The 57,671-nt window shown below is 62.2% G+C and carries 46 protein-coding genes, 1 tRNA gene and 1 pseudogene (2 of these 48 running past the window's edge); 40 read left to right on the forward strand and 8 right to left on the reverse strand.

Annotated elements, in window-relative coordinates; genetic code table 11:
* The 7 genes from pheS to BLR94_RS06360 form a co-directional block, all read left to right on the forward strand.
* A protein-coding gene (gene pheS / locus BLR94_RS06330; RefSeq protein ID WP_042552870.1) for a phenylalanine--tRNA ligase subunit alpha crosses the window boundary here: on the forward strand, positions 1–99 show its 3' portion. Its footprint begins 918 nt before the window's first position; only the last 99 of its 1,017 coding nucleotides appear in the window; the start codon falls outside the window, past its left edge; its stop codon occupies positions 97–99.
* 46 nt (positions 100–145) lie between these two features.
* A complete protein-coding gene (gene pheT / locus BLR94_RS06335) occupies positions 146–2,521 on the forward strand; it encodes a phenylalanine--tRNA ligase subunit beta (RefSeq protein WP_084303925.1) in 2,376 nt (791 codons plus the stop codon).
* A 3-nt stretch (positions 2,522–2,524) separates the two neighbouring features.
* Positions 2,525–2,827: an integration host factor subunit alpha gene (ihfA, locus tag BLR94_RS06340; RefSeq protein WP_013791841.1), complete on the forward strand. Its 303-nt coding sequence runs from the start codon at positions 2,525–2,527 to the stop codon at positions 2,825–2,827.
* Complete coding sequence (locus BLR94_RS06345) at positions 2,808–3,164, forward strand: MerR family transcriptional regulator (protein ID WP_084303926.1); 357 nt, start codon at positions 2,808–2,810, stop codon at positions 3,162–3,164. The genes ihfA and BLR94_RS06345 overlap by 20 nt, the downstream gene beginning before the upstream one ends.
* An 88-nt stretch (positions 3,165–3,252) precedes the next feature.
* Positions 3,253–3,329: transfer RNA gene (locus BLR94_RS06350), tRNA-Pro, on the forward strand.
* Between the two features lie 238 nt (positions 3,330–3,567).
* Positions 3,568–3,840, forward strand: coding sequence for a hypothetical protein (locus BLR94_RS06355; RefSeq protein ID WP_084303927.1), 273 nt, complete (start codon positions 3,568–3,570; stop codon positions 3,838–3,840).
* Positions 3,827–4,570: an ATPase gene (locus BLR94_RS06360; protein WP_084303928.1), complete on the forward strand. Its 744-nt coding sequence runs from the start codon at positions 3,827–3,829 to the stop codon at positions 4,568–4,570. Before BLR94_RS06355 ends, BLR94_RS06360 begins: the two co-directional genes overlap by 14 nt.
* Positions 4,571–4,639: 69 nt before the next feature.
* Here BLR94_RS06360 and BLR94_RS28380 read toward each other — a convergent pair.
* From BLR94_RS28380 to BLR94_RS06375, 3 genes and pseudogenes are all read right to left on the reverse strand, one after another.
* A pseudogene (locus tag BLR94_RS28380) lies at positions 4,640–4,909 on the reverse strand (DUF3363 domain-containing protein); the annotation flags it as partial.
* A gap of 119 nt (positions 4,910–5,028) precedes the next feature.
* Positions 5,029–6,180, reverse strand: coding sequence for an AAA family ATPase (locus tag BLR94_RS06370; protein WP_084303929.1), 1,152 nt, complete (start codon positions 6,178–6,180; stop codon positions 5,029–5,031).
* A gap of 14 nt (positions 6,181–6,194) precedes the next feature.
* The gene (locus tag BLR94_RS06375) at positions 6,195–7,055 is read right to left on the reverse strand and encodes an RNA ligase family protein (RefSeq protein WP_084303930.1); all 861 of its coding nucleotides are present in this window, start codon (positions 7,053–7,055) and stop codon (positions 6,195–6,197) included.
* A 1,010-nt stretch (positions 7,056–8,065) separates the two neighbouring features.
* Between BLR94_RS06375 and BLR94_RS06385 the strand changes: the two genes are divergently transcribed.
* From BLR94_RS06385 to BLR94_RS06400, 4 genes are all read left to right on the forward strand, one after another.
* On the forward strand, positions 8,066–9,058 hold the full coding sequence (locus BLR94_RS06385) for a restriction endonuclease (RefSeq protein ID WP_084303931.1): 993 nt from the start codon (positions 8,066–8,068) through the stop codon (positions 9,056–9,058).
* Positions 9,059–9,141: 83 nt separating this feature from the next.
* Positions 9,142–11,508, forward strand: coding sequence for an EcoAI/FtnUII family type I restriction enzme subunit R (hsdR, locus tag BLR94_RS06390; RefSeq protein ID WP_084303932.1), 2,367 nt, complete (start codon positions 9,142–9,144; stop codon positions 11,506–11,508).
* A gap of 88 nt (positions 11,509–11,596) precedes the next feature.
* The gene (locus tag BLR94_RS06395) at positions 11,597–13,066 is read left to right on the forward strand and encodes a type I restriction-modification system subunit M (protein WP_084303933.1); all 1,470 of its coding nucleotides are present in this window, start codon (positions 11,597–11,599) and stop codon (positions 13,064–13,066) included.
* Entirely contained in the window at positions 13,063–15,420 is a 2,358-nt protein-coding gene (locus tag BLR94_RS06400; protein ID WP_084303934.1) for a restriction endonuclease subunit S, read from the forward strand. The genes BLR94_RS06395 and BLR94_RS06400 overlap by 4 nt, the downstream gene beginning before the upstream one ends.
* A 91-nt stretch (positions 15,421–15,511) precedes the next feature.
* Here the strand turns inward: BLR94_RS06400 and BLR94_RS06405 are convergent, their stop codons facing one another.
* From BLR94_RS06405 to treR, 3 genes are all read right to left on the reverse strand, one after another.
* Entirely contained in the window at positions 15,512–15,769 is a 258-nt protein-coding gene (locus tag BLR94_RS06405; protein ID WP_084304179.1) for a LasR-specific antiactivator QslA, read from the reverse strand.
* Positions 15,762–16,037 (reverse strand): hypothetical protein, encoded by a 276-nt coding sequence (locus BLR94_RS06410; protein ID WP_084303935.1) that lies wholly within the window; start codon positions 16,035–16,037, stop codon positions 15,762–15,764. The genes BLR94_RS06405 and BLR94_RS06410 overlap by 8 nt, the downstream gene beginning before the upstream one ends.
* A gap of 556 nt (positions 16,038–16,593) precedes the next feature.
* Positions 16,594–17,298: a trehalose operon repressor gene (gene treR, locus BLR94_RS06415; protein WP_084303936.1), complete on the reverse strand. Its 705-nt coding sequence runs from the start codon at positions 17,296–17,298 to the stop codon at positions 16,594–16,596.
* A 238-nt stretch (positions 17,299–17,536) separates the two neighbouring features.
* On the opposite strand from treR, the gene treP reads away from it, so the two are divergent.
* From treP to BLR94_RS06470, 11 genes are all read left to right on the forward strand, one after another.
* Positions 17,537–18,979, forward strand: coding sequence for a PTS system trehalose-specific EIIBC component (gene treP / locus BLR94_RS06420; protein WP_084303937.1), 1,443 nt, complete (start codon positions 17,537–17,539; stop codon positions 18,977–18,979).
* Positions 18,980–19,051: 72 nt separating this feature from the next.
* Positions 19,052–20,707, forward strand: coding sequence for an alpha,alpha-phosphotrehalase (gene treC, locus BLR94_RS06425; protein ID WP_084303938.1), 1,656 nt, complete (start codon positions 19,052–19,054; stop codon positions 20,705–20,707).
* A 77-nt stretch (positions 20,708–20,784) separates the two neighbouring features.
* Positions 20,785–21,996 carry a carbohydrate porin gene (locus BLR94_RS06430; RefSeq protein WP_478212338.1) on the forward strand — a complete coding sequence of 404 codons (1,212 nt, stop codon included), beginning with the start codon at positions 20,785–20,787 and terminating at the stop codon, positions 21,994–21,996.
* Between the two features lie 56 nt (positions 21,997–22,052).
* Positions 22,053–24,590: a phosphoenolpyruvate--protein phosphotransferase gene (gene ptsP / locus BLR94_RS06435; RefSeq protein ID WP_084304180.1), complete on the forward strand. Its 2,538-nt coding sequence runs from the start codon at positions 22,053–22,055 to the stop codon at positions 24,588–24,590.
* 2 nt (positions 24,591–24,592) lie between these two features.
* Complete coding sequence (locus BLR94_RS06440; protein WP_084303940.1) at positions 24,593–24,901, forward strand: PTS transporter subunit EIIB; 309 nt, start codon at positions 24,593–24,595, stop codon at positions 24,899–24,901.
* Between the two features lie 238 nt (positions 24,902–25,139).
* Entirely contained in the window at positions 25,140–27,794 is a 2,655-nt protein-coding gene (locus BLR94_RS06445; protein WP_084303941.1) for a glycosyltransferase, read from the forward strand.
* Positions 27,794–29,233 (forward strand): radical SAM protein, encoded by a 1,440-nt coding sequence (locus tag BLR94_RS06450; RefSeq protein ID WP_084303942.1) that lies wholly within the window; start codon positions 27,794–27,796, stop codon positions 29,231–29,233. The genes BLR94_RS06445 and BLR94_RS06450 overlap by 1 nt, the downstream gene beginning before the upstream one ends.
* Before the next feature lie 13 nt (positions 29,234–29,246).
* On the forward strand, positions 29,247–30,053 hold the full coding sequence (locus BLR94_RS06455) for a hypothetical protein (RefSeq protein ID WP_084303943.1): 807 nt from the start codon (positions 29,247–29,249) through the stop codon (positions 30,051–30,053).
* Positions 30,054–30,149: 96 nt separating this feature from the next.
* A complete protein-coding gene (locus tag BLR94_RS06460) occupies positions 30,150–31,319 on the forward strand; it encodes an MFS transporter (RefSeq protein ID WP_084303944.1) in 1,170 nt (389 codons plus the stop codon).
* A gap of 100 nt (positions 31,320–31,419) precedes the next feature.
* The gene (locus BLR94_RS06465; RefSeq protein WP_084303945.1) at positions 31,420–32,217 is read left to right on the forward strand and encodes a hypothetical protein; all 798 of its coding nucleotides are present in this window, start codon (positions 31,420–31,422) and stop codon (positions 32,215–32,217) included.
* Between the two features lie 188 nt (positions 32,218–32,405).
* Positions 32,406–32,864, forward strand: a complete 459-nt coding sequence (locus tag BLR94_RS06470) for a thiol-disulfide oxidoreductase DCC family protein (protein WP_084303946.1) — start codon at positions 32,406–32,408, stop codon at positions 32,862–32,864.
* Between the two features lie 87 nt (positions 32,865–32,951).
* Here BLR94_RS06470 and BLR94_RS06475 read toward each other — a convergent pair whose 3' ends face one another.
* Both BLR94_RS06475 and BLR94_RS06480 read right to left on the reverse strand, forming a co-directional pair.
* Positions 32,952–33,134 carry a hypothetical protein gene (locus tag BLR94_RS06475; RefSeq protein ID WP_139207421.1) on the reverse strand — a complete coding sequence of 61 codons (183 nt, stop codon included), beginning with the start codon at positions 33,132–33,134 and terminating at the stop codon, positions 32,952–32,954.
* 645 nt (positions 33,135–33,779) lie between these two features.
* On the reverse strand, positions 33,780–34,043 hold the full coding sequence (locus BLR94_RS06480) for a hypothetical protein (protein ID WP_084303948.1): 264 nt from the start codon (positions 34,041–34,043) through the stop codon (positions 33,780–33,782).
* Between the two features lie 162 nt (positions 34,044–34,205).
* Here BLR94_RS06480 and BLR94_RS06485 point away from each other — a divergent pair, with 162 nt between their 5' ends.
* From BLR94_RS06485 to recB, 18 genes are all read left to right on the forward strand, one after another.
* Positions 34,206–34,451 carry a PCI domain-containing protein gene (locus BLR94_RS06485; protein ID WP_084303949.1) on the forward strand — a complete coding sequence of 82 codons (246 nt, stop codon included), beginning with the start codon at positions 34,206–34,208 and terminating at the stop codon, positions 34,449–34,451.
* 283 nt (positions 34,452–34,734) lie between these two features.
* A complete protein-coding gene (locus BLR94_RS06490; protein ID WP_084303950.1) occupies positions 34,735–36,657 on the forward strand; it encodes a HAMP domain-containing methyl-accepting chemotaxis protein in 1,923 nt (640 codons plus the stop codon).
* A 269-nt stretch (positions 36,658–36,926) separates the two neighbouring features.
* Entirely contained in the window at positions 36,927–38,426 is a 1,500-nt protein-coding gene (locus BLR94_RS06495) for a catalase (RefSeq protein WP_084303951.1), read from the forward strand.
* A 107-nt stretch (positions 38,427–38,533) separates the two neighbouring features.
* On the forward strand, positions 38,534–39,094 hold the full coding sequence (locus BLR94_RS06500) for an ankyrin repeat domain-containing protein (RefSeq protein WP_084303952.1): 561 nt from the start codon (positions 38,534–38,536) through the stop codon (positions 39,092–39,094).
* A 354-nt stretch (positions 39,095–39,448) separates the two neighbouring features.
* Entirely contained in the window at positions 39,449–40,228 is a 780-nt protein-coding gene (locus BLR94_RS06505) for a hypothetical protein (RefSeq protein WP_084304181.1), read from the forward strand.
* A gap of 804 nt (positions 40,229–41,032) precedes the next feature.
* Positions 41,033–42,064 (forward strand): methyl-accepting chemotaxis protein, encoded by a 1,032-nt coding sequence (locus BLR94_RS06510; protein ID WP_244158104.1) that lies wholly within the window; start codon positions 41,033–41,035, stop codon positions 42,062–42,064.
* A gap of 23 nt (positions 42,065–42,087) precedes the next feature.
* On the forward strand, positions 42,088–42,453 hold the full coding sequence (locus BLR94_RS06515) for a response regulator (RefSeq protein WP_084303954.1): 366 nt from the start codon (positions 42,088–42,090) through the stop codon (positions 42,451–42,453).
* Positions 42,453–42,761: an STAS domain-containing protein gene (locus BLR94_RS06520; RefSeq protein WP_084303955.1), complete on the forward strand. Its 309-nt coding sequence runs from the start codon at positions 42,453–42,455 to the stop codon at positions 42,759–42,761. Before BLR94_RS06515 ends, BLR94_RS06520 begins: the two co-directional genes overlap by 1 nt.
* Positions 42,762–42,773: 12 nt before the next feature.
* Positions 42,774–44,984 carry a chemotaxis protein CheA gene (locus BLR94_RS06525; RefSeq protein WP_084303956.1) on the forward strand — a complete coding sequence of 737 codons (2,211 nt, stop codon included), beginning with the start codon at positions 42,774–42,776 and terminating at the stop codon, positions 44,982–44,984.
* A gap of 11 nt (positions 44,985–44,995) precedes the next feature.
* Positions 44,996–46,639, forward strand: coding sequence for a methyl-accepting chemotaxis protein (locus BLR94_RS06530; protein ID WP_084303957.1), 1,644 nt, complete (start codon positions 44,996–44,998; stop codon positions 46,637–46,639).
* A gap of 12 nt (positions 46,640–46,651) precedes the next feature.
* Positions 46,652–47,149 (forward strand): chemotaxis protein CheW, encoded by a 498-nt coding sequence (locus BLR94_RS06535; protein WP_084303958.1) that lies wholly within the window; start codon positions 46,652–46,654, stop codon positions 47,147–47,149.
* Complete coding sequence (locus tag BLR94_RS06540) at positions 47,149–47,961, forward strand: CheR family methyltransferase (protein WP_084303959.1); 813 nt, start codon at positions 47,149–47,151, stop codon at positions 47,959–47,961. The genes BLR94_RS06535 and BLR94_RS06540 overlap by 1 nt, the downstream gene beginning before the upstream one ends.
* A gap of 13 nt (positions 47,962–47,974) precedes the next feature.
* Complete coding sequence (locus BLR94_RS06545; protein ID WP_084303960.1) at positions 47,975–49,045, forward strand: protein-glutamate methylesterase/protein-glutamine glutaminase; 1,071 nt, start codon at positions 47,975–47,977, stop codon at positions 49,043–49,045.
* A 376-nt stretch (positions 49,046–49,421) separates the two neighbouring features.
* Complete coding sequence (locus BLR94_RS06550) at positions 49,422–50,069, forward strand: response regulator (protein WP_084303961.1); 648 nt, start codon at positions 49,422–49,424, stop codon at positions 50,067–50,069.
* 27 nt (positions 50,070–50,096) lie between these two features.
* Positions 50,097–50,330, forward strand: a complete 234-nt coding sequence (locus tag BLR94_RS06555; RefSeq protein ID WP_084303962.1) for a hypothetical protein — start codon at positions 50,097–50,099, stop codon at positions 50,328–50,330.
* A gap of 286 nt (positions 50,331–50,616) precedes the next feature.
* Positions 50,617–51,090, forward strand: a complete 474-nt coding sequence (locus BLR94_RS06560; protein ID WP_084303963.1) for a winged helix-turn-helix transcriptional regulator — start codon at positions 50,617–50,619, stop codon at positions 51,088–51,090.
* Between the two features lie 97 nt (positions 51,091–51,187).
* Positions 51,188–54,637, forward strand: coding sequence for an exodeoxyribonuclease V subunit gamma (gene recC / locus BLR94_RS06565; RefSeq protein ID WP_084303964.1), 3,450 nt, complete (start codon positions 51,188–51,190; stop codon positions 54,635–54,637).
* Positions 54,634–57,671, forward strand: the 5' portion of a protein-coding gene (gene recB / locus BLR94_RS06570) for an exodeoxyribonuclease V subunit beta (RefSeq protein ID WP_084303965.1). Its footprint extends 613 nt past the window's final position; 3,038 of the gene's 3,651 nt are visible here — the first part of the coding sequence; its start codon is at positions 54,634–54,636; its stop codon lies off the right edge, out of view. Before recC ends, recB begins: the two co-directional genes overlap by 4 nt.

Here is a 57,671-nt window from a genome sequence, read left to right on the forward strand (position 1 = left end):
GGCATGGGCGTCGAGCGCCTGGCCATGCTGCGCTACGGGGTGAACGATTTACGGCTGTTCTTTGATAACGATCTGCGGTTCCTGGCGCAATTTCGCTAGCACCTCTCGCAGTTTGTAATCGAATCGGATCAGGAGAACAGACAGTATGAAATTCAGTGAACAGTGGCTGCGTGGCTGGGTAAGCCCGCAGGTTTCCCGTGACGAACTGGTCGCGCGCCTCTCCATGGCCGGCCTCGAAGTCGACAGCGTCAGCCCGGTGGCTGGCGCCTTCAGTGGCGTGATCGTGGGCGAGGTGCTGAGCACCGAGCAGCACCCGGACGCCGACAAGCTGCGCGTGTGCCAGGTCAGCAACGGCAGCGAAACCTTCCAGGTCGTGTGCGGCGCGCCCAACGTGCGCCCCGGCCTGAAGATTCCCTTCGCCATGATCGGCGCCGAGCTGCCCGGCGACTTCAAGATCAAGAAGGCCAAGCTGCGCGGCGTCGAGTCCAACGGCATGCTCTGCTCGGCGTCCGAGCTGCAGATCAGCGACGACAACGACGGCCTGCTCGAACTGCCGGCCGATGCACCGGTTGGCCAGGACATCCGCGAGTACTTCGAACTCAACGACGTCAGCATCGAAGTCGATCTCACCCCCAACCGCGGTGACTGTCTGTCGCTGGCCGGTCTGGCCCGTGAAGTCGGCGCCCTGTACGACGTGCCGGTAACCCGCCCGCGGGTTGCTGCCGTCGCCCCGGCCCACGACGACGTGCGCCCGGTCGAGGTGCTCGCCACCCAGGCCTGCCCGCGTTACCTGGGCCGTGTGGTGCGCAACGTCGACCTCTCCAGACCGACCCCGCGCTGGATGGTCGAGCGCCTGCGTCGTGCTGACGTACGCAGCATCGACGCCGCCGTCGACATCACCAACTACGTTATGCTCGAGCTCGGCCAGCCAATGCACGCCTTCGACCTCGACGTGATCCAGGGTGGCATTCGTGTGCGCATGGCCGAAGAGGGCGAGAAGCTGGTACTGCTCGACGGCCAGGACGTCACCCTGCGTGCCGACACCCTGGTCATCGCCGACCACCAGCGCGCCCTGGCCATCGCCGGCGTGATGGGCGGCGAGCACAGCGGCGTCAGAGACAGCACCCGTGATCTGTTCCTCGAAAGCGCCTTCTTCGACACCATCGCCTTAGCTGGCAAGGCCCGTTCCTATGGCCTGCATACCGACTCTTCGCACCGCTTCGAGCGTGGCGTGGACTGGCAGCTGGCCCGCGAAGCCATGGAGCGCGCCACCTCGTTGCTGCTGGAGATCGTCGGCGGCGAAGCCGGCCCGATCATCGAAGCGGTCGCCGAGGCGCAACTGCCGACCATCGCACCGATCAGCCTGCGTGCCGAGCGCGTCGAGCAGATGCTCGGCATCAAGCTCGACGACGAACTGATCGTCAAGCTGCTCGGTGCACTGGGCCTGGGTATCGAAGGAGGGGCAGGGCAGTGGCAGGTCAAGGTGCCGAGCCACCGCTTCGACATCAGCCTGGAAGTCGACCTGATCGAAGAACTGGCCCGCCTGTACGGCTACAACCGTCTGCCGGTCCGTTACCCGCAAGCGCGCCTGGCGCCGCAGACCAAGGCCGAAGCCGTGGCTGACCTGCCGGTGCTGCGTCGCCTGCTGGTGGCCCGTGGGTACCAGGAAGCGATCACCTACAGCTTCATCGATCCCAAGCTGTACGAACTGTTCAGCCCGGGCGTCAAGCCGCTGACCCTGGCCAACCCGATCTCCGCCGACATGGCCGCCATGCGCGCCTCGCTGTGGCCGGGCCTGGTCAAGGCCGTAGAGCACAACCTCAACCGCCAGCAGTCGCGCGTGCGCCTGTTCGAAAGCGGCCTGCGTTTCGTTGGTCAGCTGGACGAACTCAAGCAGGAGCCGATGCTCGCTGGTGTTATCACTGGCAGTCGCCTGCCGGAGAGTTGGGCCCATGGCCGTGACAGCGTCGACTTCTTCGATGCCAAGGCTGACGTCGAAGCCCTGCTGGCTGCGGCTGGCGACATCGGCAGCTTCGCTTTCGTGCCGGGCGAGCACAGTGCCCTGCATCCGGGCCAGACCGCACGTATCGAGCGGGAAGGGCGTTTGGTCGGCTACGTGGGTGCCATCCACCCGGAACTGGCCAAGACCCTCGGCCTCGATCAGCCACTGTTCCTGTTCGAGCTGCTACTGAGTGAAATCGTCCAGGGTCGCATGCCGGCGTTCAAGGAGCTGTCGCGCTTCCCGGAGGTGCGCCGTGATATCGCGCTGTTGGTCGACCGCGACGTGCCGGCTCAGCATTTGCTGGCCGATATCCGCGAGCAGGCAGGCGAATGGCTTACCGACCTCAGGTTGTTTGATGTTTATCAGGGTAAAGGTATTGATCCGCTTAGAAAAAGCCTTGCCGTCGGCTTGACCTGGCAGCATCCAGCGCGCACTCTAAACGACGATGAGGTGAGTACCGCAACCCAGAACATCCTCACCTCCCTGGAACAAAGGTTCAACGCCACGTTAAGGAACTAGCGTATGGGGGCACTGACGAAAGCTGAAATGGCCGAACGTCTGTACGATGAACTGGGCCTGAACAAGCGAGAGGCCAAGGAGCTGGTAGAACTCTTCTTCGAAGAAATCCGCCAGGCCCTGGAACTCAATGAGCAGGTAAAACTCTCAGGCTTCGGTAACTTCGATCTGCGCGATAAGCGTCAGCGCCCCGGTCGTAATCCAAAAACAGGGGAGGAAATCCCGATCACGGCTCGCCGTGTCGTGACCTTCCGCCCCGGCCAGAAGCTCAAAGCCAGGGTCGAAGCATATGCTGGAACCAAGTCATAACGACGAACTGCCTGTCATACCCGGCAAACGGTATTTCACGATCGGCGAGGTCAGTGAACTCTGTGCGGTGAAACCGCACGTGCTTCGTTACTGGGAGCAGGAGTTTCCGCAGCTAAACCCGGTCAAGCGTCGCGGCAACCGTCGGTATTACCAGCGCCAGGACGTGCTGATGATCCGCCAGATCCGCGCCTTGCTGTACGACCAGGGCTTCACCATCGGCGGCGCACGCCTGCGCCTGACCGGCGACGAAGCCAAAGACGACACCACCCAGTACAAACAGCTCATCAAGCAGATGATCGCCGAGCTGGAGGATGTACTCCACGTCCTGCGCAAATGAATTCGAAGAAAAACCTTCCATAATTCAGATGCTTAGTTTATAGTCTCTCCCGCTTTCGGCTAACGCCAAAGGCACCAGCAACACCCGTCGGGGCGTAGCGCAGCCCGGTAGCGCACTTGCATGGGGTGCAAGGGGTCGAGTGTTCGAATCACTCCGTCCCGACCAAAATACCCTAGAAAATCCAGTCACTTAGCGGTGACTGGATTTTTTTATGCCTGAAGGTTTTTGAAAGCTTCCGATTTTTTGCCCCGCCGGTGATTGTGGCCCTACAGATGCTGTTCCGGTCGTGCCGCCGAGCTAACGGTCATGCGGCCCGGTCTCAGTAGGGTATGATTCCGAAGGAAGGGTTTGCAGGCTAATATGAGACCGTTCAGGTGACCCTGGAAACGGGCGAGGAGGAGTTATGGTGAAGGCAGTCAAGAAAGCCTTGTCTGAGAAAGCTACCCAGGAGCTTGAGGCCCAGATTCCGGAAAAGGCGTCACTGGCAACCAAGCACGCTTATGAAAAAGCCAAAGCTTCTGGCCTAACCGTCCTGCTGTCGAGGGGCGGATTCATAATTGCCGAGCGTGCAGATGGCACTGAGCAGATAGTTCGTGCTTCCAAACCTCGCCGAAAGGTGAAAGCTGGCGTTGCTCTCAAGCTCGGCTCTGGAGTCCTGGTGAATGCCGGGGCCTAGACTCCGTGTCTTCGCGGGTCCCAATGGCTCTGGCAAGAGCACCATCAAACGTATCCTCGATCCTGAGCTGATCTACATTTACGTCAATGCCGATGATCTGGAGCGCGAAGCCAAGGATGGCGGCGCTATCGATCTGGCTCCTTTTGCGATAAATCCCACTCAGCAAGTGTTCCGCGACTTCTTCGTTTCTCATCCTTTGATCGCTAGAGAGCAGTTGGCATCTCAAGCCGAGCATTTCACCATTGCCGGTCAGGCGTTAGTAACCAATGGTATCGAGGTGCAGTCCTATCATGCCTCGGTCATCGCCGACTTCATCAGACACCAGTTGCTTGATCGTGGTGCGAGTTTCACCTTCGAGACAGTCATGTCAGACCGTTCCAAGGTTGAGTTCATCAAAAAGGCCAAGGGCCTCGGGTATCGCACCTACCTGTACTTCGTGGCGACTGAAGATCCAGAGATCAACATCAACAGGGTCGCTATCCGTGTAAGAGAGGGCGGCCATGATGTTACGCCAGATAAAGTGCGTTCCCGCTATGGCAGATGCCTGGAGCTGCTACCCGAAGCTATTCAGGTGACCAGTAGGGCTTATCTCTTCGACAACTCAGGGGCGGAAGCCGTGCTTGAGGTAGAAATTACTGCCGCTTCGACCGTCGAGTTCAAACTCGACGAAGTGCCGGAGTGGTGCAGTGCTGCGGTTGACGCGCTCGAGCAATTAGCTGGAAAAAAATAGACCATTTGTGGGAAAGATGAGCTGTAGGTTGCTGCAGCAAGAGCCGGCGCTGGTCCCGGCGCCTCTTGCTCAACTAATCGACGGCCCGCGCTGGCGACCCAGGTTGTCATAACGCGCTGTTGCCCTGAATCACTGCCGGTGCGCTCTGCCCAAGCGTCTGCTCAATCACGGCTTCCACGGCACCAGGCTGAAGCCGGTGCCGTCGTCGAGTAGGGCATAATGGCCGCTGGCCAGTTGCATACTGCGCCGGTAAGTCCCACTGACGCGCTGGCCCTCAACTGCTGGACGCTACTGCATACCCGTCTGCGCCGAGATCGCTCGCGCCGTAGCGGTAAGCTGTGAATCGCCCATAGGCTCGAACGACCTCGTTTCAACGCCAGCAATGAGGCGGGTTCAGCCGCATCAGGCTCGTCGAGTTGTGGCCGATTCGAGCGCCTGCGCCTGAGTGCAGCGCCCAGCTACAGCGCAGCCGCTTCGCTGTGGTAGTGAACCTGATGTGCCTCGCTTGGCAGCGGCACCTCCCACTTGAACAGCATGCGGCGGATATCCTCGTTACGCAGGCTGGTGTCGCGCCGGGTGTTACGCCGGTAGACCTCTTTCTCGGGCATCTCCAGATACTGAATCTGCACCTTGGCATGGTAGGCGTACAGCAGGTCGAGGGTCTTCTTGCGCATCTGCGCCGACAGGTGCGTGGAGTTCCAGACAAAGGGCTTTTTCTCGCGCAGCAGCGATTTGGCCCGGTCGATGGCGAAGTGCGCGGCGGCGCCTTCGTTCTCGCCATGGCGCAGGCCCAGGGCCTCGCGGGCGTCGTCGAAGGAAATTACCGGCAGATCCGGGTGGTGTTTGGCCACCCAGGTGTTCTTGCCACTGGCCGGAATGCCGGACAGCATGATGACTCGCGAGCCCTCCGGCTCGTGCAGCGGATAGTCGGGATGCACCCGGGCACCCCGGAAGTACTGGATCCGGGTGTAGTCATCGACGAACGCCCGTGGCTCGTACAGGCAGCCTTCCTCGGCGGCCAGCTCGCGAAACAGCTCGATTTCGTCCAGCACGGCCTGCTTGCCCACGTAGGTGCGCCCCTGCATGTCCGCTTCCGCGACCGCGCAGAGCATCCATACCGGCAGCTCCCACGACAGCTTGTGGAGGATGAACTCCGGGCTCTGCCCGCTGCGGTTGCCCGACAGCGCGAAGAACGGCAACTGGTGCACCGAGATGATCCGGCAGACCTGCTCGCGCAGCTCGAAGGGCATGCCGGCCCGCCACAGCAGCAGACGTGCATCTACGGCGCCACGTCGCGAGTGCCCGGGCTGGCCGATGCGCCCGGTTTCGCTATCGATCACCGTGGTGTCCGGTTTCGAGATGTCGTGCAGCAGCGCGGCCAGGAACAGCACCAGGCGCTGTTCCTCGGTCGCATGCTGATAACGCGGTTGCGCGAGCAAAGCCTCGACCACCATGCGGGTGTGAACCCATACGTCGCCCTCGGCGTGGTAGTAAGAATCCTGGGGCGCGCTGGCCAGGCGCAGCAGGGCCGGAATCGCCTCCAGGCACGCCTGCGCGTCGAAGCGCTGGCCCGGTTCTGGAACCAGGCCTTGCAGTTGTTGAATGTCCATTTTGTTGTTCTCCTTCAATAACCAGGCCGCCGACCATCCCAGTCCATCGACAGGCGAGGGGCGTAGAGGTCTACCCCGTCGGCCAGCAGGTTGGGAATGAACGGCTGGTTCGCATGATGCTGGTCCGCATCGAGGATCGCCTGGACAAAGTCCTGGCGAACCCACTTGAGGCGTCCGTTGGTTTGTTTCTCGTCTTCGAGCTTCAGGTACAGGCCTTCCATCACCGTCGACTTGTCGCACTGCCGCCAGGCCCGTTCCAGGTCCAGGCCTTCGCGCTGCACCGTGGCTTCGAAGGCGCTGCGCCATGCCGGTGACTTGGCCTGGGAATCGCCGAGCAGCTCGAGCAGATCCTTGAGCCGCGCCGGTGCCAGCCCTTCATGAAGCACCGGCACCGACAGCACCGGGCCGTCGCGCAGCAACTGGCGCCGAGCCGCGGTCGACAGGAACAGGCCATGGGCCCGATCCCAGATGTCGAACTCGCAGAAGAAGTGCGGCAGGCGGTCGTAGAACACCGAATGCTTCTTGTGCATCCATTCGCCGAACAGCACGTAGCGGTCTTCAAGGCGGCTCAGCAACCAGTCCTCGTGGGCCACGGCCCACTGCTTGAACAGGTTGAACTGGCGCTCCCGACCGCCACCGGTCAGGTAGTGGCCACGCGATTGCAGCAGCAGTTCACCGGCCGCGGAGAAGCTGATGCCGGCATTGGCACCGTCCAGTTTCTCCTCGACGACCAGCCACTGCCCGCTCAGCGAGGCATAACGAACCTGATCGCTATCGGTATCGCCCGGCTGCAGGCGAGAGCTCTCCAGGTGGGGCGTGCGTGGGTATTTGTGTAGCTCGAGGTTTTGCGCATAGGCGCGGAAATCCATGTTCATGGGTTTCCTCCATTGCAATTGGGAAAACCGACGACAAGGGTTCAGGCGGGCAAAATGTGGGAAGCGGCCACGCAAGTGCGCAGGCAGCCATCAGGCACGATGGACCGTCGTCGGTATCAGGCTTGTTGGCTGGAGCAGGGCACTTCGTTCACCACTTGAGAGAGGGGGTGTAAATAGGGGGAGTATTCAACATGCAAAAAAATGAGATGTCAACACTGCACTGGCTGTTGAACGCATAGACTTGGGAGTCGCTAACCCCTTTCGAGTTTTTTGGCTCAGTCTTTTAGTGGCCGCTTGGCAGGGATTCTGCCGTCTTGTTACGTGACTAACCTGTGGGCGCAAAATGTAAGCAGCGCTCAAGGGCTGCCTGGAAATCAAGCTCGCGATCCTCGCCCCGCCAAGCAGCGGATATCCTCCCGCCTAGGCTACGAAGTTTCCGCAACAATTCTAAGAAGGACTCGATCTCCGCTTGCCCCCACTCGGGGCCCATTCGGTAGTCCAAGACCAGGCCGTCGGTAGATACGAAAACGCCTAGGTCGGGGATGACCTGGTTGGTGCCGCGTATGCCGCCAAGAACGACATGAAATGGGTCGGCCAGTCCTCCCGTCACCAAGAGAGCCTCAGCAGAGCCTGAAAATGGCTTTTCGACCTGGGTTGCCCGGATCCATACATATCCGCCGCTGGCTGTAGCGTTTCTAGCTCCCAGTACGTACAGGAGCTCAAAGGCCATGGCTACCAAAGAAGCTGCTTGAAAGGCTATCTCTACTTCTGGAAGAGAGCCGTCATCGTTCGAGAAATACTGCCTCAGTTTCAAAGCCGACCCCCCTTTACGAAAATAAGCATTGCCCTCTCCGGGATCCGAGCCAAGTAAGTAGCGGCTCGGTTTTTCCCTTCAAAATAAAGCCTTGTTATATGATTCGCCCATATGCCGCTGATTAGATGAGCCCAGCATTGCTTGAATGGACTATTGACTAGGTTATCGCGGCGATTAGGCGAAAGGAGATATCAGATTGGCTCGAATGTGGATGGTTCGTGGTGAGGGTGGGGCGCGTTATGACTCGTTCCGGGAGCTTGGAATAGCTGCCATCGGATGGCGTCAGTTGGCCGCTCATGCGAAGCCGGGCTTGAGCCGCAAGCAACTGATAGCGCTTTATCAGTCCATAGAGCCAACGGCAAAGCAGGGCACCTTGATTTCCGGAGCCTCCCAGGTGTGGCGCTTCATCAACGAGATGCAGGTAGGGGATTGGGTCGTTACCTATTCGCCGGCGAATCGACTTTATTTGATTGGTACAGTCACGGGGCCGGTCAAGCATCAACCCGAGCGAGCGGACGAGGGCCTATCACTAGCACGTGAAGTGCAATGGCAACCGCAGGAGCTGGCACGCGACAATTTCAGCAGCACCACTAAAAACAGCCTTGGCTCGACGCTTACTGTGTTCGAGGTGCCCTCTAGTGCTGCTACCGAAGTGCTGTCCGTGTTGAAGGGCAAGCCGGCACCGGTAGCAGAAGAGGATGCCGAAGAGGTGCTGGCTGATCCTTTGGCTGATATCGAAGAGCGTGCTAGGGAGCAGATCAAAGATCTGATCGTCAGCCTGGGCTGCAAGGAGATGCAGGAGCTTGTCGCCGGCATTTTGCGCGCCATGGGTTACAAGACCCAGGTTTCTCCAGATGGCTCGGACCGGGGTAAAGACATCGTGGCTTCCCCTGATGGTTTCGGCTTCGAACACCCACGTATCGTCGTAGAGGTTAAACACCGTAAGGGGCAGATGGGCAGCCAGGACATTCGGGGCTTTCTAGGCGGTCGACACAAAGATGATCGCGGGCTTTATGTAAGCACCGGCGGATTCACCAAGGATGCCCATTACGAGGCTGACCGTGCTTCCATTCCTCTGGCTATGTGGACGTTAGAGCATGTCGTGCGAGCCTTGATCGAGCACTACGACAATACAGATGCCGAGACGAAGCGACTGGTGCCCTTGAAGCGGCTTTATTGGCCTGCTTGATCGTGCCGGTGCTGTATTCAACGTGAAGTTATGCCCGGTAGAGGCTGTTGTTAGCATCATCCGAATTGGATTTAGGCTGGATCATGGATAAGAAATCACTTTCCGAGCGGGATATCTGCAGCAAATACATTGCACCCGCCATCCAGCAGGCTGGCTGGGATATGTACAAGCAAGTGCGTGAGGAAGTCAGCTTTACAAAAGGTCGCATCATTGTCCGCGGCAAACTGCACAGTCGTGGCGAAGCGCGTCGCGCCGATTTCATCCTCTACCACCAGCCCAATCTGCCGCTTGCCGTGATCGAAGCGAAAGACAACAAGCACTCCATCGGCTCCGGCATGCAGCAAGCGTTGGGCTATGCCGAGGCGCTGGACGTACCGTTCGTATTCTCCAGCAATGGTGATGGTTTTCTGTTTCACGACCGTAGCGGAACCAGCAGTCAGGTCGAAACCCAGCTCAGCCTCGATCAGTTTCCTAGCCCTGACGAGTTATGGCAGCGCTACTGTCAATGGAAGGGGTTGGACGGCCAAGCCCGGCACAAGATCGAAGCGCCGTACTACGACGACGGCACCGGCCGTATGCCGCGCTACTACCAAATGAACGCGATAAACCGAACGGTTGAGGCGGTTGCACGTGGGCAGAATCGTGTACTCCTGGTAATGGCTACCGGTACGGGCAAGACCTACACAGCCTTCCAAATCATTTGGCGGCTGTGGAAGTCCAAACAAAAGAAACGCATCCTCTTTCTCGCTGACCGTAACATTCTCGTCGACCAGACCAAAAACAACGACTTCAAGCCATTCGGCAAGGCGATGACCAAGATCGCCAAACGTCAGATCGATACGTCCTACGAGATTTACCTGTCGCTCTATCAGGCCGTCACAGGTAATGACGAAGAGATGAACATCTATAAGCAGTTCTCTCGCGATTTCTTTGATCTGATCGTGATCGACGAATGCCACCGTGGCAGCGCTGCGGAGGATTCCGCCTGGCGCGAGATTCTCGACTACTTCTCCAACGCCACCCATGTCGGCCTCACCGCTACCCCCAAGGAAACCAAAGAGGTATCCAGCATCACCTATTTCGGTGAGCCGGTTTACAGCTACACCTTGAAGCAAGGCATCGAAGACGGCTTCCTCGCACCGTACAAAGTGGTGCGCATCGACTTCGATAAAGACCTGCAAGGCTGGCGACCGCCCAAGGGCATGCTGGACAAGAATGGCGAGTTGATCGAAGACCGCATCTATAACCTCAAGGACATGGATCGCAACCTGGTCATCGAGGCGCGTACCCAGTTGGTGGCGCAAAAGGTTACCGATTTCCTCAAAGCTACCGATCCCTACCAGAAAACCATCGTTTTCTGCGACGACGTCGACCACGCCGAGCGCATGCGCCAGGCGCTGACCAACCTCAATCCGTTGCGTGTTGCTGAAAGCCGCAAGTACGTGATGCGCATTACCGGGGATGACAACGAGGGCAAGGCCGAGCTGGACAACTTCATCAATCCGGAGGAGCGCTACCCGGTGATTGCCACCACCAGCAAGCTGATGACTACTGGGGTCGATGCGCAGACTTGCAAGCTGATCGTGCTCGACCAGCACATCAAGTCGATGACCGAGTTCAAGCAGATCATCGGTCGCGGCACTCGCATCAACGAAGAGTTTGGCAAGTACTGGTTCACCATCATGGATTTCAAAAAAGCCACCGAACTGTTTGCCGACCCAGACTTCGATGGTGAGCCGGTAGTGATCTACAGTCCAGAGGGCGACGCCTCGCCAGTCCCCCCAGACAGCCCGCTCGAAGATGAAGATGGCATCGTTGACGGTGGTGAGTGGTTACCCGAGGAGGGTTCGGATGATGAAGCCACCTCCGATAAGAAGCGCGTCAAGTACGTAATCGACAACCTGCCTGTGTATGTAATTGCCGAGCGCGTACAGTACTACGGTCCGGATGGCCGGCTGATCACCGAGTCGCTGCACGACTACACCCGAGCCTGTGTGAAGAAGCAGTTTGCCTCGCTAGACGACTTCCTTAGGCACTGGAGCGATTCCGAGCAGAAGAGGGTGATCATCGAGGAAATGGCAGCCCAAGGTGTGATGTGGGAGGCACTGGCCGAAGAAGTGGAAAAGAAAATGGGCCAGACGTTCGACCCGTTCGACCTGATCTGCCATGTCGCCTTCGACCAGCCGGCGCTGTCACGTCGTGAGCGTGCCGAGCAGGTGAAAAAGCGCAATTACTTTGCCAGGTATTCCGGCTCAGCCCGCCAGGTGCTGGAAGCGTTGCTGGATAAATATGCCGACACCGGCATCGAGCATATCGAGGACATGAAGATCCTCCAGCTCGATCCTTTCAGCCAGATCGGCGCCCCTATCGAACTGGTCAAGGCGTTTGGCGGCAAGGCTGGCTACAGCAAGGCCATTCACGAGCTCGAGAACGAGCTTTACGCCAGTTAAGTACCACCTAGCGACGGTATGCCAGGGCAGGAATCCAACCTGTCCTGTAGAATTTTGCCCCCGTTGCTGCACGCGTTGAGAGAACTCCATGTCCATTAGTTCCACCATCAAGTCCATCCAAGACATCATGCGCAAGGACGTCGGCGTCGACGGCGATGCGCAACGCATCGGCCAGTTGGTCTGGTTGCTGTTCCTGAAGATCTTCGATGACCGTGAGTTGGAATGGGAGCTGATGGACGACAGCTACCGCTCGCCCATTCCCGACAGCTGCCGCTGGCGTACCTGGGCTGCCGACCCGGAGGGCATGACCGGCGACGCGCTGAAAGACTTTATCGACAACAACCTGTTCCCACAGCTGCAGAACCTGCACGAGTACAGCAACACGTCGTCAGCCTACGTAGTGCGCAGCGTTTTTGAAGACGCTTACAACTACATGAAGTCTGGCCAGTTACTACGCCAGGTGATCAACAAGATTCAGGAAGGGGTGGATTTCAACAAGGCCCAGGAACGTCATGAGTTCGGCAACCTGTACGAGCAACTGCTGCGCGACCTGCAGAGCGCCGGCAACGCCGGGGAGTTCTACACCCCGCGCCCAGTCACCGAGTTTATGGTGCGCATGGTTGATCCTAAGCTGGATGAAAAAGTCATGGACCCTGCCTGCGGTACGGGCGGCTTTCTCACCTGTGCCATTGAGCACAAGCGCAGTCGCTATGTAAAAACAGCTGATGACGAGCGCACCCTGCAAGCCAGTATTTTCGGTGTCGAGAAAAAGCCGCTGCCGCACCTGCTCGCTACTACTAATATGATTCTGCACGGCATCGAAGTCCCTAGCCAGATCCGCCACGACAACACCCTGAGCAAGCCGCTGATCAGCTGGGGCCCGAGTGAGCGCGTGCACTGCATCGTCGCCAACCCGCCATTCGGCGGCATGGAAGAGGACGGCATCGAAACCAACTTCCCTGCCGCCTTCCGCACCCGCGAAACCGCTGACCTGTTTTTGGTGCTGATCATGCAGCTACTCAAGGACGGTGGCCGCGCCGCCGTGGTCCTCCCCGATGGCTTTCTCTTTGGCGAAGGCATCAAGAGCCGCATCAAGGAAAAGCTGCTGACCGAGTGCAATCTGCACACCATCGTTCGCCTGCCCAACGGCGTGTTCAACCCCTACACCGGCATCAAGACCAACCTGCTGTTCTTCACCAAGGGCTCGCCGACCAAACAGGTGTGGTTCTACGAACACCAGTACCCGGCAGGTGTGAAGAACTACTCCAAGACCCGCCCCATGCGTATCGAAGAGTTCGCTGTGGAAGAAGCCTGGTGGGGCAGCGAGGCCGATGGCTTTGCCGCACGGAAAGAGAACGAGTTTGCGTGGAAGGTCGGTATCGGAGAGTTGCAAGCACGCAACTGGAACCTCGACTGCAAGAATCCGCATGTCGGCGAACAGATCAGCCACGACCTTGACGAACTCCTTCGCAACTACGCCAGCCTGCAAGACGAAATCAGCGATCTGCGCGACCAGCTCAAGGCGGTGTTGGCCGAAGCCCTGGAGCGTCAGGTATGACCGCGTTGCTGACCGACAATCTGCCGCTGCTGACCAATGCGCCGAATGGCATCAAAAAGCTCCGCGAGCTGATTCTGGAACTGGCGGTGCGCGGTAAGTTGGTGCCACAGGACGCTAGTGACGGACAAGCGAGCGATTGGCTAGAGCGTATCAAACTAGAAAGAAATCGGCTTTTTGGAGCCGGACTGCTCAAAAAATCAAAACGAACCCCGGATACCACGCTGGATAAGTCAGTTAGCGCAGTTCCACGATCATGGCGCTGGGTAACACTCTCAGAAATCACGCTGGGTATGGACTCCGGGTGGAGTCCAGCGTGCGAGCCAAATCCGTCACAAAGCAATGAAGTTTGGGGAATACTGAAAACTACTGCTGTTCAGGTAATGCAATTTCTCCAAGAGGAAAACAAAGAGCTTCCTGCTCACCTTGAGCCTAGGCCTGATGCCGAGGTGAAAGCTGGAGATATTCTTTTTACTCGCGCTGGGCCGACCAACCGGGTAGGTATTTCTTGCTTGGTAGAAAGCACCAGACCACGCCTCATGATTTCGGACAAAATCATCCGCTTTCATCCAATTGAAGCGGGAACATATGGCCGCTATATAGCCCTCTGCCTAAATTCCGGCAGCACAGCTAGATACTTGGAGATAGCCAAATCCGGTATGGCTGCTAGTCAGGTAAATATCTCGCAGGACAAACTGAAACTAGCCCCTGTACCTTTGGCTCCGCTGCCAGAACAACGTCGCATTGTCGCCAAAGTCGATGAACTGATGGCCCTGTGCGACCGCCTGGAGGCCCAACAGGCCGATGCCGAACGCGCCCACGCCCAACTGGTACAAGCGCTGCTCGACAGCCTGACCCAAGCCAGCGACGCCACCGACTTTGCCGCCAACTGGCAACGCCTGGCCGGACACTTCCACACCCTGTTCGACACCGAACCCAGCATAAACGCCCTCAAGCAAACCCTGCTGCAACTTGCGGTGATGGGCAAACTGGTGCCGCAAGATCCCAGCGATGAGCCGGCTAGTGAGCTGCTTCGTAGAGTTTGGGAGATCAACGATAAGGTAGAGCGGATATTCTCGTCTGAGGCTGGAGGCGATGATGCAGAAGGATGGTTTGGTATTTCGGCTCCTGACGGATGGTGTGTTTGTAGAGTAAGCAATATTGCCGAAGTCAAGCTTGGGAGTACGCCATCAAGAGCAGAGTCAAGCTACTGGGGTGGTGATATACCTTGGGTTAGCTCAGGAGAGGTCGCGGGCACCATAATAAAAAGTACGCGAGAAAAAATTACTCAAGCTGGCTACAAGAACTCAAGCACAGCGATGATTCCTCCAGGCTGTGTACTGATAGCAATGATTGGTCAAGGAAAAACTCGAGGCCAGTCTGCTCTTCTAGAGATCGAGGCGTGCACCAATCAGAATGTTGCAGCATTAATTTTCAATACTGACCTTGTTGCTTCTCCATATGTCTGGCTGTGGGCGCAGGCTATGTACTCGCTTCACCGTGCAGGCGGGCATGGCGGCGCACAGCCAGCACTCAATGCGAAGAAAGTTAAAGCATTTGCATTCCCTCTCCCCCCAACAGCCGAACAACACCGCATTGTCGCCAAAGTCGATCAGCTAATGACCCTCTGCGACCAACTGAAAACCCGCCTGACCCAGGCCCGCCAACTCAACGAACAACTGGCCAGCACCCTGGTCGAACGCGCCCTTGTCGATAATGGTCAACTGGCACCCGTTACCACGGATCAAAAAGCCGCTCGCACCCTACTCGCCGCCGAAATCACTCACCAACTTCACGGTCAACGCACTTTCGGCCAGCGCAAGCTGCAGAAGGTGATTTACCTGGCCGAGCACGCGGCCAGGCTCACCTCCGTGCAGGGTAACTACTTACTCGACGCGGCCGGCCCCCATGATCGCCAATTGATGAGCCAGGTCGAAAACGAGCTGCGCAACCGACAGTGGTACGAGTGTGTCGACCGGGAAAAATTTGGCCATGCCTACCGTGCGCTTTCCAATGCAGGGCAGCATCGGCAGGCGTATGAGAGCGTCTTGCCAGCTGCCGAGCGGGCCACCATTAAGAGGGTCGTCGACTTGATGCGGGACTGGGATACGGATCGCTGCGAAATGACCGTGACCCTTTACGCCGCTTGGAACGACTTCATCATTGAAGGCCGCCCGGTCACCGATGACGCCATCGTGGATGAAGTCCTGCACCGCTGGAACGATGCCAAGCTGCGTTTCAGCAAAAGCCAATGGCTGACAGTGCTTACCGAGATGAAGAAGCACAGCCTTCTGACGCCCAGCGGCTTTGGTAAGCGCACTACGGGCGGAACTCTTACCCTGCCGGGGTTCGAGTAACTCGCAGGAGCAGGGGATAGGCTAGTGTTAAGGAACGCCGAAGCGCAGCGTTGATGCTGTCTTCGGCGTCCGCTGCCTTGTTGGAAGCTGCTCAGCTCGTCCCCACCAGCCTCTGCTGAATCCGACTGATAAACGCCACCTCGAACGCCTTCCTGTCGGTCTCATCCTGCAGGGCGTCCCGCTCGAAAATCATTGCAGCCCATAACCAATGGCTGCGCTTGCCGTTTACCCAGCGTTCTGCCGCGCGGATGCCGTCATGGAAGGCCGGGCGGCAGTCCTTTGACCAAGAGATTGTCAGGCCGGGGTAGCCGTCGTTGGTGGGCAGGGAGGTGGTGGCACCTTTAGTCATGGCGGTCACCCCCATGGGCTTCGCAGCTTGCTCGGCGGTAGAGTACCGTTAGTTCGTTGAGCAGTTCCTGAGCGGCTACGCAGGCCATTCGCACGCGAAGCGAGTCGGGGCGGTTTCGTTCCTTGTGCAGGAGGTCTTCGAGCAGTTCGCTCAACAGGACGGCGCGCAGGTCGGCATCGGCCAGTGCGTTTCGGGTCTGGAAGTTGGCACCGGTAATCGGGCTTGGGCGTCTGGGAAAGTTGAGTACACGGCCGAGTGGGTTAGCCATGGGGCACCTCCCGGGTGGAGGTCTGTGGGCCGTTGGGGCGAGCAGGGTGGTGCCCTGGCGTAAAAGCTGGGTGGCACATTTTCCTTATGCTCCTCGAACTAGTTAAGGAGCCGCCACCGCCGTTGTCACGCGGTTATGGTGACGGACCGTACGAGGGTGACAAACCGGCGTCCGAGGGAACCGGCCAGGCCGAAACCTGCCCCGTACGGCCCGCCATAGAAATGCAGTAGCACGGTATGAAACCGGCTAGGCAATTTGGACGCACCGCGTCCTCGAACATTCAGGTTGTCACACCCGGCCGCGGGATTGACCACGACCCGCGCACTCTAGCCCGCAGGTTTTCAGATGGCAACCTTGCTGGTTGGCTCAGCTGTTACAGCTTCTTTGTCGGGCATCGACTTCAGATATTGACGAGCTGAGGGGGTAGCAGCACGTCGTTAAGCGCCAAGGTCGGGCGGCAGTTCTTTGATCAGGAGATTGTCAGGCCGGGGGTGGTCGTTTGGGGGAGCAGGGTGGTATTTGGCCATGCTGATTATCTCCCTGGATCACTGCAGCCCTACCTCCGCGCCACATCCGAAAAGTAAAACTTGTCGAGCGTATGCCGTGACTGGGTGTACTCGAACTGTCGGCCATCCTGCAGAAAGGTCTGGTTGCTGACGACGATCACGTGGCTCTGGTCGTCCAGATCCAAATGCTTGAGGTCGTCCGCGCTGCGGGGCACGGCTTCGATGGTGCGTTGCGAGTAGCTGATCTGCAGTTGCAAGGTCTTTTCGATGAACTCGTAAATCGAGTGCTCGGCGATGCTGCGATCCAGGCCGGGAATCAGGTCGGCGACGAAGTGGTTGATATCCAGGATCACCCGCCGGCCATCGATACGCCTGACCCGTTTGATGCGGGTGATCAGCGTGCCTTCTTCGCCCTGGATGTGCTCGCAGAGGCTGCCTTCCAGCGGTAGCTGGCTGAGTTCGACCACCTCCGTGCGCACATTGCCGCCCAGCCTGGGGTAGGTCTCCTGAAAGCTGACGATGCCGCCGAGCTGGAATTCGATGGGCGCGCGCGACAGCACGAAGGTGCCCTTGCCGTGGATCTTCTGCGCGAAGCCGCGTTCCTGCAACTGCTCGATGGCCTTGCGCACGGTGCCCCGGCTGGTCTGATAGCGCTCCATCAGCTCGGTTTCCGAGGGCAGGCGGGCGCCGCGTTCCAGGCGTTCGCTGGTGATGCTGGCAAGCAGATCGCTGTAGATCTGGCTGTATTTGCTCATGTGCAGGGCTCGATGCCAGGTTGTCGTCAAGCGAGGAACCTTAGGGAGCGCGTGGCGCTTTGTCTATGGCTTGAGGAGAGGCGGTTGGTGGAAATTCCCGGTCAGCTGGCGCTTTGGCAAACAGGGCTAAACTGGTCTATACGAGTTGTTGATTTAACTCGTATGTACGAGTAAGGTCTTGTCAGGTTGCTCCCTATGCCGCTCTCCAAAAATAAAATCCTCAAAGGATAAAAAGCGCATGAGTCACGATTATTCAGCCATTGCCCGCGACGTGCTGCAGAGCCTCGGCGGCGTCGACAATGTCGAGCAGGCCGCCCATTGCGTGACGCGCCTGCGCCTGTCCCTCAAAGACCCCAAAAAGGTCGATGTGGGGACCTTGAACCAGATTGATCTGGTCAAGGGCTCGTTCTTCACCGGCGGCCTGTACCAGGTGGTAATCGGGCCCGGCGATGTGGAGAAGGTGTATGCCGCGCTGCGCCAGCAGACCGGCCTGGCGGCCATGACCATCGCCGATCTCAAGCAGCAGAGCGCCGCCAAGATCAACGGCATGCAGCGCCTGGTGCGCATCCTCTCCGACGTGTTCATGCCCATCCTGCCGGCGCTGATCATTGCCGGCCTGCTGATGGGGGTGAACAACCTGATTGGCGCCAAGGGCATGTTCATCGAGGGGGTCACCCTGCTCGAGGCGTACCCGGCGCTGGACGGCGTGTGGAGCCTGATTAACCTGATGGCCAATACCTCGTTCGTGTTCCTGCCGGCACTGGTCGGCTGGTCGGCGGCGAAGCGCTTCGGGGGCAGTGAAATCCTCGGCATCGTGCTGGGCCTGATGCTGGTTCACCCGGACCTGCTCAATGCCTGGAACTACGGCAAGGTGGTCGCCGGCCTGGGCGATCAGGGCATGCCGTACTTCGATATCTTCGGCTGGTTCAAGATCGAGAAGGTCGGTTATCAGGGGCAGATCCTGCCGATCCTGCTGGCCGCCTATGTGATGAGCGTGATCGAAAAATGGCTGCGTGCCCGGGTGCCCAATGCCATCCAGCTGCTGGTGGTGCCGATCACCACCATCGTCATTACCGGCGTCCTGGCGCTGGCCCTGATCGGCCCGATCACCCGCCACCTGGGCATCCTGATCACCGAGGGCGTGGTGATGCTGTTCGATTTCGCGCCGTTGATCGGCGGGGCGATCTTCGGCGTGCTGTTCGCGCCGCTGGTGATCACCGGCATGCACCACATGTTCCTGGGCGTGGACCTGCAACTGATCTCCACCCATGGCGGCACCTTCATCTGGCCGATGATCGTGATGTCCAACCTGGCCCAGGGCAGCGCCGCGCTCGGGGTGTTCTACATGACCCGCAACGTGCGGGACAAGAGCATGGCCTCCACCTCGGCCATCTCCGCGTATTTCGGCATCACCGAGCCGGCGATGTTCGGCATCAACCTGCGCTACAAGTACCCGTTCTACGCCGCCCTGGTCGGCTCGGCCATGGGCTGCATCTTCCTGTCGCTGAACAAGGTGCAGTCTTCGGCGATCGGGGTCGGCGGCCTGCCCGGTTTCATTTCCATCATGCCGCAGTACATCCCGGTGTTCATCGTGGGGATGGTCATCGCCATCGCGGTGCCGTTCCTGCTCACCTGCGCCCTCAGCGTGAAGATCGTCCGCCCGGGCTACCGGGTCGCCTGAACCATCGCATTGGCGAGCGGCACTGTTGTGATGTGCCGCTCGTGGTCTTAAAACAGATGAAGGAATAGCGCCATGCAAGACTGGCAGCATTCGGTGATCTACCAGATCTACCCGAAGAGCTTCTACAGCCAAGCCGGCAACCCCACGGGCGACCTGCTCGGCGTGGTCGCCAAGCTCGATTACCTGCAATGGCTGGGTGTCGACTACCTGTGGCTCACGCCTTTTTTGCGCTCGCCACAACGCGACAACGGTTACGACATCAGCGACTACTACGCCATCGACCCCAGCTACGGCAGCATGGCCGACTGCGAGCTGCTGATCGCCGAGGCGGGCAAGCGCGGGATCAAGTTGATGCTCGATATCGTGGTCAACCACACCTCCATCGAGCACGTCTGGTTTCAGCAGGCGCGCAGCAGCCTCGACAGCCCGTACCGCGACTTCTACATCTGGCGCGACCAGCCGAACAACTGGGAATCGAAATTCGGTGGCTCGGCCTGGGAGTACGAGGCGCAGACCGGCCAGTACTACCTGCACCTGTTCGACCACACCCAGGCCGACCTCAACTGGGACAACCCCAAGGTGCGCGAGGAAGTCTTCAGGATGATGCGCTTCTGGCGCGACAAGGGCGTGGGCGGTTTCCGCCTGGACGTGATCAACCTGATTTCCAAGCCGGCCGATTTTCCCGAGGACGCCAGCGACGGGCGCCGCTTCTACACCGACGGCCCGCACGTGCATGAGTACCTGCAGGAAATGCACCGCGAGGTGTTCCAAGGCCAGGAACTGATCAACGTCGGCGAGATGTCTTCCACTTCGCTCGAACACTGCATCCGCTATTCGCGCCCCGACTCGCAAGAGCTGTCGATGACCTTCAATTTCCACCACCTGAAGGTGGACTACCCCAATCAGCAGAAATGGGTGCATGCCGATTTCGACTTCCTGGCGCTCAAGCGCATCCTCTCCGACTGGCAAACCGGCATGCAGGCTGGTGGCGGCTGGAATGCCTTGTTCTGGTGTAACCATGATCAGCCGCGGGTGGTGTCACGCTTTGGCGATGACGGCGAATACCGGGTGCACTCTGCAAAGATGCTCGCCACCGCGCTGCACTTTTTGCAGGGCACGCCGTTCATCTATCAGGGTGAGGAGCTGGGCATGACCAACCCGGGCTTCGACAGCATCGAGCAATACCGCGATGTCGAGACCCTGAATATCTATCGCCTCAAACGCAACGCTGGCGAGAGCGCTGCAGCGATCATGGCCACCATCATGCAGAAGTCCCGTGACAACGGGCGCACGCCGATGCAGTGGAGCAGCGAGGCCAACGCCGGCTTCAGCATGGCCGAACCCTGGATAGGCGTGGCGCGCAATGCCGCGCAGATAAACGTCGCCAACCAGTTCGACGACCCCACATCGGTATTGCACTACTACCGTCGGCTGGTCGCTTTGCGCCGCCAGGAGCCGCTGATCCAGCAGGGTGTCTATCGCCAACTGCTGCCGGAGCATGAGCAGGTGTGGATCTACCTGCGGGAAAGTGAACACGCCCACGAACGCCTGCTGGTGGTGAACAACTTCTACGGCACCGCGTGCGAAGTCGAGCTGCCTGAGCGGGTGATCGATACCGCCAGCCGCCAGCGGGTGGTGATCAGCAATTATCCGGACTGCCAAGCGCGGGGGCGCCAGCTGTACCTCAGGCCTTACGAATCGTTCGTCCTGCACCTCGAGGACAGCTGATCGCTGCCACGCATGCCTTCGCTGTTCTAAGCCTCAACCCAATAAGAAAGACAATGGAGTGGCGCTTGAAAACAAGAATGAATGGCGGCCTTGCCGCCTCCTGTGTCTGCCTGGTGATGCCGTTTGCCGCGCAGGCACTGGAGTTCGCCGGCTACCTGCGCAGTGGTGTCGGCAGCACCGGCAACGGCCACTCGCAGTCATGCTTCAGCCTGCCCGGTGCGCAGTCCAAGTATCGGCTGGGCAACGAATGCGAGCAGTACGCGGAGCTGGAGTTGCGCCAGGACCTGTTGACGCTCGACGACGGCTCGGTGTTCAGCGTCGACGGCATGCTGTCGCTGTTCAACGAATACGACCGTGACCTGACCTTTCAGGGCGACAACGGTGCCGTACGTCTGCCGCAGCTCTATGCCCACTGGTCAAACCTGCCCAGCCTCAATGGCGGCTCGCTGTGGGCCGGCCGGCGTTACTACAAACGTAACGACATTCACATTTCCGATTTCTACTACTGGAACCAGAGCGCCACCGGCGGCGGTATCGAGGACGTGAAGATCGGCGACCTGGAGTACAGCTACGCCTTTTCCCGCAAGGACAATCTTTACCAGAAGGACTACATCACCCGGCACGACTTCAACGTCGCAGGCTTTCGCACCAACCCCGGAGGCGAGCTCGAGTTGGGCTTGAGCTATATCGACAAACCCAGCCGACGCGACACCCATGCCGGATGGGCGGTTACCGCCCAGCACGTGCAGCAGCTGTTTCTGGGCGGCAAGAACACACTGGCGCTGCAATACGGCGAGGGCCCCGGCACCGGCCTGGGCTATACCGGCAACGTCGGCCTGGACGACAACAACAAGAGCTACCGAGTGGTGGAGTTCTTCGACTGGCAGGTAACGTCGCGTTTCGGTGGCCAGTTCCAGGCGCTCTACCAGAAGGACATTCGCCCGGATGGCAACGACCAGCAGTGGATTTCCCTGGGCGTGCGCCCGGCCTATGCGATCACCGAACAATTCAAACTGGTGGCCGAGCTGGGTCACGATCAGGTGCAGGCGCCAGGCGGTACGCGCAAGTTGAGCAAGTTCACCTTCGCGCCCACCTGGTCGCCAAAAGGTCCGGGCTTCTGGGAGCGACCGGAGGTGCGCCTGTACTACACCTATGCAAGCTGGAACGCAGCGGCCCAGCGCGCGGCCAATGACCTGGCCCAGGGGTCGGCGTTGTCCGACAGCGGCGAGTTCGGCTCGTCGCTGCACGGTTCCAATGCCGGGCTGCAAATTGAGTACTGGTGGAAATAAGCGATGTTGCCGCAGTGACCTTGCAACATTCCAAGAACAAAACCGCAGGTGAAGCCATGAGCGTACCTCAACCCTTGCAATTGCTGGCACCGCTGTCCGGGGTGCTGGTGCCCCTTGATCATGTGCCTGACCCGGTGTTCGCCAATCGGGTGATCGGTGACGGCCTGTGCATCGACCCGACGTCGCAGACCCTGTGCGCGCCCCTGGCGGGCGTGGTCAGCGATCTGCAAGCCAGTGGCCACGCCATCACCCTTACCCATGAGGGCGGCGCGCAAATATTGCTGCACATCGGCCTGGATACCGTGAACCTGGCCGGCAAGGGCTTCACCGCCCTGGTGGAAAAAGGCCAGCGCGTCGAGGCTGGCCAGGCGTTGATCGAGTTCGATGCCGACCACATCGCCGTGCACGCGCGCAGCCTGATGACGCTGATGCTGGTGGTCAGCGCCGAGCCGTTCAGTACGCTTGCCGCCGCGAGCGCCAGGGTGGTCAGTGGCCAGCCGTTGTTGGCGCTTGGCCGCGGCGAGCAAGCGGCCACTGCGCCGCTGAATGAAGGCGAGGCGCTGTTCTCGCAACCGATCAGCCTGCCCAATGCCAATGGCCTGCATGCCCGGCCTGCAGCGGTGTTCGCCCAGGCCGCCAAGGGCTTCCAGGCCGATATCCGCTTGCACCGGCAGCAGGACAGCGCCAACGGCAAATCGCTGGTGGCGATCATGGCCATGCAACCGGCCCTTGGCGACATGCTGACGATCAGCGCCACCGGTGAGGATGCCGCAGCGGCCATCGAGACGCTCAGCCAGTTGCTGGCCGATGGCTGCGGTGAGCCGGTGGCACCGGTCGCGGTCAGCGCGCCGGCCATCGAGCCGGCGGCGAAGACCTCGGCGATGTCGCTGCATGGGGTCTGTGCTTCAGCAGGCTCCGCCCTTGGCCAGGTGGTCCAGGTGGTCGAGCGCAAGCTGGACATTGCCGAGTCCGCCAGCGACCCACGCGCCGAGCTGCGAACGCTGGATCGCGCGCTGGCAGAGGCGCTGGCTGCCTTGCAGAAGCTGCGCGATGAGGCGGCAAGCGAGGCACAGGAGGAGATCTTCAAGGCCCATCAGGAGCTGCTGGAAGACCCGAGCCTGCTGGAGCAGGCCCGCCTGCTGATCAGCCAGGGCAAGAGCGCCGCCTTCGCCTGGAACTCGGTGACCGAAGCGACTGCCGAGCTGTTCAAGGCCAGCGGCAACCGGTTTCTGGCCGAGCGTGCACTGGATCTCGCCGATGTCGGGCAGCGGGTACTCAAGTTGATTCTGGATGTGCACGACAGCGCCTGGGTGCTGCCTGAGCAGGCCATCCTGGTTGCCGAGCAACTGACTCCGTCGCAGACCGCGGCACTGGATACCCGCAAGGTGGTGGGCTTTGCCACGGTAGGCGGCGGGGCCACCAGTCACGTCGCGATCCTGGCCCGGGCGCTGGGGCTGCCGGCGGTCTGCGGGCTGCCCCACGAGGTACTGGCCCTGGCCGACGGCACCCGGGTACTGCTCGATGCGGACAAGGGCGAGCTGCATCTGGATCCCGATCCTGTTTCCATCGAGCAGTTGCAGGCCGAGCGCGAGCAACGAACCCTGCGTCATCAGCGCGACCTCGAGCAGGCCTCGCTGGCCGCCACCACCCGCGATGGCCATCGCTTCGAGGTAACGGCCAATATCGCCTCGCTGGCGGAAGCCGAGCAGGCGCTGGAGCTGGGCGGGGAGGGCGTAGGGCTGCTGCGTTCCGAGTTTCTCTACCTGGAGCGCGGCAGTGCGCCCAGCCAGGCCGAACAGGCGGCCACCTATAGCGCCATCGCTCGGGCCCTGGGGCCGGAGCGCAATCTGGTGGTGCGCACCCTCGACGTTGGCGGGGACAAGCCGCTGGCCTACGTGCCGATGCAGGCCGAGGCCAATCCGTTTTTAGGCATGCGCGGCATTCGTCTGTGCCTGGAGCGCCCGCAACTGCTACACGAGCAGTTGCGCGCCATCCTGGCGAGCAGCGGCCTGGCGCGGCTGCACATCATGCTGCCGATGGTCAGCCAACTGTCGGAATTGCACCTGGCCCGGCAGATCCTCGAAGAGGAGGCGTCGAGCATCGGCCTCACGACGCTGCCCAAGCTCGGCATCATGATCGAGGTGCCGTCCGCGGCATTGATGGCCGACGTGTTCGCGCCAGAAGTCGACTTCTTCTCGATCGGTACCAACGACCTGACCCAGTACACCCTGGCGATGGACCGCGACCACCCACGGCTGGCCAGCCAGGCTGACAGTTTTCATCCGTCGGTGCTGCGCCTGATCGCAACCACCGTGAAAGCCGCCCACGCCCATGGCAAGTGGGTCGGCGTCTGCGGTGCCATGGCCTCCGAGACGCTTGCCGTGCCGCTGTTGCTGGGCCTTGGGGTGGATGAACTGTCGGCCAGCGTGCCGCTGATTCCGGCCATCAAGGCGGCGATTCGCGACGTCGAACTGCGCGACTGCGAAGCCATCGCGCGCCAGGCGCTGACGCTGCAAAGCGCCGCGCAGGTTCGTGAAGCCCTGCTGTCATGGCGGCCATCGCCGTTACCCCTGTCACCTGTGCTGGAGAGCTGAGCATGTTCAATAAATTGCAAAGTGCCTTCTGGAAGGCCTTGACGCCGGATCTGGTGCCGGACGAGCCCAAGGTGACCACGGCGCCTGACACACTGCTACCGGCCAGCGTCGTCGAGGCCCTGGGTGGCGAGAAAAACCTCGCCTCGCAGCAGCGCGTCGCCATAACGCGCATCCGCGTGCAACTGCGCGACGCTGCTCAGCTCGACCAGGCGGCACTGGAGGCGTCTGGCATGCCCGCGGTCATGGTTCTGGATAAAGGCGTGGTACATGTGCTGACGCCGGTGGAAGTGCCGTTGGCTGAAACCGGCTGATGCGCGGCGTGCCGATCGAATGAGTGATGCCTCCGGCGGTTGGCCAAACCGGGGGTAACACTCCATAGCGTCTCCCGATGAGCTGCACTTATTTAGGTGCCTCGCAGAACACGTGCCACAAGTTGTTCAACACTTTCGTTAATTCCGACGATGCATTCGGTGGGTAACTGTTCTCTGAATTTGGTTCTTTAGTTCGTGGTGATAAATAAAAACCTTGAAAGACTGAAGGAGTAGCACAATGCAGCCGGGGGCTATTTTCATATCATTCGATGCCGTGGCGGTATCGGGTATTACGGTCGAGGCCCTGAAAGTGGCCAGGCAACTCGAGCGCAATGGCATCGCCTGTTATCTCGACGTGGGTTACGACATAAAGGTCGACAAAGGCAACTTCAACAAGCCATACGATGAAGAGAAGGAGATCTACCAGGGGGTGTTCACCCTTGTTCGTGTCGAGGGCATCGACGCCATTCCCCACTACACAGTTCCTTTCATCACACATTTGCATGAAGCGCTGATCGGGCAACGAGTGTCCGTTTCGCCTGAACAGGAAGCGCAACTTCTTGCCGCTGTGCATGAGTCGTCGCAAGCGTTGGCCCGGCGAATCCTCGAGTTGTGGGAATCGCTGAATATCCGATATGTGATCGTCGAAAACGGAACGCTGCCGGAAAACATCATCTACACCCGGGCGCTGTACCAGGCCATCGAAGCCTACGGCAAGGAACATGGCCTGGGAAGCTTCGTGATCTGGCGCGATCACGACCTGATGTGGAACAGTGAAAAAACGCTCATGAAGTATGGCCCCGAGCCTTACCCCCATGCCGTCAAGCCTGTGCGCTCGCCCTATATCCGGTACGTGACTCTCAATAACCACCTGAAAAACCAGCTCGAGCAATGGTGCGATCACCAGGTGCAGGTCGAGGTGCGCAAGAACACCTATGACTTTGAGCGGCAAGGCACGTACCGCAACATCAGGGAAGGCCTGGACATACGCGATAGCGATGTATTGATCGCCCGCACCACGCGCATCATTGCGCAAAAACGCCAGGATCGCGATATCTGGCTGATCTACCGGTTGAACCAGCTTTTCGCCCAGAACGGCAGTGGGCGCAAGGTGTACCTGGTGGTCGCCGGAGACCCCCAGGAGCACCCAGCTTACTTTGCCGCGTTGAATAAACAGGTCAGGGAACTGAACATCGAGCCGTTCGTGAAGTTCGTCGGCTCGTTATCCCACGACTGCATGCCGGCGAAGAAAAACGCGATCACCATCGAGGATCTTTATGACTCCTGCGATCTGGTTTCCTTTCTGACGTCCTGGGGTTATGACAGTTACGGCAACCCCATAGGCGAGTCCATCAGCAGCCAGCGTTGTTACATCACCACCCGCTACGAGTATTACCAGGAAGTGTATGGCCGGCACGGCTTCGAGGCGCCGATCATGAACATTTCACAAGCCAATGATGGGCTGCCGGATGAGGCATTCGTCGATGAAGTTTATCGACTGTTGAACGACAGGTTACTGATGAAAGACATCGCGCGGCGAAACTTCGTTATCGGCCAGCGCGTACTCGCCAATAACGTCGCCGGCATGCTGGACTTGAATGAACCCGGAGGAACTATGCGTGACACCATTTCTGTATCGGTCGTGCTGCCGGTTTATAACGAGCGTGACCGCATCGACACTGTGCTGGAGTCCCTGGTCCAGCAGCAGACCCGGGACGGCCTGATTACCCATGACAGCTACGAGTTGATCATCGTCGACAACAACTCCAGCGATGACTCGGTGCAGAAAATCAACGCCTTCAGGGCGCGCAATCCGTCTCTGGATATCCATGTGATCGAGGAGCGCGTTCAGGGTGTTTCGTCGGCGCGCAAACGGGGCATGGACTACGCCAGCGTGCGTTCGCGGCAGCGCGACCTGCGTCTGGGCACCAGCAGCAGGCACTACATCGCCTCCGCCGACGCCGACTGCACGGTGGACCCTTACTGGTTGCACGCGCTGATCAGAAAGATGGTCGATGAAAGCGCCGACCTCGGCACCTGCAACTATTACTACAACCAAGCTGCCTTTGGTACACGGCCGAACCTGTACGCCGAAATCGACAAGACGCTGCGTTGCCGCGAGATGTCGTTCTCGCTGTTCGGCGGCTTTCCCGACGGCAAGGGGTTTGCCGTCGAACGCACGCTCTATGACAAGGTAGGGGGCATCGAAATCTTCTACCAGTTGCAGAACGGTCGTTTCGTGGAGCACCTCTCCGATGACTGGGACTTCGGCATCCGGATCATCGCCTGGGGCGGCAAACCCGTGTATGCCCATGATTCGCGCATCGAAATCAACAGCCGCCGCGTGGACAGCATTCTGGAGGAGGTCATCAACGGCAAGGCCTATGGTCAGGACGGCATCATCATCATGAAGGATGTGCGCCCGAACGTGGAGCGGCAGCTGCCCACCCTGGCCGACACCAGCGCCGAGCAGTCGCGGCAGGCCTGGGACTACTCGATCAAGGATTACGTGCCCAAGAACATCGTGCTGCCGGCATTGCTCAACCCCCATATCCTGCTGGAAAACAGGGCCGTGCGGGAGTTCTTCGGCGGGCCGGTGGCCGACGGTCTCTACCAGCGTATCCACGAAATCAAATACGAATCACGGGTCATCGATTTCAAACCCATCCATGCCTACAAGACGCCGGCCTATCGCCTCTATTTCGAGTTTCGCGAAGAGCTCTTCAGCGCGCTGCGCCGTGCGGTGGGCGAGGACATCGGCCACCCTCCGGCGTTGCCCGACTGTTTTGCGGCCGTGAGGCCCGAGGACTTCCAGCGCTTCGTCTACTACTTCTGCGAGGACCGTGAATCCGGCGAAGCCCACAACTACTTTGCAAATGGCGGGGTATTCTGATGAACGTCGAAGCGCTGAACTCACTGAACGACATCGACCCCAACTATCCGCTGCCCAGGGTCCATGAGTTTCTCTGCCGCCCGCAAAACAGCGCCATGCTGGACTACGTATTCAACGATCCCTTTGGCTGCCACGTGTTCCCCGGCGATATCGCGGACTACCCGCTGGAGGGCTTCTTCGCGGACATGGACCGTGAAATCGGCCAGGCCCGGCAGATGCACCTGTGGGCCTACATCCCGACCTGTCGTTACCGCTGCCATTTTTGCCAGTACCCCACGGTCATCCTCAATCCCAAGGCCGCGTCGTCACAACAGGTGTTCGTCGACCTGGTGGACTACAACATCAAGGAAGCCAGGATGTGGCTGCAGAAGGTTCCGAGCCTGGCCAACGCGGAGGTGGGCGAATTCAATATCTTCGGCGGCACCCCCTCGCTGCTGCCGGAGCCGGAACTGCGCCGCCTGATGGATTTCTACCTGAGCCATTTCAATTTCTCGGCCGCCACCATGCGTTTCGAAGGCGAGCCGGGCACCCTGACGCGCGACTATCTGCTGTTGTTGAAGGAGCTCGGCTTCACCAAGATCAGCTTTGGCGCGCAGTCCTTCGACGACCGCATCATCTCCGCCTGCGGGCGCATGCACTCGGCCGAAGAATGCGTGCAGACCATCCACCATGCACGGGAAATCGGCCTGGACTGGGTCAGTGTCGACCTCATCTACGGCATGCTGGGGCAGGGCGTGGACGATGTTAAGTACGATCTGGAGAAGGTCCTCGAGCTCGAACTTTCCCATGTGGTCATCACCAAGCTGCACATGGAAGAGTTCATGAAAACCCGCACCGGGGTTTCCGGTGAACGGCAAAGCCACTGGCAAAGAAAAGGCCTGATCGGCACCGACAGCATGACCTTTCCAGGCCTGGGCAAGCAGTACCAGATGCGCGAGCTGGTCGAGCGCTACCTCGCCTCGGGCTATCGCGAACACCCGACCATGTACTTCCACCAGAACCACCAGCAGCCGGAGAAGTGGAAGGGACTCATCACCGATCTGCCAACCCAGTACCCGGAAGTGGCGATCGGCCTCGGGGGCAGCTCGAAGTGCACCCGTTCCGAGGCAATCAACATCACCGGCTACAAGAAATACAAGGAAGCGCTCGACGAAGACCGCCTGCCCATCGAAGGGAGCCGCGGCGTGTCGCCCCTGCAGCGTGAAGTCAACGCCTTCAAGATGGCGCTTTCCACGCTCATCCCCGTGGACGACCAGGTGTTCAGGCAGCGTTTCGAAGGCAGGAGCCTTTACGACAACCTGATCATCAGCCGCACGCTGGACACACTGGTGGAAAAGGCGCTGGTCACCGTGCTGGGCGACATGGTCAGCCTGACGCCCAACGGCGTGACCCTGGTCGAAGCCATCATCAATACGCAATTCGTCGAGCCGCATGCCTGAGGAGGGCCCGCCAATGAAACAGCCAGACGCGTCAGCCGTGCCGGTCTTCAGTCTCTACTACATCGCCATCGATACCGAGGCCGGGGTGACGCCCGAGCAGTTCGAACGCTTCGTGCGCGAGCGGGGCGTGCACATACCCTGTTATCCGGGCTGGAACTGGACCTTGCTGCGCGGCCTGCGCGGCGAGCGGGCCGGGCAATATCTCATGCTGTTCGAAATCGCCAGTGCAGCGCAGCGCGACCTGTACGTGGCCGCCGATGGCAACAAGACCCCGCTGGCACGCCAGTTCTGGCGCGAGCGCCCGCAGGCCCTGGATATACTCGGCCAATGGAAGCGCTATGGCACCTTCAGTGAACTGCCGACCCTCTACACCGACTACCGCCTGCTGGCAGAGAACGCCAGGAGTGACGTGCCCCGGGGCCCACGTTACCTGGAGCGCGCCGGGCAGGAGCCGGTCGCGCGGGTCATCGGCATTCACAACCTGGCGCTGCGCGCAGACGTCGAGGCGCACACCTTCGAGACCTTCATCGCCGAGAACCACCAGCGTATCGAGGACTACCCCGGCTGGAAATTCCGTTTGCTCAAGGGCGAGCGAGGCAATCGGCTGGACCAGTACGTGGTGATGATGGAAATAGCCAGTCTGCAGGCACTCGACGTGTTCTACCCGGAGCCGGATATCGCCACCGACCAGGCGGCGCTGTTTGCCCAGGCCCATCGTGACACCAAGCAGATGTATGAAGAGTGGAAGCAACTCGCTTCGTTTTCCGGCTCGCCACAGATCTATACCGATTACCTGTCGCTGGCGCAGAGCCTGGGCTGAGGGCAGGGATTTTCTTGCGCTTGCAAACCGGGGTGGGCTGCGCTGCATTGCAGCGTAGCCACCGCCGTTCATAACAAAGAACTAGAGTTTCCGGCCATGAATACAGCCTGCCCGAGTGTCGCCGCCAATCGCCTCCGGCAGCGTGCGACCCGCCATATTTTCTTTGTCGCCGGGCTCGGCATGGCGTCCTGGGCGCCGCTGATCCCTTTCGTCAAGTCCCATCTCGGCATCGACGACGGCACACTGGGCCTGTTGTTGTTCTGTATCGCGGCGGGCTCCATGCTGGCCATGCCGCTGGCAGGCCGCGCGATTGCGAGGTTCGGTTGCAAAACCCTGATCCTGATCTGCGCGGCGATTTTCTGTCTGGTGCTGCCCTTCATGATGCTCGCCGGCTCCGTCTGGGAAATGGCGGCTGCATTACTGGTTTTCGGCGCGGTCAATGGCCTGCTGGATGTTTCGATGAATGCCCAGGCGGTCGTCGTCGAGCGTGAAAGCGGGCAGGCCCGAATGTCCGGCTTCCATGGCTTTTACAGCATCGGCTGCGTGGCCGGCGCCGGCGGGGTCACCCTGCTGCTGTGGGCCGGGCTCACGCCGCTGCAAGCCATCGGCCTGATCGTGCTGCTGATCGCGTTTTTCACCCTGTCCGCCCGCGACTTCCTGCTGGCCAGGCGGGTCAGGGATAGCGGTGAGTCCGGCGGTACCTTACAGGCGCTGGCCCACCCCGGGGTCCTGTTCATCGCCGTGCTGTGCTTCTTCGTGTTCCTGATCGAGGGGGCCATGCTGGATTGGTCGGCGGTGTTCCTGCACGCCGAGCGCGGGCTGGAGAAGAGCCATGCCGGGGCCGGTTATACGCTGTATGCGATCGCCGTCGCCGTGTGCCGGTTGTACGGTGACCGCCTGGTCAACGCCTATGGTCGCCAGCGCATGCTGATGCTGGGCGGCGCCTGCGCCTCGCTGGGGCTGCTGCTGGTCGTGGCGATCGATCTGCCAGGCGTTGCACTGGCCGGCTTCGTGCTCACCGGCATCGGCCTGTCCAACATCGTGCCCATCCTGTTCACCGCCGCTGGCAACCAGCCGCAGGTGCCGTCGAGCTTTGCCCTGTCTGCGGTCACCTTGATCGGCTACACGGGCCTGCTAAGCGGCCCGGCACTGATTGGTGGGGTGGCCCGTCACTGGAGCCTGACCGCGGCATTCTCGGCAGGAATCGTGATCATGTTGCTCATTTGTGCCAGTGCCCGACGCATTGCCCGTCACGGCGCCGGCTGATCGGTGTTCTTGTCGCCTCACGTCGTTGCCTCGAGGAGCCCAGGGCTCCGTGCGGTGGCAACGTTTCCAGTGTCCCGTCGCCAACTACCAGGGAGTCATCATGAACCATTTATCCGCGCCTGTTTTCAGCCTGCACTACATCGGCCTCAACCTGAAGAAAGGTGTCACGGCCGAGCATTTCGAAGCGTTCGCCCGCGAACGCGGCATCGAGATTCCGGCTTACCCCGGCTGGCAGTGGACGTTGCTCAAAGGCCTGCGCGGTGAGCGGCAGCATCAATACCTGATGCTGCATGAAGCACCCAGCGCCGAGGACTACGCCCGCTACATCGACGCCAACGGCGATCACACCGCGCTGGCCGAGGCCTTCTGGCAGCAGCGCTCGCAGGCCCTGGAGCTGATCGCCGAATGGAAGACCTTCGCGACCTTCTCCGAGCGACCCACCATTTTCTCGCACTACGCGCTGGTCGCCGAGAATGCCCGCAGCACGCTGCCGGAGGGGCCCAACTACCAGGCGCTTGCCGGGCAGAAACCCGTTGCTCGGGTCGTCGGCATTCATAACCTTGCGCTGCGCCCCGGCGTATCCGCGGCGACCTTCGAACACTTCATCACCAGCAATATCCAGCGAATCGCCGACTATCCGGGGTGGAAGTTCCACATGCTGAAATGCCTGGGTGGCAGCCGCATCGACCAATACGTGGTCATGCTGGAAATCGAAAGCATGGAGTCCCTCAATGCATTCCACCCGGAACTCGATGTCTCTACCGATCGGGCCCTCGAGTTCGTGCGCGAGCATCAGGATGCGGAGCGTATGAACGAAGAGTGGCGCGAGCTGGCATCCTTTTCAGGCGCGCCTCAGCTCTATACGGATTACCTGACCATCGCTGGCAATGGCGGCTGATTGGGGCAGGGCGCCATCATGCATGCGCCCGCCCCAGGCCCCCCGGCCAACTGCCGCAGCTGGCGTCGGAAACGACCTGTAGCGGGCCGGCCGTCTCGGATGCAAGGTCAGTATCAAGTCACGCTGATGATTGTCGGCTTGGGATCCTGGGCATAGGGTATGGAAAATCGCGACGAGGCAGATCGTTAATGGACAGAAAGCCAACGTGGCCACTGACCCTCTATTTTGACGGCGAGTGCCCACTCTGCGCCCGGGAAATAAACACCCTTCGCGGGCGTGCCGCACCAGAGCGTCTGCGCTTCGTCGATATCCGTGATGAAGGTTTCGAGCCCGAATCCATGGCGCTCACCTTTGCCCAGATGGAGTCATTGCTGCACGCCAGGTTTGCCGATGGCACCTGGGTCACCGGCCTGGACGCAACGCTCTGGAGCTGGCGCGCAGCTGGCCTCGGCTTCTGGGCGGCACCCTTGTCGTGGCGCTGGGCCAGGCCGATGCTGAACGTCGCCTATCGGCTTTTTTGCCGCTGGCGCCCGCACCTGGCATGGCTGCCTCACCCTGATGGGGGCACCCGTTGCCAGGGCGACACCTGTGCGGCTGCCAAGGCCAAGCCTCCCCCGCGTAAACGGCCGCCTTTCGAAGAGCATTAAGCGCCACGCTCGATTTGTTGGCAGCCATTCGAGCGATTTTGCGCCCAGCGAAAGGAAGGCACCATCGCTCATGGCGAATGGTCAGAATCAAATCGCTTGCCTGGGATCCATCGCTGCCTTGTTGCCGTCGAAATCCTCGGGCTCCACGGGCGGCGCTTCGTCTGGCAGCGACGTCGGCTCGCTATCGGTGCCGGGGTCCAGGCCCTCATCGTCCTCGTTGGCGTGGTCTCTGCCCGGCTGCTGGGCCATGGGCTGTCTGACCGCACTCACCGAGCTCAGCCGAGTGGGAGTAGCAACGGCTTGGGGCGCGACATAGCCTGGGTTCCCCTGGTAGTGGGGCGTCCCATCTTTAAGACTCATAACTTTCATGACGGTGTACCTCGAAGTGGGCCAACGAGTTGGGCTACTTCATCCGAGCGGGGCCCGGTCAGTCCCGCGGATACCTGCAGGAGCGCATCAAACGGATCTGCCAACTGCGAAGTTACAAGAAGGGAATCTGCAGCGCCTGAGAACGACTTTTCGCTCTGCATCGCCGGCATCCAAGCATATCCGCCATTGGCGGTGGTGTTTTGCACTCCTCGCTCATACAGGAGCTCGAAAGCTTTCGCTATTACAGAGGCTGTCGAGTAGGTCACGACTGCCTTGGGAGGGGAACTGTCATTGCTTGAAAAGTATTCAGTCAACTCAGGTGCTAATGACTCTGGGCTACTGTTGCTGCAGTTTGCCATCAGGGCACATATGACGCTGCCTCGCACTCTCGGGTGCTGGTGTGACGATGGTGCCCTCTGCGCCGAGTGATGATGCAATCGGTCATGCAGGATAACGAAGGCAGATTCAGCCGATGTCTTGCAGGTCGCGGTTTGGGGGCCACAGGGAGGGGCGGAAGCCCGTTTGCCGGGTTTCCGCCTGTCGCAGTCAGAGGTCTTTCTTCAGTTCCTTGTCTATATGCTTGTCAGCCTTGTGTCGTTCCTTGCTGTCATGATCGATGCCTTTATCGATTTCCTTGTCGCTGTGTTCAACGCCTTTCTCGACTTCCTTGACATCATGCTCGACGCCCTTATCGAGATCCCGGTTGTCCTGGCGAATGCTTTTTTCGGTAGGGCTTTCCGCCACGGCTACTGGTGCCAGTGTCGCTGAAAGAAATATGGCGGCAGTCAGGCTAAGGGCGATATTGCGCATAGGGAGTCTCCATTTCGCTCAATGTCCAGCCCCTCATGGGCTGTTCACGTTTAAATCTAGTCAGAGAAACTGCGCGATGGTGCGCAGTTTGTCGGAATCTGCCATTGGTGCTGCAGCCTGTGGTGGCTACACTTGACGAGTAATTACGAGAAGGAACTCGATATGACTGCCATTACCGCGCCTGACCTTTCTCTCGCCGACATCGCCCGGGATATCGGCCTCGATTCGAACCAGATCGAGGCCTGGGTGACGCAGGCCAATCCCTTCTCGGACGGTAGCGGGTACACCCTGCATCTGCGCCTCGATACGCCGGCTGACGTGCTGGCGCTGTTACCCGGCAGCGATAAGGCCGGCCGCTTCGTGGTCGCGTATGAGGATTCGCTGGTGCGCCAGCGCCGCCGGGGCTGACCCGGCCTCTCGCAATTGCCAGCATGGCGGGGTATCCATGCGGCCATCCAGGACAGCGAGTCATCGATCGCAAATTAGGTTGAACCAAGCCGGGCGACACTGCGTCTCTGTAATAGCAAAGTGATATTGCTCGTGTGCGAGCACCACGGCATCGTCAGTTCGATGGGTGAATCATCGCGACATCGGCTGGGATGCCGTCTTACCACCGCGCTCGGAGCGCGGGCTGGCCCAACAACAAGTCTCCAGTTTTTTGATCACTTGAGTTTTGCAGTTGGAGCGATCCATGAATACCTGGTTTGGCAATATCGGCGTCACCTTCAAACTGGCTCTGGGGTTCGGCCTCGTGCTGTTCTTGACCATGGTCCTGGCCTTGACCGGCTGGACCAGCCTGAGCAGCGTGGTGCAACGCAGTGACCGCATGACGGACGTCAACGACCTCACCCACACCCTGACGGACCTGCGGGTCGCGCGGCTGCAGTATCTGCTCGCCAATGGGGCGCCGGCTGAGGCCGACAAGCTGCAACAGCAAATCCGCTTGCTCGCTCAGCGGCAGCAGGAAATCCTGCCGTATTTCCGTAACCCGGAGAACGTTCGGCTGCTCAAGGCGCAGGTCGCGGTGGTCGAGCAGTACCAGAAGTTCTATGACAGGACCAACGCCGTATATTCCACTGCCAACAAGACGCGTACCGAAATGGTCGACCTGGCGGATCGGGCTGGCGAACTGATCGACAGGGTCAAGAACGAAGTGGCCCGTAGTGCCGCTGGTGACCAGGCGAGTTTCGCGCGCTATCAGGCCATCGCGCAGACCAAGGACGATGTACAGACCCTGCGTTACCGCGTGCTCAGCTACACCGCGGACGTCAGCGAGCGCAGCGAGCAGGCGCTGAATCAGCAGATCGAGCAGGTGGGTCAGGGGCTCGATGCCCTGACGGCGGTATTCGCCAGCGATTATCGCGAGCAGATTCAGCAGCTCGAGGCGACGGTCACGGCCTATCGCAGCTTGCTGGGTACTTACCGTACCGCCACCGAAGAGCGTGTGGCGATGCGTGACGCCATGACCGCCCAGGTGCAGGATATCGTCAAGAGCAGCGACGCCTTGCTGCAGATGCAGGTGGCGCTGCGTGACAGCGATACGGCTTCTGCCAATAGCATGATGATCGGTGCCACGTTGCTGGCCTTGCTGGTCGGCATTCTCGCGGCCTGGCTGATCACTCGGCAGATTACCCGGCCGCTGCAGGAAACCCTAGACGCGGTGGAGCGTATCACCAGCGGTGACCTTTCCCAGACCCTGCAGGTCAGCCGCCGTGACGAGCTTGGGGTACTGCAGCAGGGCATCCAGCGCATGGGCAGCACGCTGCGTGAGCTGATCGCTGGCATTCGCGACGGCGTGACGCAGATCGCCAGCGCTGCCGAAGAGCTTTCGGCGGTCACCGAACAGACCAGTGCCGGGGTCAATAACCAGAAGGTGGAGACTGACCAGGTGGCGACGGCCATGCAGGAGATGTCGGCCACTGTACAGGAGGTTGCACGCAGTGCTGCCGAGGCCTCCCAGGCCGCTGCCGATGCCGATCACGAGGCCAGCCAGGGCGATCGGGTGGTGGCACAGGCCATCGCACAGATCGATCGCCTTGCCGCGGAAGTGACCCGCTCCACCGATGCCATGACCGAACTGCAAGGCGAGAGCAAGAAGATCGGTGGGGTGATGGACGTGATCAAGGCGGTAGCCGAGCAGACCAATCTGCTGGCGCTCAACGCCGCCATCGAAGCGGCGCGTGCCGGCGAGGCCGGGCGTGGGTTCGCCGTGGTGGCCGACGAAGTGCGCGGCTTGGCGCAGCGCACGCAGAAGTCCACCGAAGAGATCGAGGGCCTGGTCGCCGGCTTGCAGCAGGGAACCCAGCAGGTAGCGGCCATCATGCATGGTAGCCGGGAGTTGACCGACAGTTCCGTGGCGCTGACCCGCAAGGCCGGTGACGCGCTGGGAGCGATCACCCGCAAGGTGTCGAGCATCCAGGCGATGAACCAGCAGATCGCCGCCGCTGCCGAGCAGCAGGGTGCGGTTGCCGAGGAGATCAGCCGTAGCGTGGTCAATGTGCGCGATATTTCCGAACAGACCGCAGAGGCCAGTGAGGAAACCGCCGCGTCGAGCATCGAACTGGCGCGCTTGGGCAACCAGTTGCAGATGATGGTCAGCCACTTCCGCGTGTAAGTAGCCAGGCTGGAAACGTTGCCGCCATGCGCAGGGAGGCCGTCGTCCGTGACCGGGCGGCGGCTTCTCGCGTGGTGGGGAAGGCGTACTAGCATCTCTGGGCTCGATCACGTAATAGGCATTACCTATAGGGGCACTGTCTTTTTCCAATTTAGTCCTGACGATGGGCTCTCGTAGCCTTGTGGGAGCGCACGACGCGCTTGGAACCATAAAAAAACGAGGATTCATCCATGAAACCCAGGACTTCATGGGCACCCGCCCTTGGCTTGATGACGGCGACACTGTCCGCCTCCCTGTTCAGCTTTTCCGCTCATGCGGCACCCTTGACCCGCGACAACGGTGCGCCGGTCGGCGACAACCAGAATTCGCAGACCGCTAGCAGCACCGGCCCCACGCTGCTGCAGGACGCGCAATTGATCCAGAAGCTGCAGCGCTTCGACCGCGAGCGCATCCCCGAGCGGGTGGTGCACGCGCGTGGTACCGGCGCCCATGGTGAGTTTACGGCCAGTGCCGACATCTCCGACCTGACCCGCGCCAAGGTCTTCACCAAGGGCACCACCACGCCGGTTTTCGTGCGCTTCTCCAGCGTGGTGCATGGCAACCACTCCCCGGAAACCCTGCGTGATCCGCGCGGCTTCGCCACCAAGTTCTACACCAGCGAAGGCAATTGGGACCTGGTCGGCAACAACTTCCCGACCTTCTTCATTCGCGATGCCATCAAGTTCCCGGACATGGTGCATGCCTTCAAACCCGACCCGAACACCAACTACGGCAGCAACCGTACGCAGTTCGACTTCTTCAGCCACGTGCCCGAAGCGACGCGTACCCTGACGCTGCTGTATTCCAACGAGGGCACCCCGGCCACCTACCGGCAGATGAATGGCAACGGCGTGCACGCCTACAAGCTGGTCAACGACAAGAACGAGTACCGCTACGTCAAGTTCCAGTGGCGCAGCCTGCAGGGCATCAAGAACAACGACCCGCAGCAGTCCGAGCAGATCCAGGGCAAGGACTTCAACCACATGAGCCGCGACCTGATCACCACGATCAATGCCGGCGATTACCCGAAGTGGGATCTGTACATTCAGGTGCTCGAGCCGGCCGACCTGGCCAAGTACGACTTCGATCCGCTGGACGCCACCAAGATCTGGCCGGACGTGCCCTACAAGAAGATCGGCCAGATGGTGCTGAACAAGAACCCGGATAACGTGTTCCAGGAAACCGAGCAGGTCGCCATGGCACCGTCCAACCTGGTACCGGGCATCGAGCCGTCCGAGGATCGCCTGCTGCAGGGGCGGCTGTTCTCCTATGCCGACACGCAGATGTACCGTCTGGGTGCCAACCACGCGTTCCTGCCGATCAACCAGGCCAAGGTCGCGGTCAACAATGGCAACCAGGATGGCGCGGCGAACAATGGCCACACCACCACCGAGGTCAACTACGAGCCCAGCCGCATCAACCCGCGGCCTGCCAGTGAGCATGCGCGCTACAGCAACCTGCCACTGAGCGGTAGCACCGAGCAGAAGAAGATCCAGCGTGAGCAGAACTTCCAGCAGGCCGGCGAGCTGTATCGTTCTTACGACAAGAAGATGCAGGGCGACCTGATCGCCAGCCTGGGCGGTGCCCTGGCGGAGGCGGAAGACGACAGCAAGCACATCATGCTGTCGTTCTTCTACAAGGCCGATGCGCAGTATGGCGAAGGGCTGACCAAAGTCGCCAAGGGCGATCTGCCTCGGGTCAAGTCGCTGGCTGCCAAGCTGCAGGACTGACCCAGCGCCGGCCCACGCCGGTTACTCCGTGGCGCACGGCCCCGAGCGGGCCATGCGCCAGGGTTTCCCAAAACCGGGAGCGGCCGGTGGCCGTTCGGGAGGTTCCCATGTTGCGTACCCTCTGCTTTGCGCTGGCGTTGACCGGTGCGACTCCGCTGCTGGCCGATACCCCGCCCGCCGGCGATGCCGAGCACATTCAGGCGCAACTGCGCACTTACTACTTCGACGCGGCGCGGGCGGGCAATACCGCGATGCTCGACGAATTCATCCAGGCCGGCTACGACCTCAACACGGCCGACGAAAAGGGCTATACGGCCTTGATCCTGGCGGCCTACCACGGCCACCGCGAGGCGGTGGAGCGCCTGCTGAGCGCCGGTGCCGACGCCTGTGCCCAGGATCGCCGCGGCAACACCGCTCTGATGGGCGCGATCTTCAAAGGCGAGGTGCGCATCGCCAAACGGCTGCTCGATGCCGACTGCAGCCCTGATCAGCGTAACGGCAGCGGCCAGACGGCGGCCATGTACGCGGCGCTGTTCCAGCGCAAGGACATGCTCGACGCCCTGGCCAGCAAAGGCGCCGACATGAGCGCCGAGGATGCCTTCGGCAATAACCCTCAGCGCCTGGTGCAAGGCGACATTCGCACGCGCTGGTCACAGGCGCAGCCGTAAGGCGCGCTCCCGCTACCTTGGAACGCGACAGGCAAGGCACAGTGCCGACTGCGGTTTGCGAGGCAATGACGGATACCCTCGGCACCAGGTCGATGGCTGGTTGCCGGTATACCGTTGGTCAGAAAACGTCCCGCCGGCCGGCATTGACCGGCGCGCTCTGGGCTGCAGGTGCCACGCTAGAAGAGGCTCCACGTCCTGGCCAGGCAAAGGCTCTGCCTGGACCGGCGCAAGTGATCAGCGTTTTGCAGGCATACGTCAATCGACACCGATGGGACTATGCAGGTTTGGCCGCAAGTGTCGCGGCGGATGCCGGCTGGCGTGCCCATCGAATCAGCAGACAAGGACGCGACCAGCATGGCCGATTTCCACAACGCCGACCTGCGGGTCGTACCGCGTATCGTCAGTGACATGGAGCGACAGGGGTACTCCGTCATCGAAGGCTTTCTCTCCGAGGAGCAATTGCAGACAGCCCGCGCCCATGTGCATCACGAAGTGCGGCGGCACCACCACGAGTACTTCGCCATGCAGGGTCGGGATGCCGTGAAGGGCAGCATCTTCGAGGAAATGAGCGTATCGCCCCAGCTCATGGCGCTATTCCGGGACATCTACCAGGCCGGCGTCGGCCAGCCGCCACGCTCTCCCGACATCTTCCCCGCATTGCGCTGCCTGCAAGGCAGAACCGGCAAGCGCGAGTCGTATTATTTCCATTACGACGCTGCGGCACTGACCGCACTCATTCCCCTGGTCATTCCGAGCGAAGGCCGCGATTGCGGGGACTTCATCTTCTTCCCCAACCTGCGCAACATCCGCAGCAACCTGTACGTCAACATTCTGGAAAAGGCGCTGATGCAGAACACCCTGACCCAGAAGCTGATGACCTTCGCCGTCAAGCGGGGCTGGCTCAAACCGCAGAAGATCAAGATCGTGCCGGGCAACGCCTATTTCTTCTGGGGTTATCGTTCGCTGCACGCCAACGAACCCTGCGACCCGAATGCGCTGCGCTCCACCGTGCTGCTGCATTACGGCGAACCGCACAGCCGCGATAACCTCGCCTCGAAGCTTCTGCTCGGCTGGAATTTTCGCCGCGCCCGGGTCATCAACGAACGTACCCGGCGCCAGGACGTGGGTAGCTGACACCTGAACTTCGTTGACGTTTCACGCCCCGGCCCTGGTGGGGCAGCCATCGGTATTGGCCTGGGGCCCCGCCAGGGTTTTCTCGTGACCCCGCGGGGCTGGGCGTTGCGTCGCCTTCCCCTGGCTCGCTGGCAGGCGTTCTGCGTGCCGGGTCTCGCGATTTTTCTGCCTGGGCTACCCGCATCGGTGATGCCCCGCTGGCCTGGCGCCCCAATGAACGGGATGTTGCCCGTGCACAGCCAGGAGCCCTGGAGGGTTTCGGTGAGCGACATGCCTTCAGATCGTCAATTGGCCCGCCAGCTTGGCCTGTCCGAAGCGTATGCGGAGGCGTATCGCTGTACACCGTGAAGCATGGCGGCCACTGGCGAGTGATATTCGCCGCTGCCATGCCACTGACCCCGCGCGCCAGGTGCCCGGCTGCATGACGGTGATCGTTCCCGACCTGAAGGATCGTGCGGACTGAGGTGCCGAACGATCGGTTTCGCCGGTCGAGCGCTGTCCAGCGTTGGTCCCACCAGTATCACTCCCTCGTCGGCGGCTGTCGTGCGGTGAGTGGCGCAATGGCTTCCTCCATTTTCGAGCCATGCCCATGGCTATCAATCCACAGACCACCGACAGCGATGCCGCTGGCTGCGCCGTGCATGATCATTCGGCCGGCTGGCGCAGAACTTTAATCGTATTTCCCCTAAGGAGTCGTAGGGGATCCCCCGATTTTTCCGAAAAGCTGACGTCAATAATCTAGCCAGCATATTCAGCGGGGGTGCGCCAGTGTTGATCAGGGTCTTGTTGTGGGGAGCGATCATCGTGGGATTGGCCGGATTCTGGTTCGGCCTGTCGTGGCTGGCGTTGGTGAGCCTGGCGCTGGTCGCTGTCGCTTCGCTGTTGCCGCACCGCCAGGCGCCGGCCGAGGCGGTGAGCGAGCCCCAGGAAAATCTGGTGACGCCGAGCACCGACGCGCTGTTGCTGACCCTGCTGCCCGCCTGGGAGCAGAACCTCAGCCAGACCCGTACCCTGCTGGCCGAGCAGGTCAGCCAGTTGCTTGGCCGCTTCACCGGCCTGGGCCAGCGTTTGGGCGATACCCTGACCACCTCCGAGCAGGTGATCGGCGGTTCCGGAGTCAGCGACGGGCTGCGGCGTGCCCAGGAAAGCCTGGGTGAAGTCACCCGTGCCTTTCACACCGCCGGTGAGCGCAAGAACCAGTTGCTCGGCACCATCAGCAGCCTGGACGCCTATGCCAACGAACTGCAGGGCATGTCCAAGCGGGTTCAGGATATCGCCAACCAGACCAACCTGCTGGCGCTCAACGCGGCCATCGAGGCGGCGCGGGCTGGCGAGCATGGCCGGGGCTTCTCGGTGGTGGCGGATGAGGTGCGCAAGCTATCGAACCTGTCGGCCGAGACCGGCCAGCGCATGGTCGAGAAGGTCGGCGAGATCAATGGCGCGATCCGCAACACGGTGGCCGCCGCTGGTGAACTGACCGCCACCGAGGAGAGCAACCTGGGCTACCTGGATCAGGTTGCCGGTGAACTGATGCAGGGCCTTACCGGCAACCTGCAGGAGCTGTCCACGGCATCCGAGCAGTTGCAGCGCGATACCCGCCATGCGCAAGGCGATATCCAGGAAATCGTGGTCAACCTGCAGGTGCAGGATCGTACCGATCAGATGCTCGATCACTTGCAGCGCGACCTGGCTCGCCTGCAGCAGGGCGTGCAGGACGGCCAGGCCCATGCCGCCGACCCGCGTGCCTGGCTGGAGACCTTCCGCCGCAACTTCACCACGGACGAGGAGCGTCATGGTCGTCGTCGCGTGACCGAGTCCGAAATCACCTTCTTCTAACATTCCGCCGGAGCTCTCTTGCCATGTCCAAGACCATTCTCATCGTCGATGACTCATCCTCCATGCGCCAACTGGTGAGGATGACCCTGAGCGGCGCCGGTCACCAGGTGATCGAGGCGGTCGATGGCCGCGATGCGCTGACCAAGCTCAACGGCCAGAAGATCAACCTGGTGATCAGCGATGTGAACATGCCGAATCTGGATGGCATCGGCCTGGTCAAGGCGATCAAGGCCAAGAACGAATACCGCTTCACGCCGATCGTCATGCTGACTACCGAGAGCGAGCAGGGCAAGAAGGCCGAGGGCCAGGCGGCGGGTGCCAAGGCGTGGATCGTCAAGCCCTTCCAACCGGCGCAGTTGCTGGCCGCCGTCGACAAGCTGGTGGGCTGATGTTCCAGCGTCTGGAGAGCCAGGCCGGGCTGCTGCACCTGCAGGCACGTGCCAATCTGACCATCTACGAGGTCGCCGAGGCGCGTAGCGCGCTGCTGGCGCTGGGTGCCGGCGAGCTGCCGGGCGCCTGCGTGCTGGATCTGACGACGGTGGAGGAACTGGACTACGCCGGGGTGCAACTGCTGCTGGCCTGGCAGCGCCACCTGGCAGAGGCCGGCAGTGTGCTGTCACTGGCAGGCGTTGGCGAGCCCTTGCGTGAAGTGCTGGCCCTCCTGCAACTCAACGCCCAGTTACCGCTGCAAAACTGAAGGGAGGCATCCATGCTCGACAAGGATCAATGGGGCCAGTTGCTGCTCGGTTTCGTCGAGGAAGCGCGTGATCTGGTCAAGCAGGCCGAAGATCATCTGTTGCAGTTGGAGACGGCGCCGAGCGATGCCGAGGCGATCAATGGCCTGTTCCGTGCCATGCATACCCTCAAGGGCTCGGCCGGGCTTTTTTCCCTGACCCCCATCGTGCAGTTCACCCATCACCTCGAGAGCCTGCTGATGGCGGTGCGCGATGGCCTGCGGCCGTTGCAGCCGGGGCAGGTGTCCACCCTGCTGCGCTGTCTCGATGAAGTCGCCTCGATGGTCGAGATGATCGATGTCGACAGCGGCACCCTGGACGTGGACGCCACCCACCAGGCTCAGTTGCTGCAAGCCCTGGAGGTCGATCCGCCGGCGTCGCAGGTGATCGCATCGAGTGCAGCCCCGGTCGCCAGCCACTGCTCCGGGAACGGCTCTCTGGAGCGCTGTGCGAGCTGCGTACAAGAGTCTGCCTGGCACATTTCCCTGCGCTTCGATGCCGAGTTGCTGCGCAATGGCTTCGATCCCATCGCCTTCGTGCGCTACCTGCAGCGCCTGGGCGATCTGCTCACCGTGCGGGTCATCGACGATGGCCTGCCGGCGCTCGCCGAGCTGGATGCCGAGGCCTGCTATGCCGGCCTGGAAATCGACCTGTGCAGTGAGGCCGGCAAGGCGCAGATCGAAGAGGTGTTCGAGTTCATCCAGGATTTCTGCACCCTGCGTATCCTGCCGCCGGACAGTGCCCTGGACGATTACATCCGCCTGATCCAGGCGCTGCCGGAAACCGATGAGCGGATCGGCTCGATCCTGGTCACGGCCGGTCTGCTCACCGATCACGAGCTGGAGCAGGGGCTGGCCCTGCAGGCCGAAGCCACCGCGCTGAAACCGCCGCTCGGCGCGGTACTGGTGGAGGAGGGCATGGTCGCGCCGCAGGCGGTGAATGCCGCCCTGGCCAAGCAGAAGGCGGTGCGCGAGCGCAAGCCGAGCGAGAGCGCCCAGGTACGTGTCGCGGCGCACAAGCTCGACGAACTGATCGACCTGGTCGGCGAACTGGTGATCGGCGCCGCCGGCGCCCAGTTGCAGGCCCAGCTGCATGGCAACCTGGCCTGCATGGAGAGCACCCAGACCCTCAACCAGTACGTCGAACAGATTCGCGAGGTGGCGCTCAAGCTGCGCATGATCGAGATCGGCGACACCTTCAATCGTTTCCACCGGGTGGTGCGCGACGTCAGCCAGCAACTGGGCAAGGATATCCGCCTCGAGATCCGTGGCGCCGACACCGACCTGGACAAGTCGGTCATCGACAAGCTCGCCGATCCGCTCACCCATCTGGTGCGCAACGCCATCGACCATGGCATCGAGTCGGCCGAGCAGCGCCTGGCCGCTGGCAAAGCCGCCGAAGGGCGGTTATTGCTCAACGCCTACCACGAGTCGGGAATGATCGTCATCGAAGTCAGTGACGACGGCCGCGGCCTCAATACCGCACGGATCCGCGCCAAAGCCATCGAGCGTGGCCTGGTCGACGCCCAGGCCAACCTGTCCGACGAAGACGTGCACATGCTGATCTTCGCCGCCGGCTTTTCCACCGCGGATGCAGTGTCCGACCTGTCCGGGCGCGGCGTGGGCATGGATGTGGTACGCAGTGCCATCGACGCCCTGCGCGGCAGTATCGAGATCGACTCGCGGCCCGGCCAGGGCAGTACCTTCCGCATCCGCCTGCCGCTGACCCTGGCGATCATCGACGGCTTCCACGTCAGCCTGGGCGAGGAGCACTTCGTGGTACCGCTGGACATGGTCACCGAGTGCCTGGAACTGGGTGACACACCGCTGACCGAGGGGGCCTACGGTTGCCTCGACCTGCGGGGCCGGCCACTGCCGTGCATCGACCTGGCAGCCCACTTCCGTCTGCCGGCCGGTCGCGGCAAGCGACGCAACGTGGTGGTGGTCAACATCGGCCGCCAGCAGGCCGGCCTGATCGTCGACCACCTGCATGGCGAGCTGCAGGCCGTGATCAAGCCGCTCGGCCTGCTGTTCCAGCACCTGCCGGGCATTGGCGGGTCGACCATCCTGGGCTCCGGGCAAATCGCTCTGATCCTCGACATCGTCAGCCTGTTCCGCAATTTGCAACAAAACGTCGAGCTCGACTCTCGCTCAACCCAGCCGCGTCCGGAAATGATCGGCACGTAGGAGAAACCCCTATGAAATTCATCCGCAACATGAAGATCGGCGTGCGCCTGATCGCCGGCTTCACCCTGGTGGTGATCCTGACCGCCCTGGTCGGCGCCCTGGGTATCTTCAACCTGGCCAAGGTCAACCAGCTTTCCGACCAGATGTACGAGCGCGAAATGATGGCGCTCGACCACATGCAGAACGCCAACCTGGACCTGGTGTATGCCGGTCGCCACTTGCGTAGCGTGATGCTCGCCACTTCCGTACAGGAGCGCGAGACCACGTTGGCCCAAGTGAGCAAGGCGCTGAAGTCGATGCACGAGAACCTGGAGAAGGCCCGGCCGAGCTTCAGCACGCCGGAGGCCCGGGCGCAGCTGGAGACCCTGGACCGCGAGCTGGCCGAGTACGAAGCCACCGTTGCCAAGGTGCTGGAGCTGAACAAGCCAACCGACAGGCTGGCCGAAGCCAGTGAATCCACCGCCCTGCTGCCGCAACTGCGCCAGGACGGCAATGCCGCCGACCGTACCATCGGCAGCCTGGTCGATCAGAAGAAGATGCGCGCCAAGGAGGCCAACGACGGCATCACCACCATCTACGAGGGATCGCGCCTGCAGATGATCGTCCTGGTGCTGATCGCCGCCGTGGTTGGTTTCGCCATCGGCATCTTCGTCACCCGCAGCATCACCCACCCGCTGAACCGCGCAGTGGCGCTGGCCGACGACCTGGCCAAAGGCGACCTGAGTGGTTCGGTGACGGTCGACCGTCGCGACGAAACCGGGCGCCTGCTGGCTTCCATGAATGGCATGGCCGAGCGCCTGCGCACGGTGATCGGTGATGTGCGCAGCGCCGCCGACCAGCTGTCCTCGGCCTCGGAAGAAGTCAGCGCCACGTCCCAGTCCCTGAGCCAGGCCGCCACCGAACAGGCTGCCGGGGTGGAGGAGACCACCGCGTCGGTCGAGCAGATGTCCGCCTCCATCGCGCAGAACACCGACAGCGCCCAGGTCACCGACGGTATCGCCGGCAAGGCGGCCAACGATGCGGTCGACGGTGGCCGCGCGGTTGAAGACATGGTGCGCGCCATGAAGCAGATCGCCGACAAGATCGGCATCATCGACGACATCGCCTACCAGACCAACCTGCTGGCGCTGAACGCCGCCATCGAGGCGGCGCGTGCCGGCGATCATGGCAAGGGCTTCGCGGTGGTGGCCGCCGAGGTGCGCAAACTGGCCGAGCGCAGCCAGGTGGCAGCCCAGGAAATCGGTGGCGTGGCCAGCAGCAGCGTGCAACTGGCCGAGAAGGCCGGCGCCCTGCTGCAACAGATCGTGCCGAACATCCAGCGCACCTCGGATCTGGTGCAGGAAATCACCGCTGCGTCCCAGGAGCAGAGTGCCGGCGCCGCGCAGATCAACATCGCCATGGGCCAGATGAACCAGATCACCCAGCAGAACGCCTCGGCCTCCGAGGAGCTGGCTGCCACCGCCGAGGAAATGAACGCTCAGGCCGGGCAGTTGCAGGAACTGATCAGCTACTTCCGCCTGGGCGCTGCCGAGGTGCGCAGCTCCTCGTTGCCAGTGGCGACTTCGCGTACCGCGGTGGTGCGTGAACTGCGGCAGAGCTCGCGACGTGGCGTGGCGAACCTGGCCGACGATGGCCAATTCGTCAGCTTCAACTGAGGGGGGCGAGCGATGAATGCGTTGCTGGAGGCCGACGCCACCACCACCCAGTACCTGTCCTTTCGGGTACGCGACACGCGCTACGGGCTGCCGATCGACGGCGTGCGGGAAATCATCGAGTACGGCCGGGTCACCGGGGTGCCGATGATGCCCGAGTTCATCCACGGCGTGATCAACCTGCGCGGCAGCGTGGTGCCGGTGCTCGACCTGGCGGCGCGCTTCGGCCAGCCACGCAGTGTGGCGGGCCGGCGCACCTGTATCGTGATCATCGAACTGAACCTGCAGGGTGTCGACCAGCGCATCGGCCTGGTGGTCGATGCGGTTGACGCGGTGCTGGACATCGAGGCCAGTGAAATCGAGGCGGCGCCGGCCTTCGGCGTGGGTATCCGCACCGAATTCATCGCCGGCATGGCGCGCGATGAACGCGGTTTCACCATCATCCTGGATGTGCCGCGAATCCTTTCGCTGGACGATATCCTGCACCTGATCCAGGCCAGGCAGGCCGTCTGATGAGCAGTGAGAACGGGCTGCCGTCACTGGCCGACGAGGATTTCCGCCACCTGCAAAAAATGATGAACGATGTGTCCGGCATCAAGCTGGCCGACCACAAGCGCATGCTGGTGGCCGGCCGCCTGATGTCGCGCCTGCGCGCGCGGGCGGTGGAGAGCTACCGGGAGTACGTGCAACTGATTCGTCAGGCGGGCGAGGAGAGCGAGCGGCGCCTGGTGATCGACCTGCTGACCACCAACGAGACCTATTTCTTCCGCGAGCCCCAGCACTTCGTCTTTCTAGGCGAATGGGCCAAGCGCCAGAAGCGCTCGCTGCGGCTGTGGAGCGCAGCCAGTTCGTCGGGGGAGGAAGCGTTCAGCATGGCCATCACCCTGGCCGAGCAGGCCAGCCACCCGGATTGGTCGATCAAGGCCAGCGACCTCAGCCAGCGCATCCTCGAGAAAGCGCGGCGCGCGACCTATTCCATGGAACAGGCCCGGCAGTTTCCCGAGGGGCTGCTCAAACGCCACTGCCTGCGGGGAATTGGTGAGAGCGACGGCCTGTTTCGCGTGCGTGACGAACTGCGCCAGCGCGTGCGGTTCGAGGAGGTCAACCTGATGCAACCGCTGCCGGCGGACATCGGTACCTTCGACGCGATTTTCCTGCGCAACGTGCTGATCTACTTTTCCACCACCGACAAGGCGGCCATCGTGCGCCAGCTCCTGAGCTGCCTGCGCCCCGGCGGCCTGTTGTTCATTGGTCATGCCGAAACCCTGCACGGCATGAACCTACCGCTGCGCAGCATTCGGCCTTCGGTTTTCGAGCGGTCATGAGGAACCATTCAGGATGTCCACACCGATCAAGGTTTTCATCGTCGACGACTCGGCGCTGGTTCGCCAGGTGCTCAGTACCTGCCTCGGTAATCACCCGGGGATCGAGGTCATCGGCCAGGCGGCCGACCCGCTGTTCGCCCTGGAGAAGATGAAGCGCCAGTGGCCGGACGTGCTGCTGCTCGACGTGGAGATGCCGCGCATGGACGGCATCACCTTTCTCAAGAAGATCATGGCCGAGCGGCCGACCCCCTGCATCATCTGCTCGTCGCTGACCGAGGCCGGCGCACCCTTGACGCTGGAGGCGCTGGCGGCGGGAGCCGTGGGGGTCTTCACCAAGGCACGCCTGGGGCTCAAGGAAAACCTGCAGCAGCTTTCCGGCGATCTGATCCGGCAGATCGAACAGGCCTCGCGCAGTCGTCCTCGGGCGCTGCCGGTACGCGCCGTGGAAACGGCACCAGCCAGCCCCCGGCCGAGCATCGCCGCCGAGCCGATGCGCTTCAGCACCACCGACCGGGTCATCGCCCTGGGCACCTCGACGGGCGGCACCCAGGCGCTGGAGGTGCTGCTCAGCCGCCTGCCGGTGGATTGTCCGGGTATCGTGGTGGTGCAGCACATGCCGGAGAAGTTCACCGCCGCCTTCGCCCAGCGCCTCAACGGCCTGTGCCGCATCGAGGTGCGCGAGGCCCGGCATATGGACCGCATCCTGCCGGGGCTGGCGCTGATCGCCCCCGGTGGTCGCCACCTGCAGGTCAAGCGCAGTGGCGCGCAGTACGTGGTGGAGGTGCTCGACGGGCCACCGGTGAACCGCCACAAACCGTCGGTGGACGTGCTGTTCCGCTCGGTGGCCAGGCACGTCGGGCAGAACGCCCTGGGGGTGATCATGACCGGTATGGGCGACGATGGCGCCCGTGGCCTGTTGACCATGCGTGAGGCGGGGGCCTGCACCATTGCCCAGGACGAAGCCAGCTGCGTGGTGTTCGGCATGCCCAAGGAGGCCCTCAAGCTGGGCGCCGCGCAGCTCAGTGAATCGCTGAGCAACCTGCCACGCACCATTCTCCAGCATGTCGGCTACGCTCCCTGTTGAGCCGTTGGCCGCTGCATGCGCCCGGTAGCGCGTCTACCGGCGGCAGCGTCCTGAGCCGCTCGCCGCTGTCCAGCGGATCGCTGGCTCGACAGCGACGAGCCCGTGGATTCGGCCTGCCAGGGTTGGCTCCTGAACGCGGACGCTGGCTGCCTGCTGGGCAACTGCGCCGCGATGAACATCCGCTGTCACGGATCCGGGTCGCACCGGATCTCCCGGGCGTGATAGCGTATTGCCGTTCCTCGGCGTGGCGCACCTCCAAATACGACTATGCTCTGTACTGGTAGATCCGGTCGCTTCTGGACGGCGCGATACGGGTCGGTCGTGGCTGCCGAGGATAGCCGCAACCCCATTTTGGATCGAGACAAGAGAACGTGCCATGACGTGCAGGTTGCTGCTGGCCGATGACCACGCGCTGATACGCGTTGGCGTGAAGGCGATGGTCAATGAACTGGAAGGTTACGAGGTGGTGGGGGAGGCCGAAGACGGCGATCAGGCTATCGCCATGGCTCGCTCTCTGCTGCCCGATATCATTCTCCTCGATGTGTCGATGAACCGTCTCAGCGGCCTGGAGGCGCTGGCGGTGATCGGTCGCGAAGTGCCCTGCGCGCGCATCCTCATGCTGTCGATGCACACCGACGCCAAGGTGGTTCTCGAGGCCCTCGAGCGAGGTGCTGCCGGCTATCTGCTGAAAGACGCGGCGATGTCCGAGCTGCACCTGGCGTTACGCGCCGTGGGCCGTGGCGATCGTTATCTGAGCGCGGCGGTGGCCCGTTACGTGATCGACCAGGCGCTGGGCCATGTCAAGACGATTCCGGCGGACAGCAACCTGACCCCGCGGCAGATCGAGATGCTGCGCCTGATCACCCGTGGAGCCTCCACCCGTGCCATCGCCGATGGTCTTGGCCTGAGCGTGAAAACCGTCGAGGCGCATCGCGCACAGATCATGCGCCGCCTGCGCATCCACGATATCCCGGGCCTGGTGCTGTATGCCGTGCGCGAAGGGCTGATCACCCCCGACGATTGAGTCGCAAGCCGCATGGCGATGTGACAGGTGCAGCGGCAGCCCGATCGCCAGCATGCCGGCCAGCAGGAGCAGGGTCGTTGGCACGGTCGCGCCGCAGGCAAGCGCGAGGATGAGCAGGCCCAGCTGTATCAGCATCAGGCGCCGCCTTTCCATGCGACCGCCCTGCGGGACGAGCAGCAGCAGGGCGAGGGCGCAGCCGATCTGCGTAGCGCTGATCACGCCGCCTACCGCTGCCGGGGTGTGGGCGGGCTCGATGGCTGAGCGCGACATGTGCTGATTCCTGTCTGGTTTTAATTTGAAACCCGATAAGGCTATTTCTTGAGTTTCAATTTGCAACTACATGCCCTGTTCAGCGACAGCGGGCAGCCCTTATTTCGGGTTCGTGCGTTGTCTATCCGGGTGTCTTGGCCCCGGCTCGATGAGGTGCAAAGTTGTCATGGCCTTGCGGGTTCGGGGCTGGCCCTGTCATCGTTCGCCGGGAAGTTTTAAAGTGCAACCGGATAGCTGGAAGCCCTGCCTGCCGACAGGCGCCAGAGGACGTACCACCATGGCCAAGCGCAAACGCCTCGACGATTCACCCTGCCCGGTAGCCCGCGCAGTCGACCTGGTGGGGGATCGCTGGTGCCTGCTGATCATCCGCGATGCCTTCGATGGCGTGCGGCGATTCGGTGCTTTCCAGTCCAGCCTGGGCATTGCCCGCAACATCCTTGCCGATCGCCTGCGTGCGCTGGAGCACGCAGGCATCTTCCAGGCCGCCCCGGCAGCGGACGGCTCCGCGTATCAGGATTACCTGCTGACGCCCCGGGGTGAATCGCTGTTCCCGGTGCTGGTTTCGATGCGCCAGTGGGGCGAAGGCCATCTGTTCGCCCGGAGCGAAGCCCTCTCGACACGGGTCGAGCGCAGTTCCGGCAAGCCGCTTGCCAGGTTGCTGCCGACCGGACGTGACGGTCAGCCACTGGCGGCGGCGGATACCTGCGTGAAGAAACTGCCGACATCCGCTGCATCGCCCGCCAGCTCCTGAACGTGGCTGGCGCCGAGACGGCGCATTCGCATCCCCCTCCTGCGCCTCGCTCTGTCATCATTCACCGTCTGATTCTGCACACTCAGGAACCCCATCCATGTCGGCGCTGAACCCCGGTCTGATCGTGATCCATGGCAATCGCCTCGAGGAACTGAGGGCGTTGGCGGTGGAGTGGATGCGCATGTATCCGTTACGGCCGCTGGAGAACGAAGTGCTGCTGGTGCAGAGCAACGGCATCGCCCAGTGGCTCAAGCTGGCCCTGGCCGAGCAGGAGGGCTGCGGCATCGCCGCGGCCACGGATGTGAGCCTGCCGGCACGCTTTCTTTGGCAGGCGTACCGCAGCGTGCTGGGCAGCGAGGCGATTCCCCAGCAGTCGCCGCTGGACAAGGCACCGCTTACCTGGCGGCTGATGCGCCTGCTGCCGAGTCTGTTGGGCGAGCCCTGTTTCGCGCCGTTGCGGCGCTTTCTGGCGGACGATGCCGACCTGCGTAAACGCCATCAACTGGCCGAGCGCCTGGCCGATCTGTTCGACCAGTACCAGGTGTACCGCGCCGACTGGTTGGCGGACTGGGCCGAAGGGCGCGATCAGTTGCGCACGGCCCGCGGCGGTGTGCATGAGCTGGACGAAAGCGCGTTGTGGCAACCGCTGCTGTGGCGCACGTTGCTGGCGGATGTAGGCGATGAACACCTGGCCCAGAGCCGCGCGGGTGTGCATCCGCGCTTCGTCGCCAAACTGGCCGAGCTGGAGGCGCCGCCCCGTGGCCTGCCACGCCGGGTCACGGTGTTCGGCATCTCCTCGTTGCCGGCGCAGATGCTTGAGGCGCTGGCGGCCATGGCGCGCTTCAGCCAGGTGATGCTCTACGTGCAGAACCCGTCGCAGCACCACTGGGGCGATATCGTCGAAGACAAGGATCTGCTGCGCCACGCGTATCGCCGGCACAAGCGCAAGTCGGGCGGGCAGGCTGGGCAAGTCGGCCAATTGGGGCTGTTCGACGCGGTGGAGCTGCATCAGCATGGCCAGCCGCTGTTGGCATCCTGGGGCAAGCAGGGGCGCGACTACATCAACCTGCTCGATCAGTACGACGAGCCGCAGCGCTACCGCGAGCATTTCGAGCGCATCGACCTGTTCAGCACTACGGACGAGAGCACGCTGCTCGGCCAATTGCAGAGCGACATTCTCGACCTGCGCCCGGTAGAAGAGAGCCGCACGCATTGGCCCGCTGTCGATCCCGTACAGGATAATTCTCTGCGTTTTCAGGTCGCCCACAGCGCCCAGCGTGAGGTGGAGGTGCTGCACGATCATCTGCTCGCCGCCTTCAGCGCGGACCCGACGCTGCGCCCGCGGGACATCATCGTCATGGTGCCCGACGTGAACAGCTACGCGGCGCAGATTCGCGCGGTGTTCGGCCAGTTCGCCAGCGACGATCCGCGCTTCATTCCCTTCACCCTGGCGGACCAGGGGCTGCGCGGCAAGGAGCCGCTGGTGATCGCCCTGGAGCATCTGCTGCGTCTGCCGGACAGCCGCTTCAGCGTCAGCGAGATTCTCGACCTGCTGGACGTAGCCGCGGTGCGAGCCCGTTTCGCTATTCCCGAAGACCAGCTGTCGGTGTTGCGCCGCTGGCTGGAGGGCGCTGGTGTGCGCTGGGGGCTGGACGCCGAGCAGCGCGAAGGCCTTGGCCTGGGTGCCGGGCTGGAGCAGAACAGCTGGCGCTTCGGCCTGCGCCGCATGCTGCTCGGCTACGCCGTGGGCGGTGCCGGCGCGCGCGCGGGCATCGAGCCCTATGACGAGATCGGCGGCCTGGATGCCGCGCTGATCGGCCCGCTGACGCGCCTGCTGGACGTGCTGGAAACACATTGCGACAGCCTTGCCGAGACGCTGCTGCCGGTGACCTGGGGCGAGCGTTTGCGAGCGCTGCTGGACGACTTCTTCCTGCCCCAGGACGAGCGCGACGAAGTGCTGCGCAACCAGGCCCAGGATGCCCTGGAAAGCTGGCTGGAACTCTGCGACGCGGCCACGCTGGAAGAAGCCCTGCCGCTGGCCGTAGTCCGTGAAGCCTGGCTGGGCGGGCTCGACCAGGGTGGGCTCAGCCAGCGCTTCCTGGCGGGCGCGGTGAACGTTTGCACGCTGATGCCGATGCGCGCCATCCCGTTTCGTCACCTGTGCCTGCTGGGCATGAATGATGGCGACTACCCGCGCAGCCAGGCGCCGCTGGACTTCGACCTGATGGGCGGCGACTACCGCCCCGGCGACCGCTCGCGCCGTGAAGACGACCGCTACCTGCTGCTCGAAGCGCTGCTGGCGGTGCGCGAGCGCCTGTATATCAGTTGGGTAGGGCGCAGCATTCGCGACAACACCGAGCGACCGCCTTCGGTACTGGTCGGCCAGTTGCGCGACCATTTGGCCAGCGCCTGGCGCCTGGCCGATGGCGGCGATCTGCTCCACGCCCTGACCACCGAACACCCGCTGCAACCCTTCAGCCGCCGTTACTTTTCCGGCAGCGGGCCGCTGTTCAGCTATGTGCACGAGTGGGCTGCGTCGCACCGTGCACCGCTGGCTCAGCCCGCCGAACAGCCACTGGGTGCTTACCTGGCGGATGCCGCGCTCAATCTGGAAAAGCTGCAGCGCTTTCTGCGCGACCCGGTGAAGCACTTCTTCATCGTGCGCCTCAAGGTGCACCTGGACGAAACCGAGCAGGCCGAGCTGGATAGCGAACCCTTCGCCCTGGATGGCTTGCAGCGTCACCAGATCCAGCAGGAGCTGCTGCAGGCTGCAGCCCTGGCGCTGCAAGAGAACCAAGGTGTCGACGCGGCGCTGACGCGGGCCGCGCGGCGCATCCAGCGCAGCGGTCTGTTGCCGGTGGCGGGTTTCGGTGATCGTCTGCGCGCGCAACTGCTCGAACCGATGCCGGAGCAACTGCGCGGTTACCAAGCCCTGCTGGCGCGCTGGCCCGATCGTCTGCCGTCGCCGATTCGCCTGAGTTTCGCCCATGCCGGCCTGGAACTCGAAGACTGGCTCGGCGAACTGCGCAGTGCCGGCGACGCCCTGGCCCGCCTGGAGCTGCAAGCGGGTGGCCTGAAGCGCAAGGATCGTTCGCTGAAGTGGCACCGCCTGCTCAGGCCCTGGATCAGCCATGTGGTGGCCGCGGCCTGCGGGCATCCGCTCACCACCCTGCTGGTCGCCGAAGACGTGCGCCTGGCCTTCGAGCCGCTGGCTCGGGCCGAGGGCGAGCGCATCCTGCGTCAGTGGCTGCAAGCCTATGCCGAGGGCATGCAGGCACCGCTGCCGGTGGCGATCAGAACGGTCGCGGCCTGGTTCGCTCAGCTCGACAAGGACGAGGATGAGGACAAGGCGATAGACGCCGCGCGCAAGGTCTACGAAGGCGGCCACCTGGTCACCGGCGAAGTGCAGCAGAGCGCCAGCCTGGCTCGCCAGTACCCGGGCTTCGACGCCCTGCTGCACAACGGTCAGTTCGCCCACTGGGGCGCCGTGCTCTACAAATCATTGCTCGATGCAGACATTGCCGAACTCAAGGACGACCAGCCATGAGCCAGCCTACACGCCCCCTGGCGCTGCGTTTTCCGCTGCACGGCAGCCGCCTGATCGAGGCCAGCGCCGGTACCGGCAAGACTTACACCATCTCGGCGCTGTACCTGCGCCTGATCCTCCAGCATGGCGGTGAAGCCGCCTTTCGCGAGCCGCTGCTGCCGCCGCAGATTCTGGTGGTGACCTTCACCGACGCCGCCAGCCGGGAACTGCGTGACCGTATCCGTGCGCGCCTGGTGCAGGCGGCCACGGTGTTTCGCGGTGATGCCGAAGGCGACGTCCTGCTCACCACCCTGAAGGCCGACTTCGCCTCCACCCAATGGCCCGAGTGCGCCCGGCGCCTGGAGTTGGCCGCGCAGTGGATGGACGAGGCGGCGGTGTCGACCATTCACGGCTGGTGCCAGCGCATGCTGCGCGAGCACGCCTTCGACAGCGGCAGCCTGTTCAGCCAGACCCTGGAAACCGACCACAGTGAGCTGCTCGCCGAGGTGGTGCGCGACTACTGGCGCCAGCACTGCTATCCGCTGCAGGGCCTGGCCCTCGAATGGGTGGCGGAGCACTGGGGCGCGCCGGGTGAGCTGGGCCTGCGTATCCGCCCGTTGCTTGGCGAAGACCACGATGGCGCCGCCCTGGCGCTGGGCGATCTGCTGGATGGAACCTTGCAGGCGCGTCAGCGCGCGCTGATCGCCCTCAAGCAACCCTGGGCAGCCTGGGCCGACGAGTTGCAGGGCCTGCTCGAGCAGGCGGCAGCCGAGAAGCAGGTCGATGCCAGAAAGCTGCAGGCGCGTTTCTACGTGCCCTGGTTCGACAAGCTGCGCGCCTGGGCCCTGGGCGATGACGAAGCACTGGATATCGGCAACGGCTTCACTCGGTTGACCCCGGATGGCCTGGCCGAGGCCTGGAAGGTGGGGGCGCCGCCTGCGCATCCGGCACTGGATGCCATGGCCACGCTCAAGGCGCATCTCGACGGGCTGCCCGCACCGGGCGATGCCGCGCTGCGCCACGCCGCCGCCTGGATCCGCCAGCGCTTCGACCGCGAGAAACGTCAGCGCGCCGAGATGGGCTTCGATGACATGCTCAGCCGCCTGGACGACGCCCTGCAGGGTGACAGCGGCCCGCGCCTGGCCGAGGTGATTCGCCAGCAGTTCCCGGTGGCACTGATCGACGAATTCCAGGACACCGACCCGCTGCAATACCGCATTTTTGACACGCTCTACCAAGTTGAGGCCAATAGATCGGATTGTGGCCTGTTTATGATCGGCGACCCCAAGCAGGCCATCTATTCGTTTCGCGGCGCGGATATCCACACCTACCTGCGTGCACGCCGTGCCACCGCCGGGCGGCATTACAACCTGGACACCAACTTCCGCTCCAGCGAGCCCATGGTCGAGGCGGTCAACGGGCTGTTCCAGCTGGCCGAGTCACGCGAGGGCGGGCAGGGCGCCTTTCTGCTGCGCGACGACCTGCCGTTCATTGCGGTCGGCGCTCAGGGGCGCAAGGACGTCTGGACCGTCGAGGGCGAGGCGCAGCCGGCGCTCAACCTCTGGCAACTGCCCAGCGACGAGGCGGTTGCCAAGGGGCGTTATCTGGACGCCCTGGCCGGTAGCGCCGCGGCAGAAATCGTCCGCCTGCTGGTGCTTGGCCAGCAGCAGCGCGCCGGTTTTCTCAAGGGCGACGAGCTGACGGCCCTGCGGCCCAGCGACATCGCCGTGCTGGTGCGCGATTTCAAGGAAGCCCAGGCGATTCGTGGCGAGCTGGCCATGCGCGGCGTACGCAGCGTGTACCTGTCGGACAAGGACTCGGTGTTCGACACGGTGGAAGCCCATGACCTGCTGCTGTGGCTGCGCGCCTGCGCCGAGCCCGATCAGGATCGCCCGCTGCGTGCGGCATTGGCCAGTTCGACCCTGGGCCTGAGCCTGGCCGAGCTGGAACAGCTGAACCTCGACGAGCGCTTCTGGGAGGCGCGGGTCATGCAATTTCGTGGTTACCGCCAGCGCTGGCAGCGCCAGGGCGTGCTGCCGATGTTGCGCCAGTTGCTGCAGGATTTCGGCCTGCCACAGCGACTGATGAGCCGTCCTGACGGCGAACGAGTGCTGACCAACCTGCTGCACCTGGCCGAGTTGCTGCAGCTGGCCGCCGCCGAACTGGACGGCGAACTGGCGCTGATCCGTCATCTTGGCGAGTCCCTGGCCGGGCGCGGTCAGGCTGCCGAGGAGCAGGTGCTGCGCCTGGAAAGCGACGATGCGCTGGTGCGCGTGGTGACCATCCACAAATCCAAGGGCCTGGAATACCCGCTGGTGTTCCTGCCCTTCATCTGTTCATTCCGCCCGCTGGACGACAAGAAACCGCTGCAGGTCCACGACGGCGAGCGCCGCCGTCTGCTGCTCAAACCCGACGAGGCCAGCCTGGCCCAGGCCGAGCAGGAGCGTCTGGGCGAGGACCTGCGCCTGCTCTACGTGGCATTGACCCGGGCCCAGCACGCCTGCTGGCTGGGTATTGCGGACCTGAAGATCGGTACCGCCAAGACCTCGCGGCTGCACCAGTGCGCGCTCGGTTATCTGCTCGGTGGCGGGCAACCCCTGGCGCAGAGCGCGCAACTGAGCGACTGGCTGAGCCCGCTGGCCGATCCCCCCCGCTGCGTGGCGCTGCCGGCACCGGTTGCCAGTGAGCAGCAGTACCGTGCGCCGGATGCCAACGCCTTCGAGCCGCAGTGGCGCACGCCATCACGCCGTGCTGCCGAGCATTGGTGGATCGCCTCCTACAGTGCCTTGCGCATGGAGGAGGGCGAGGCCAGTACGGTGGAGCGCCACCCGTTGGATCGCCACGACGACGTGTCCCCGGACAGCTCGGCCGTGCAGATCGCCAGTGACGACGAGCGCCCGGCACTGGCGCTGGAGCAGATTCCGCTCTCCGCCCAGGGCCTGCACCGTTTTCCGCGCGGGTCGAACCCCGGCACCTTCCTCCATGGCCTGCTGGAAATCGCTGCGGCGGAAGGCTTCGCGGCCATGGCGGCGGCGCCGGACGTACTGCGTGAGCA

The organism is Phytopseudomonas flavescens, from assembly GCF_900100535.1.
GTDB classification, from domain to species: Bacteria; Pseudomonadota; Gammaproteobacteria; order Pseudomonadales; family Pseudomonadaceae; genus Aquipseudomonas; species Aquipseudomonas flavescens.

Bases quoted from the DNA above. Each gene is read 5' to 3' on its own strand.
- pheT (WP_084303925.1), top strand. From the start codon at position 146: ATGAAATTCAGTGAACAGTGGCTGCGTGGCTGGGTAAGCCCGCAGGTT.
- ihfA (WP_013791841.1), top strand. From the start codon at position 2,525: ATGGGGGCACTGACGAAAGCTGAAATGGCCGAACGTCTGTACGATGAA.
- BLR94_RS06345 (WP_084303926.1), top strand. From the start codon at position 2,808: ATGCTGGAACCAAGTCATAACGACGAACTGCCTGTCATACCCGGCAAA.
- BLR94_RS06355 (WP_084303927.1), top strand. From the start codon at position 3,568: ATGGTGAAGGCAGTCAAGAAAGCCTTGTCTGAGAAAGCTACCCAGGAG.
- BLR94_RS06360 (WP_084303928.1), top strand. From the start codon at position 3,827: ATGCCGGGGCCTAGACTCCGTGTCTTCGCGGGTCCCAATGGCTCTGGC.
- BLR94_RS06370 (WP_084303929.1), bottom strand. From the start codon at position 6,180: ATGGACATTCAACAACTGCAAGGCCTGGTTCCAGAACCGGGCCAGCGC.
- BLR94_RS06375 (WP_084303930.1), bottom strand. From the start codon at position 7,055: ATGAACATGGATTTCCGCGCCTATGCGCAAAACCTCGAGCTACACAAA.
- hsdR (WP_084303932.1), top strand. From the start codon at position 9,142: ATGGATAAGAAATCACTTTCCGAGCGGGATATCTGCAGCAAATACATT.
- BLR94_RS06395 (WP_084303933.1), top strand. From the start codon at position 11,597: ATGTCCATTAGTTCCACCATCAAGTCCATCCAAGACATCATGCGCAAG.
- BLR94_RS06400 (WP_084303934.1), top strand. From the start codon at position 13,063: ATGACCGCGTTGCTGACCGACAATCTGCCGCTGCTGACCAATGCGCCG.
- BLR94_RS06405 (WP_084304179.1), bottom strand. From the start codon at position 15,769: ATGACTAAAGGTGCCACCACCTCCCTGCCCACCAACGACGGCTACCCC.
- BLR94_RS06410 (WP_084303935.1), bottom strand. From the start codon at position 16,037: ATGGCTAACCCACTCGGCCGTGTACTCAACTTTCCCAGACGCCCAAGC.
- treR (WP_084303936.1), bottom strand. From the start codon at position 17,298: ATGAGCAAATACAGCCAGATCTACAGCGATCTGCTTGCCAGCATCACC.
- treP (WP_084303937.1), top strand. From the start codon at position 17,537: ATGAGTCACGATTATTCAGCCATTGCCCGCGACGTGCTGCAGAGCCTC.
- treC (WP_084303938.1), top strand. From the start codon at position 19,052: ATGCAAGACTGGCAGCATTCGGTGATCTACCAGATCTACCCGAAGAGC.
- BLR94_RS06430 (WP_478212338.1), top strand. From the start codon at position 20,785: ATGAATGGCGGCCTTGCCGCCTCCTGTGTCTGCCTGGTGATGCCGTTT.
- ptsP (WP_084304180.1), top strand. From the start codon at position 22,053: ATGAGCGTACCTCAACCCTTGCAATTGCTGGCACCGCTGTCCGGGGTG.
- BLR94_RS06440 (WP_084303940.1), top strand. From the start codon at position 24,593: ATGTTCAATAAATTGCAAAGTGCCTTCTGGAAGGCCTTGACGCCGGAT.
- BLR94_RS06445 (WP_084303941.1), top strand. From the start codon at position 25,140: ATGCAGCCGGGGGCTATTTTCATATCATTCGATGCCGTGGCGGTATCG.
- BLR94_RS06450 (WP_084303942.1), top strand. From the start codon at position 27,794: ATGAACGTCGAAGCGCTGAACTCACTGAACGACATCGACCCCAACTAT.
- BLR94_RS06455 (WP_084303943.1), top strand. From the start codon at position 29,247: ATGAAACAGCCAGACGCGTCAGCCGTGCCGGTCTTCAGTCTCTACTAC.
- BLR94_RS06460 (WP_084303944.1), top strand. From the start codon at position 30,150: ATGAATACAGCCTGCCCGAGTGTCGCCGCCAATCGCCTCCGGCAGCGT.
- BLR94_RS06465 (WP_084303945.1), top strand. From the start codon at position 31,420: ATGAACCATTTATCCGCGCCTGTTTTCAGCCTGCACTACATCGGCCTC.
- BLR94_RS06470 (WP_084303946.1), top strand. From the start codon at position 32,406: ATGGACAGAAAGCCAACGTGGCCACTGACCCTCTATTTTGACGGCGAG.
- BLR94_RS06480 (WP_084303948.1), bottom strand. From the start codon at position 34,043: ATGCGCAATATCGCCCTTAGCCTGACTGCCGCCATATTTCTTTCAGCG.
- BLR94_RS06485 (WP_084303949.1), top strand. From the start codon at position 34,206: ATGACTGCCATTACCGCGCCTGACCTTTCTCTCGCCGACATCGCCCGG.
- BLR94_RS06490 (WP_084303950.1), top strand. From the start codon at position 34,735: ATGAATACCTGGTTTGGCAATATCGGCGTCACCTTCAAACTGGCTCTG.
- BLR94_RS06495 (WP_084303951.1), top strand. From the start codon at position 36,927: ATGACGGCGACACTGTCCGCCTCCCTGTTCAGCTTTTCCGCTCATGCG.
- BLR94_RS06500 (WP_084303952.1), top strand. From the start codon at position 38,534: ATGTTGCGTACCCTCTGCTTTGCGCTGGCGTTGACCGGTGCGACTCCG.
- BLR94_RS06505 (WP_084304181.1), top strand. From the start codon at position 39,449: ATGGCCGATTTCCACAACGCCGACCTGCGGGTCGTACCGCGTATCGTC.
- BLR94_RS06515 (WP_084303954.1), top strand. From the start codon at position 42,088: ATGTCCAAGACCATTCTCATCGTCGATGACTCATCCTCCATGCGCCAA.
- BLR94_RS06520 (WP_084303955.1), top strand. From the start codon at position 42,453: ATGTTCCAGCGTCTGGAGAGCCAGGCCGGGCTGCTGCACCTGCAGGCA.
- BLR94_RS06525 (WP_084303956.1), top strand. From the start codon at position 42,774: ATGCTCGACAAGGATCAATGGGGCCAGTTGCTGCTCGGTTTCGTCGAG.
- BLR94_RS06530 (WP_084303957.1), top strand. From the start codon at position 44,996: ATGAAATTCATCCGCAACATGAAGATCGGCGTGCGCCTGATCGCCGGC.
- BLR94_RS06535 (WP_084303958.1), top strand. From the start codon at position 46,652: ATGAATGCGTTGCTGGAGGCCGACGCCACCACCACCCAGTACCTGTCC.
- BLR94_RS06540 (WP_084303959.1), top strand. From the start codon at position 47,149: ATGAGCAGTGAGAACGGGCTGCCGTCACTGGCCGACGAGGATTTCCGC.
- BLR94_RS06545 (WP_084303960.1), top strand. From the start codon at position 47,975: ATGTCCACACCGATCAAGGTTTTCATCGTCGACGACTCGGCGCTGGTT.
- BLR94_RS06550 (WP_084303961.1), top strand. From the start codon at position 49,422: ATGACGTGCAGGTTGCTGCTGGCCGATGACCACGCGCTGATACGCGTT.
- BLR94_RS06560 (WP_084303963.1), top strand. From the start codon at position 50,617: ATGGCCAAGCGCAAACGCCTCGACGATTCACCCTGCCCGGTAGCCCGC.
- recC (WP_084303964.1), top strand. From the start codon at position 51,188: ATGTCGGCGCTGAACCCCGGTCTGATCGTGATCCATGGCAATCGCCTC.